Below are 56,940 nucleotides of genomic sequence, written 5' to 3'. Positions count from 1 at the left end.
CATCAGCGGCCAGCTGGCAAAGGCCAAAATGGCGCCCCACAGCAGCGCCGAAATGAATGGTGCCATGACCCACAACGCAGCGCCGAGCAGCGTCAACAGGACGATCTGGATCAGCAGGCGGTCATTATTGGCCATGGCGGTGCTCGTTCAACGGATCAGTTCCAGGTGCAGGCCATCGGTGGGGGCGTTGCCGACCTCGAGCCGGTTGCTGCGCACGCCCGCCTTGACCAGTTGCTCACGCCACGCTTCGGCCTCTTTGCCGCTGAGGCTGGCGCGCAAGGTGCTGTCCAGGTTGAGGCTACGCCCCAACAACGCCACCCAGGCAGGTTGCGGCGTGCTCAGGTCAGGGTAGTCGAGCTTGCCGGTGTCGCGCATTTCGCGCAGCACCGTGGCGGCCGTGGGCAGCAGCTCACCCAGCGGGCTGGCGGCGACGAACTCTTCCACGTGCAGGTAGGCGCGGCGGTTGCCGCGGGTGACGCTGTACAACGCCACCAGTGTGTCGGCCTCTTCTGCAGAACGGCGCAGGAGGATGAACGCCTGCTGCTCGTCACCGCCATTGAGCCGTGCACTGCCGAATACATCATTGGCCCAAAGGCTGGCTTCGCCGCAGTCGCGGCCCTGGCACCAGAACAACGGGTAACCCCCGTCGTGTTGCAGTGCTTCGCGGGCGCTGGTGAACGCTTCGCGGGCCGTGCGCTCCACCGGCAGTTCATAGGTGACCGAGCTGACCTGGCCACGGCTTTCGACCTTGTCGTCGACCCGCAGGCGGCCGCTGATCTTGCGCAAAGGCCCCATGGGGTACACGCGCTCCTGCTCCACTGCAGGGCGTTGGTCGACCACTTTGGCATCCACGGGAACGGGCAGGCTACCTGCCCACAGCAAGGGGCTGGCGAGCACGAAGCAGGCAGCGAGGGTAGTACGGAGGGTTACGGGCGCGCTCATCGGCAGCCCAGTCGGCGCGGAGCGCCGAAGCTAAGGTCCAGCGTGTCTGGCATGTGCATGGTTGTCTCCCTGTTCAACCCGCCAAGCCTCGGCACTTGTCCGGTGCAAGTCAAGCAAAGCCAAAGAAGCGATTGAAACAGTCTGCGACAAGGGCCGCGCCCTGCTCATCGTTCAGGTGCAGGTGATGCCCCCCAGGCAGCGTCACCTGCTCAAAGCGTAGCTGCTCCAGCAACTCAGTGTGGCGCGCCAGCATGCCGTCGGCGGCCACCACCAGGCAGGCCGGGCAACTCACCCGCCTGACAAAGGCCATGGCTTGCGCGTGGCTCAGGCGAACAGGGGACGGCAAGGTCAGGCGGCTGTCGCTGCGCCAGCTGTACCCGCCCGCTACTGGCATCAGCCCACGCCGGGCCAACAGTTCGGCTGCCTCGCGGCTGACGGCGACCATACCCTTCATGCGCGCCTGCACGCCCTGCTCCAACGCCGGGTAGACGGATTTACGTTTGCCATCCAGGCGCAGCTGCGCCTGCAATGCCATGCCCAGGCGTTCACCGGCGTCCTGCTCGGCCCCGGTGGGCGGAATGACGCCATCGATCAGCGCCAGGTGGCTGACCCGCTCCGGCAAGGCGCCCGCCAGTTGCACCGAGATGATCGCCCCCAGTGAATGGCCCAGCAAGGCAAAGCGCTGCCAACCCAACTGCTCGGCCACCCGCAACACATCGTGGGCGTAGTCGGCCAGGGCGTAACTGGCGCCAGGCGGGCGATGCTCCGAGTAACCATGGCCCGCCAGGTCCAGGGCGACGATGCGCAGGCCCTGCAGCCGGGGCGCCAGCCGGGCAAAGCTGTTGGCGTTGTCCAGCCAGCCGTGCAGGGCAATCACCGGCAGCCCATCCTCAGGGCCGAACAGGTGCGCAGCCAGTTCGATATGGCCCAGGCTCAGGCGGATTTCCTCCATGTGCGCGCTCATTCGTGGCTCCAACGGTCGAACAGGCCCTTGATCAGGCTGGCGGTGTCGGTCGGGCGTTCCAGGGGGAACATGTGCCCGCCCGGCACGCTGTGGTACTCGCCTTTGGCCATGCCGCGCACGGCCAGCGTGTGGTGCCGGCGGATCACGTTGCTGCGCTCGCCGCGCACCATCGCCAGTGGTACCTGCAGTTGCCGGGCAGGTGCTGGGCTGGCGTGGGGGATGCTGCGGTAGATACTGATCTCGGTAGCCGGGTCGAAACGCAGGCGAAGCCCTTCTTGCGCGGGCTCCAAGCCATGCTCCAGGTAGGCTTCCAGGCAGTCGGGGTCAAAGTGGCGGAACAAGCGTTTGCTGGCGAAATAGTCCCGTGCGCTGTCGCGGTCGGCAAACGCCTCGCGCCGGCCCAAAGTGCGGCCGGCCGGGGTGATGCGGTCGATAAAGCCAAAACGCTTGGCAGTGCGCAGCAGCCATTGATCGGCGCGGGTCAGCACCGGCGAGTCCAGCATCACCACCCCGCGGTAATACTCGGGGCAACGCAAGGCGGCATGCAAGTGCAGTACCCCGCCCAACGAATGGCCAACCCCCCAGACCGGCGCGTCCCGCTGTGCCAGGTGGTGCAGCAATTCATCGACCAGGTTCTGCCAGTTTTCATTCACCGGGAAGCGCGGGTCGTGGGCATGCTGGGGCAGGTGGTGAACGTGATAGTCCGGCGCCAGGGCAGCGAACAGCTTGCCGTAGGTGGCAGACGGGAAACCATTGGCGTGGGCGAAGAAGATGTGCTGCGACATGGCGCCTGGTCCGGACGGTGGGAGGATGGCCCATTGTCGGCATCGCGGGGCCGCTCGGCAATGTCCGGAAAGGTCATCGGCGAGGGCTATCAGGTCATCGGGTACGCACAAAACTGGCCAGCGAACGCTGCAGGCAGGCCTGCATATAGGCCAGCTGGCTCTCGAGCACTTCACGCGCCAGGCACTGGTCCTCATAGTCGAGCTGCAATCGGCGCAGCGCCAGGCAACTGGTCTGCAGCAAGCGGGACACCCGCAGGCAGGCTTCCTGCAACTCGCCCAGGTCGTCTTTAGCATCGCCCACCTTGCCCATCAGGTGGTAAAGCTTGGCGTCGGCCGAGTCGCGCAACACGCTGTACTGGGCAAAGTCCAGCACCACGCCTTCCTGCACTTTGTCTACTGTGGGTTGCAAGTCCAGTGAACGTAACAGCGCTTGCATATCACCCTTCATCAACTGCTCCCTGCCTGGCCACTCATTCGATGTGGCGCCACGCTAGCAAGCGGTCGAGTGAAGCGGCAACTGGCAGAAATGCCAGTTGCCAAGAGGCGTCAGGCTGGCGAACTGATTGCGCGCAAGGTCATCAGGCCTGCCAACGGCCACTCCCCCTCCAGCTCCGCCAGGCTGGCGGTGCTCATGGGCGCCGGTTGCTGTACATGGCCATGCTCCAGGGCACAGACCAAGGCCCCCACCAGTGGTTGGTGGCTAACCAACAGCACGTGCTCCAGGCCGAGCTTTTCGATTTCACCGATCACCTGCTGCACATTGCTGTCCGGCGTCAGCCAGGCCACGGTGCGCACTGGCGCGGGAAAATCCAAGGTGTCATGCACCAGCGCTGCCGTTTGCTGGGCACGGACATAAGGGCTGGCGATGATGGCCTGCAACGGCTGCCCAAGCAGGCGCGCGGCACTGTGCAGCACCTGCTCGCGGCCATGGCTGGTCAGGCGGCGTTCGGCGTCGCTGTTGGCCCGAGGCTCTGCCTCACCGTGGCGCAGCACCCACAGCTTCACAGCTTGGGCTCTTCGTCACGCACCGGGTGCGGCGCGGGTGCCACAGCATGGGGCGCCTCACCTTCTGGGGCGCGCGGGGCTGGCCAGTCGGCGAATGGCCAAGGCTTCTGGTCGCTGTGAAAGCTGCCGAAGCGGCCGATCTGCGCCAGGTACTGGCTGAGGCTATCGCCGAAGTTCATCAGGCTGGCGCTGGGGGCGCCGTAGACCAAGCGGTAGATCAGCTGTACCAGCACCAGGCCGCCCAACAGCAGCTCGGCCAATTGCCAGACCACCAGGAACACCAACATCCACAGCACCCGCAGGATGATCGACTCGCGCTGGGCGCGTTCGGGCGTATCGTTCATGTGTCGCTCCTTGTTCCGGTCGAAGCCGCTGACGGCTTAATTAAAACCACTGATGGAAATGAAATCGACGTCGGTCTTGGGTTCGGCGCGCATCAGGTGCTCGATCACCTGGTTCAAGGTACGGCCCTCGAACAGGATGGCGTGCAGGCCCGCCACCAGCGGCATGTACACCTGAACTTCCTGCGCCTTGGCCTTGAGCACCTTGAGGGTGTTCACCCCTTCGGCCACTTCGCCCAGCCGATTGACAGCCTGCTCCAGGCTCAGGCCTTGGCCCAGGGCGTGGCCGACCTGATAGTTGCGGCTCTTGGGCGAGGAACACGTAACGATCAGGTCACCGACACCGGCCAGGCCCAGGAAGGTCATGGGGTTGGCACCCTGGCTCACGGCGAAGCGGGTCATCTCGGCCAGGGCACGGGTAATCAGCATGCTCTTGGTGTTCTCGCCCATGCCCAGGGCAACGGCCATGCCGGCAATAATGGCGTAGACGTTTTTCAGTGCCCCGCCCAGTTCGACCCCGAAGCGGTCGGCACTTGCGTAGACGCGGAAGGTACGCCCGTGCAATACCGCCTGCACCTGTTGGCAGAGTTGTTCATCTTCGCTGGCGACCACGGTGGCGGTCAGCGCATGTTCGGCGATTTCGCGGGCCAGGTTTGGCCCCGACAGGACGCCGATACGGGCTTGAGGTGCGATTTCTTCGATGATCTGGCTCATCAGCTTGAAGCTCTGCGCCTCGATACCCTTGGTCAGGCTGACCAGGCCCTTGCCGCGCAACAACTCGGCATGGGGTGCCAGCACGCTGCGCAAGGCGCTCGACGGCAAAGCGACGAACACCAGGTCGCAGGCCTGCAAGGTGCCCAGCAGGTCGTTGACCGGCTCTACGCCGTCGTGCAGGCGAATGCCTTTGAGGTAGCGTGGGTTCTCGCGGTTGACACGCATGGCCTCGGCCTGCTCGGGGTCGCGCATCCATTGGCGCACCGGCACACCGTTTTCCGCCAGCAGGTTCGCCACGGCGGTGCCGAAGCTGCCGCCTCCCAGAACTGCAACAGGCTGCTGTTCAGTCATATCTAATCCGTTAAAGCCAAAAGTTAAGTGGCGACGCTGCATTATACGGTGCGTATTCGACAGGGCCAGTGCCAGCGCCTACGAAAGGGCTGCAAGGAAGCCCTGATCACTGGCAAAAGCCCTGCGGTCGGTTAACATGCCTGTTTCATCCCTGAAACAAGGTCGTACCGTGTTCCCAGGCACGCCTCCTTACCCGCGTCTTCTGCTTCTGACTGCCCTGCTCGGCGGCCCGGCCATGGCCGACGATCTGTTCATCGACAACACCGACCTGCCGCAGGTTCTGACCGCCACCCGGCTCAAACAATCCCCGGCGGCGGTCCCTGGCAGCATGACCGTGCTCGACAGTGAGCTGATCCGCGCCAGCGGCGCCCGCGATATCCCCGAACTGCTGCGCCTGGTGCCGGGCATGATGATCGGCTACGGCGCCGGCAACCAGCCGACGGTCAACTACCATGGCAGCAACGTCAACGACGCGCGGCGCATGCAGGTGCTGATCGATGGCCGCTCGGTGTACCGCGCGGGCCTGGCGACGGTGGACTGGAGCGACATCCCCCTGGCCATGGAAGACATCGAGCGCATCGAGGTGTTCCGCGGCCCCAACACGGTCAGCTATGGCGCCAACGCCTTGATGGCCGTGGTCAACATCCTCACCCGCAACCCGGCGGACAGCCATGGCACGCGCCTCAAGGTCACCCGCGGCGAGGATGGCATCAACGATTTCTACGCCAGCCATGGTTTTGGCTGGGACGGCGGCGACATGCGCCTGTCGGTGTCCGGCCAGCAAGACGATGGCTTCGATCAGGACCAGTACGGCCAGGACTACCGTGACAGCCGCCGCCTCACCCGCTTCAACCTCAGCGCCAGCCACACCCTGGCCCCCGACCAGACCCTGGAATGGCAACTGGCGGCCAAGGAAGGCAGCAACCAGCGCCCCTATACCTACCAGCCGGTGTTCCCCTACGTCACCGAGCGCGGTGACAACACCGACGCCAACGCCAAGGATTACGCGGGTTCGGTACGCTGGAACATCGACTTCAACCCCGAGCACAGCCTGTACGTCCAGGGTTCGGCCCAGCACTTCGACCGCCAGCAAGTCTGGCGCGCCTGCGATGCCGCGCTGTCGTTCAGCCCAGAGCTGACCCGCCTGTGGCAGTTGAACCCGAACTTTGCCGAGCGGGTGGCGCGCGGCGCAAACGCTCCACCGCGCAGCAGCAACCCCGAAGAACAGGCGCTGGTCGATGCCATCAAGGACCAGTGGAACAACCAAGGTGGCCGCGATGTGGTCTGCGGCGATGTCGACCAGAGCACCCGCGAAACCCGCTACGACCTGGAAATCCAGGACACCCTGAGCCTGACCGACAGCCTGCGCCTGCTCAGCGGCATGAACTACCGCTATGATCGTGCCGACTCGCAGACGTACTTCAATGGCAGCCTCGTCGACCAGACCTGGCGCCTGTTCGGCCAGTTGGAATGGCGGGCCGACGAACACTGGATCATCCAGGGCGGGGCGATGTTCGAAGACGCGCGCCTGTCTGGCAGTTCGCTGACCCCACGGGTGGCGGTCAACTACCTGATCACCCCGCGCCATGGCCTGCGTGCGGTCTATTCCGAAGCGGTACGCTCCCCCGACATGTTCGAGAACAACGTCAACTGGAGCTACACGGTCAAAAACCTCAACCCCAGTGCGTTTGGCCAGCCGCACGGTGAGTATTTCGTCAAGACCCGCGGCCCGGGCGACCTCGAGCAAGAGCGCATGCGCTCGCGCGAGCTGGGCTACAACGGCTATTTCAGCGACATCGACCTGAGCATGGATGTGAAGCTGTTCTACGACGAGATCACCGGAATGATCAGCGAGCCTTTGAAGAACAACCAATACATCGCCAGCAACAGCAACAAGGCGCGTTTCACCGGCAGCGAGGCGCAACTGGACTGGCGCCCCACCCTGCGTGACCGCCTGCGCGTGACCTACGCCTACGTCGACGCCTGGGCCAGCAACCCCGACGACCGCCGCCTCAGCGCCCGCAACAGCGGCTCGGCGGGCTGGATGCGCGAGTGGGGCGACGGCTGGTCGAGTGCGCTGTTCTATTACGGTGACGATGCCCTCAACCAGTACCGCTACGAGCGCCTGGACCTGCGCCTGGCCAAGCGCTTCCGGGTACAGGGCAGCAACCTTGAGCTGGCGGCGCTGTGGCAACAACGCCTGGACGATGAGCCCACGACTGCGCTGCAAAACCGCTACGACAGCCGCCACCGCCTGAGTGTTAGCGCGGAGCTGGAGTTCTGATGGCCCGCCTGCTGCGCGTGCTGCTGCTTTGCCTATGGCCCCTGGGGCCGCTGTCCGCCGGTGAAATCTTGCTGGTCGGTGGCGAGGATCAGCCCGGCATTCGCAGCTTCGTCGCCGCATTCGAAAGCCATCGCCCGCATGACCGGGTGCGTTTCCAAACCACTGCCGACTTGCCCCGCCCAAGCCAGCTCAAGGGCGATCAACGCCTGGTGCTGCTTGACAGTGCCGCGCTGGATTGGCGCCTGAGTGAAAACGCCGGGCCACCAGCATTGGCCATGCGGGTCAGCCGAGTACAGGCTGAACAGCGCCTGGGAAAGTCGCGCCCCCCCTTCCTTACACTGCTGTGGAGCGACCCGCCCCTGGCCCGGCAACTGCGCCTGGCGCGCTACCTGCTGCCACAGGCGCAACGCATCGGGGTGCTTTACGGTAGGCAAAGTGCCTTTTTGCTTGATGAACTGCGCCATGCCGCCCGCCCGCTGGGCCTGGAGATCATTGCCCAGGACTGGCCCGACCAACGTGACAGCCGGCCCCTGCAACAGCTGTTAGGCAACAGCGATGTGCTGCTGGGCCTCGACGACCCCGCCCTGTACAACCCCAAGACGGCGAAAAACCTGCTGCTCAGCAGCTACGGCCGGCAAATGGCGTTGATTGGCCCAAATGCCGGCTTCGTTCGCGCAGGCGCCCTGGCCAGCACCTACAGCGACCAGGACGACTGGCTGGCCGTGCTCGACCATTTGCTCGACCAGCCACCCGCGCGCTGGCCGCGAAGCCTTTACCCGGCGCGCTACGGCGTCAGTGGCAACCAGCAGGTGGCACGCGCCCTGGGCCTTGAACCGATCGACCCGAACGCCGCTGCCAAGGCCCTGGCCGAAGGAGAATCCACCCCATGAGCAGACGCCTGAGCTGGGACATCCACACCCGTACCCAGATCATCAGCCTTGGCCCGGCCCTGCTGCTGACCTTGCTGCTGATCAGCTTCTTTACCTTCGTGCGTATCCAGGACTTGCGCCAGGAACTCAACCACACCGGCCAGCTGATCGCCAACCAGCTGGCGCCCGCCTCCGAATACGGGGTTATCTCGGGCAACAACGAGGTGCTCGAAGGGCTGATGCGCGCCACCCTGAGCATTCCGCACGTGCGCTTTCTCGAGGTGCAGGACAGCCGCAACCACATCCTGGTCTACGTCGAGCAGTCCGACGAAAGCGCCAACCGGGCGCAGCAAGTGGAAGTGTTCCAAGCGCCCATCCGCCTTCAGCAAATCCGCCTGGACACCGACTTCCTGCAGCCCGGCAACACCTCCACACCGGCCATTGGCGACGACTACCTGGGGCGGGTGATCGTGGGCATGTCCGATGACGCCTTCAGCCAGCGCCAGCAGGAAATCGTCATCAAGGCGGGCATCCTGGCCCTGTTCGCCCTGCTGTTCACCTTCCTGCTGGCCCGCCGCCTGGCCATGAGCCTGGCCAAGCCGATCAGCGACATGGGCCACGCGGTCAAGGCCATTCAGCAAGGCGAGTACAACACGCCCCTGCCCGTGGTGGATGACAGTGAACTGGGCCATCTGGCGCACCACATCAACAACCTGGCCAACGCCCTGGAGCAAGCCAGTGACGAGCAGAAGCGCGCCATCGCCCAGTTGACCCAGGCCCGTGAAGAAGCCGAACAGGCCAACCGGGCCAAGTCGGACTTCTTGGCGATGATGAGCCATGAGCTGCGCACCCCCATGAATGGCGTGCTGGGCATGCTGCAATTGCTCGAAACCACGCCCCTGACCAGCGAGCAGGCCGAGTACACCGCCGTTGCCAGCGAGTCCACCGGGCACCTGCTCAAGGTCATCAACGACATTCTCGATTTCTCGCGCATCGAACGCACCGCACTGGAGCTGGAGCGCATCGACTTCAACCTCGGCGAGCTGATCGCCAGCAGTGTCCAGTCGTTCCAGCACAGTGCCCAGCAACGTGGCCTTGGCTTGCACCTGAACATGCCGACGGGCATCGAGCACCTGAACGTGAACGGCGACCCCACGCGTATTCGGCAGATTCTGCTGAACCTTGTCGGCAATGCCCTGAAATTCACCGAGCAGGGCCAGGTGCAGGTCGAAGCGCGCTGCCAGGTGCTGGACCGCCAACTGCTGTGGTTTACCTGCAGCGTGCGCGACACCGGTATCGGCATCGACAGCGACCGCCTGGAAATGATGTTCGTCGCCTTCCAGCAGGCCGACAGCTCGATTTCCCGGCGCTATGGCGGCACTGGCCTGGGCCTGTCGATCGCACGTACGCTGGCCGAGCGCATGGGCGGCAAGCTGCGCGGTGAGAGCCGCGAAGGCCTGGGCTCGACCTTTACCCTGGAAATGCCCTTGGCCCTGGCCGCACCGGCCCAGGCGCCACTGCCCGGGGCGGTGCGTGAACAGCGCCCACTTACCGGAAGCGAGCGGGTGCTGCTGGTAGAGGACAACCCGGTCAACCAGAACGTCATCGAAGCCATGCTGCGCAGCCTGGGGCTTGAGGTGAGCGTGGCGGCAGACGGTATCCAGGCGGTCGAACAGGTCAGCCAGCAACCGTTCGCCGCCATTCTGATGGACTGCCGGTTGCCGAACCTGGATGGCTATGAAGCCACCCAGCGCATCCGCCTGCTGCCAAACGGCATCCACGTGCCGATCATCGCCTTGACCGCTAACGCCTTGCAGGGCGACCGTGAGCGTTGCATGGCCGCGGGCATGGACGACTACCTGAGCAAACCCTTGCGCCGCACCGAGCTGCAGCGGGCGCTGCAACGCTGGTTACCCGGTCAGACAACCGCGACTGGCGATAAATGCTAAAGTGCGGCAGTCTTAAGGACTGGACAGGACGTTCTTCGGACCTGAAAATAGACGTTTCAGTGAACACCTGTACTTCTTTCGCCAGGTGCACTGTGACTTTCACCACAACGCAATAGTCTACCTGTAGGCTGCCGCCCCGGAGTCATCGCTTTTCGGGCCGGCCGGGAAGATTCATCCCCTGCCGCAGGGGGTTATTGAGGAGCTCGCATGACCAAACAACACGCCTTTACTCGGGAAGACCTGCTGCGCTGCAGTCGCGGTGAGCTGTTCGGCCCAGGTAATGCGCAACTGCCCGCGCCGAACATGCTGATGGTCGATCGCATCACCCATATCAGCGAAGAAGGCGGCAAGTACGGCAAAGGTGAATTGGTCGCCGAGCTGGATATCAATCCGGACCTGTGGTTCTTCGCCTGCCACTTCGAAGGCGACCCGGTGATGCCGGGCTGCCTGGGCCTTGACGCCATGTGGCAGCTGGTCGGTTTCTTCCTCGGCTGGCAAGGCCTGCCGGGCCGCGGCCGTGCGCTGGGTTCGGGTGAAGTGAAGTTCTTCGGCCAGGTATTGCCTACCGCCAAGAAAGTCACTTACAACATTCATATCAAGCGCGTCCTGAAGGGCAAGCTGAACATGGCCATCGCCGATGGCTCGGTCAGCGTCGACGGCCGCGAGATCTACACCGCCGAAGCCCTGCGGGTCGGCGTGTTCACCTCCACTGACAATTTCTAAGGGTTATTCGCATGCGCCGCGTCGTTATCACTGGTCTGGGCATCGTATCGTGCCTGGGCAATGACAAAGAGACCGTCACCGAAAACCTGCGTAACAGCCGTCCGGGTATCCGTTTCAACCCGGAATACAAGGAAATGGGGCTGCGCAGCCAGGTTTCCGGGTCGATCGACCTCAACCTCGAAGAACTGATCGACCGCAAGGTCTACCGCTTCGTCGGCCACGCCGCGGCCTACGCCTACCTGGCGATGCAGGACGCGATCAAGGACGCCGGCCTGACTGAAGAGCAGGTTTCCAACCCGCGTACCGGCCTGGTTGCCGGCTCCGGCGGCGCCTCGACCCTGAACCAGATGGAAGCGCTGGACACCCTGCGCGAGAAAGGCGTCAAGCGCGTCGGCCCATACCGTGTTACCCGCACCATGGGCAGCACCGTTTCGGCTTGCCTGGCCACGCCGTTCAAGATCAAGGGCCTGAACTACTCGATCTCCTCCGCCTGCGCCACCAGTGCACACTGCATCGGCACCGCGCTGGAGCAAATCCAGTGGGGCAAGCAAGACATCGTCTTCGCCGGTGGTGGTGAAGAAGAGCATTGGAGCCAGTCGTTCCTGTTCGATGCCATGGGCGCCCTGTCGACCAAGCGCAACGAAACCCCGGAACTGGCCTCGCGCGCCTACGACAACGACCGTGATGGCTTCGTCATCGCGGGCGGTGGCGGCATGGTGGTAGTCGAGGAGCTGGAGCACGCTCTGGCCCGTGGCGCCAAGATCTACGCCGAAATCGTCGGCTACGGCGCGACCTCCGACGGGTACGACATGGTTGCCCCAAGCGGCGAAGGCGCCATCCGCTGCATGCAGCAGGCGCTGTCCACCGTCGACACCCCGATCGACTACCTGAACACCCACGGCACCTCGACCCCGGTCGGTGATGTTGCCGAGATCAAAGGTGTTCGCGCCGTGTTCGGCGACAAGGCACCGAAGATCAGCTCGACCAAGAGCCTGTCGGGCCACTCGCTGGGCGCCGCTGGCGTGCACGAGGCGATCTACTGCCTGCTGATGATGGAAAACAACTTCATCGCCGGCTCCGCCAACATTGACGAACTGGACCCGGAGGTCGCCGACCTGCCGATCCTGCGTCAAACCGAAGAAAACGCCAAGATCGATACGGTCATGAGCAACAGCTTCGGCTTCGGCGGCACCAACGCTACCCTGGTGCTCAAGCGCTGGGAAGGCAAGTAAGGCCTTGAAGCAGTAATGAAAACGCCCCGACTGGTTCGGGGCGTTTTCTTTTGTGTTACCTAGCCTTGGGCAACACAGCCAGAAAATTATCCTTGGCCACCTTGTGCGCCACCGCCTCCGGCAACGCATCCAGAAACGGCTTGAACCCGTGCATCTGCTCGCCAAGGCTCCCAAACTTGCCCACCACATCCGACCCGAGCATGAACCGCTCCGGGTAACGCTCTACCAACGCCACCCAAGCCTTGCGCGGCACACCCTTGTCATCCAGCAGATAAGGCTCGAGCACGCTCCACGACAGGTCGACATACAGGTTCGGGTAATCCTCCAGCAAGCGCGTCAGCACCGGCAGCAGAAAGTCCATCTGCGTCTGATGCCGATGAATTTCCATGCTGCTGCCAGCATGCGCCCAGATGAAACGCGTGTGCGGGTGATTGCGCAGCGGCTCTTCGATTTCGGCCAGGTACAGTGGGTTGCGTTCACGCTTGGAGGTGATGTTGGAGTGCAGCAGCACTGGCAAGTCCCGCTCGGCCGCCAGGTGATAGATGCGGGTCATGGCCTCGTTGTTGGCGCGCGGGGTGTCACCGCTGGTCAACGCCGTCAGGTCGTCGTGGCGGGTGAACACCTCGCCAATGCCCTGCCAGAGCCCTGGGTAGAGATCGAGCATGCGCTCGATATGGCTGACCGCGTTCTTGTCCACCGGGTTGAAGCCGGTCAGAAACGGATGAAAGCGCTTGCGCTGCGCTGCGGGCAGTTCTTGCACCGCTGCCGCCACGTAGGTATCGGTCGCGCTGTACCAATAGGCATCGGCGTCGTCCCCGGCGTAGTAGCGCGGGCGCTTGGGTTCGTCCTCATGCCATTTCTTGGCCACCGGAATACCAGAAATCATCGACTGCTCGATGCCGGCTTCATCCATGGCCTTGATCAAGGCCGGCATGCCCTCCGTCTCCTGGAAAAAGTCGACGTAGTGCAGGTGGGCGTCACTGTAGCGGTAATCACGCGCCTGCGCCGACAGGCACACCCCTGCGCACAACAACGCGCCAGCCAGCATTCTGGCGATCATGGGCAGCTTCCTTCTCCTGGTTCGAACAGGGTAGACCGACCGCCAAGCGCAGCAGTTCAGCCCTGCCCGGCAAACCGCTATGCTTGGAGCACTTGCAACCTGCCTGGAGCCCCTCATGAGCAGCCCCGTGGTAATCCGCCCACGTGCCGAGTCGGTCGAGGGCCAGCCCATTTTGCGCCCGCTGCCCTCGGCCCAATGCCGCAGCGTCGGCCCGTTCGTGTTCTTCGACCATATGCTCGAAACAGACTACGCCCCAGGCCATGGCATGGACATACGCCAGCACCCGCATATCGGCCTGTCGACGCTGACGTACCTGTTCGAAGGCGAGATCCTGCACAAGGACAGCCTTGGCTCCGAACAGCACGTGAAGCCGGGCGATGTCAGCTGGATGACGGCAGGCAGTGGCGTGGCGCATGTCGAGCGCACCCCTGCCGGTGCACGTGCCCACGGCTCGCGCCTGCATGGCCTGCAGGTGTGGCTGGCGTCACCCCGCGCGCTCGAACAAGGCACACCCCATTACAGCCACCACCCAGCGGCTAGCCTGCCGGTGAGCGATAGCCTTGGTGTGCGCATCTGCATGATTGCGGGCAGTGGCTTTTGCCTGGAATCGCCGGTGCCCGTGCTCTCCCCTACCCTTTACGCGCATGTGCAGATGCAGCCCGCCACTGCATTGCGGGTACCTGATGAGCCAGTGCAACGGGCGCTCTACCTGCTGGATGGCGAGTTGATGCTCAATGATGAGGAGGTTGAGCCATGCAGCCTGGTGGTACTGCCCGAGGGTGAGCAGATGACATTGTATGCAGAGGGTGAATGCCAGCTGGTGTTGATCGGCGGCGAGCCACTGGATGGGCCGCGGCGGATGAACTGGAATTTCGTGGCGAGCGATCCGACCTTGATCGAGCAGGCCAGGGTGAGGTGGGCTGCGGGGGATTGGCCAAAGGTACCGGGGGAGACCTCGCGGATCGAGTTACCAAGATAAATGGGGGGCCGCTTTGCGGCCCAATCGCTGGCAAGCCAGCTCCCACAGGTGCGGCGCTAGACTTGGAGGCTACACAGTTCGGGTGGGAGCCGGCTTGCCGGCGAAAGGGCCGCGCAGCAGCCCCCATGCACTGTCAGCGCTGGAACACTTCAGTCAGCAGATTGTGCATCGAGCGGAACGCCCGCTCCGATGTCTTGCGGTCGTACTGCATCTTGCCCGGTACATTGGCATTCGGGTCAGTGAACGAGTGCACCGCGCCACCGTAGCTCAGCAGCTGCCAATCGACCTTGGCCGCGTTCATCTCCTCCTCGAACGCCGGCAGTTGCGCCTTCGGCACCAGCGGGTCCGCTGCGCCGTGCAACACCAGCACCGAGCCCTTGATACGCTTGGCATCTTCAGGATTCGGGGTGTCCAGCGTGCCATGGAACGACACCGCCGCCTTCAGGTCGGCGCCCGCACGCGCCAGCTCCAACGCACAGCAACCGCCGAAGCAGAAGCCGAAGGTGGCCACCTTGCCAGGCTCCAGCAATGCCTTCGACTGCGCCAGCAACTGCGACAGCGCTTCATTCATGCGCTTGCGCAGCTCGGTGCGGTCGTTCTTCAGTGGCATCATCGCCACACCTGCCTCATCGGCATTGGTCGGCCGCACCGACTGCCCATAGAGATCGGCAATCAGCACCACATAGCCCTTCTCGGCCACTTCCTTGGCAATGCGCTCGGCACCTTCGCCAATACCCATCCAGTTCGGCGCCATCACCAGGCCAGGCTTAGGTAGCGCACCGGGCTCATGGACCAGACGGCTTTCATACGTTTTGCCGGACAGGTGATAAACCAGCGATTCGACGATTACCTTGCTCATCAAGCACTCCTTAAGGCTTCACCATGAAAAAAGCCCGCCGAAGCGGGCTTTCCTTTGCATCAACTCAAGCAGATAGCTCGACCAGCAGCTTGTTCAGGCGACGAACGTAGGCCGCCGGGTCTTTCAAGCTGTCACCGGCCGCCAGGGCCGCCTGATCGAACAGGATGTGCGACAGCTCGGCGAAGCGGTCTTCGCTCTGCTCGTTATCCAGCTTCTCGATCAGCGGGTGGGTCGGGTTGAACTCGAAGATCGGCTTGGAATCCGGCACCTTCTGCCCGCTGGCTTCGAGGATCTGACGCATCTGCAGGCCCAGGTCCTGTTCGCCGATGGCGAGGATAGCCGGCGAGTCGGTCAGGCGGTGGGAAACACGCACCTCGGCAACGCTTTCACCCAGCGCGCCTTTCAGGCGCTCGACCAGGCCTTCCTTGTCTTTAGCGACTTCTTCCTGAGCCTTCTTGTCTTCCTCGGAGTCCAGCTTGCCCAGGTCCAGGTCGCCGCGGGCAACGTCGACGAAGCTCTTGCCGTCGAACTCGTTGAGGTAGCTCATCAGCCACTCATCGATACGGTCGGTCAGCAGCAGGACCTCGATGCCTTTCTTGCGGAAGACTTCCAGGTGCGGGCTGTTCTTGACCTGCGCGTAGGTCTCGCCGGTGAGGAAGTAGATCTTGTCCTGGCCTTCCTTGGCACGGGCCAGGTAGTCGGCCAGGGCGACGCTCTGCTCACCGCTGTCGTCATGGGTGGAAGCGAAGCGCAGCAGGCCTGCGATCTTCTCTTTGTTGGCGAAGTCCTCGGCCGGGCCTTCCTTCAGCACCTGGCCGAAGTTTTTCCAGAAGCCCTTGTACTGCTCAGGCTCGTTCTTCGCCAGCTTCTCCAGCATGTCCAGCACGCGCTTGGTCAGCGCAGTCTTCATCGAATCGATGATCGGGTCTTTCTGCAGGATCTCGCGCGACACGTTCAGCGACAGGTCGTTGGAGTCGACCACGCCCTTGATGAAGCGCAGGTACAGCGGCAGGAACGACTCGGCCTGGTCCATGATGAACACGCGCTGCACATACAGCTTCAGGCCACGCGGTGCTTCACGCTGGTACAGGTCGAACGGCGCGCGGGCCGGCACGTACAGCAGCGAGTTGTATTCGAGCTTGCCTTCGACCTTGTTGTGGCTCCAGGCCAGCGGGTTCTCGAAGTCATGGCCGATGTGCTTGTAGAACTCCTGGTACTCCTCGTCCTTGATTTCGGTACGCGGACGGGTCCACAGGGCGCTGGCGCGGTTGACGGTTTCCCATTCCTCGGCGGGCTGTTCTTCGCCTTCGGCAGCGGCTTGCTCCTTCGGCAACTGGATCGGCAGGGCAATGTGGTCGGAGTACTTCTTGACCAGGTTGCGCAGGCGCCAGCCATCAGCAAACTCCTGCTCGTCCTTCTTCAGGTGCAGGACGATGCGGGTACCGCGCTCTGGCTTGTCGACGGTTGCGACTTCGAACTCGCCCTCGCCTTTCGACGACCAGTGCACACCCTCGGAGGCTGGCTGGCCAGCACGACGGCTGTAGACGTCGACCTTGTCAGCCACGATGAAGGCCGAATAGAAGCCCACACCGAACTGACCGATCAGGTGCGAGTCCTTCTTCTGGTCACCGGTGAGGTTCTTCATGAAGTCGGCGGTGCCGGACTTGGCGATGGTACCCAGGTGGGTGATGACGTCTTCGCGGCTCATGCCAATGCCGTTGTCGTCGAGCGTGATCGTACCGGCGTCCTTGTCGAAGCTCAGCCGAATGCGCAGATCCGCGCCGCCTTCGAGCAGTTCCGGCTTGGCCAAGGCCTCGAAGCGCAGCTTGTCAGCGGCGTCGGAGGCATTGGAAACCAGCTCACGCAGGAAGATTTCCTTGTTGGAATACAGCGAGTGAATCATGAGGTGCAGCAGCTGCTTTACCTCGGTCTGGAAGCCCAGGGTTTCCTTTTGTGTTTCCACACTCATGGTCTTCAAAACTCCGATCAGATGACAGTGGGCGCCTGGCAGCCGGTTCGGCCTGCGTTAATGGCGGATGTCATGCAGATGGGGGCTGCCCAGACGATTTCAAGGGCTTTTCCGGTTCGATCTTGAAATGCGCCCGCGCAGTGGCAATTGGCGACTGCCGATCACCCTGCCAGGCGGTGATGGCGACATTGGTCACCCGCCGCCCCTGGCGCCACAGCTGGCACTGGGCATACGTGTCGCGAAAATGCCCGGCGCGCAGGTAGTCGATGGAGAAGTCGATGACCTTGGGAATGCTCGCACTCTCGCTGAAGATCAGCAGATACAGCGCTGCGGAAAGCTCCATGAAGCCTGCGATCACCCCGCCGTGGATCGCGGGCAGTAAAGGGTTACCAATGTTGTCTGCACTGGCGGGCAGGCGAAACAACAGGTCCTCGCCCTCGCGCTCGCATTCGATGCCGATCAAGCCAGCATAGGGAATCAACGCCAGCAGGGGCCGGTAGTCACCGACCGCATGGGCCGCATTGAGCTGTTGACGGATTTCGAGCGGGATCATGCATCACCTTCCTTGAGCCGGTTGCCAAAGCCGAGGCCGCCCTTGACTTGCGGCCCCAGGCGCATGAATGTGCCCACCACCTGGCAGATCGGCCGGCCGGGGTCGTCCTGGTAGGCGCTGCCACGGGTGAAGATCACATCCCGGGTAACCCGATAACACTGGGCGTGGCCAAAGATGTCCTTGCCGGATTCGGCCGCGTGCATGTAGTCGATGCGCAGGTCCAAGGTCGGGCACACCTCGAATCGCGGCAGTGCACACAGGGTGGCCATGCCGCAGGTGGTGTCCAGCAACGTGGTCAGCGCCCCGCCGTGCACCGCGCCGGTTTGCGGGTTGCCGACGATCGCAGGCGACCACGGCAGGATCAACGTCATGCCGTCGGCGTCGGCATGTGCCACGCGCATGTGCAACAACTGACAATGCTTCAAGGCCGACAGAAAACGTTCGGCCATGGCCATCAAGCTTGAATCGCTCATCGCAAGTTCCCGGGCCGCTGATGCAACGGCATAAAAACGTTAAAAAGTCTATATAGAACGGGGGGTTATATATCTGTAACCTTCGCGGAACTTCTTCCGCGTAGTTGCACTCGAAGGAACAAGTCACTTATTCCACCAAGGAGATACACCCCCATGCGTAAACCTTTTGCTTTTGCTCTCATGCTGGCTGCTACCATGGGCCTGGCCGCTTGCGATAAAGCGAGCGAAGATAAAGCCCAGGACGCGCAGCAACACGCTGAGCAAGCCCAGGAAAAGATGGGCGAAGCTCAGGATAAGATGAACGAAGCCGCCAAGGAAAACGCCGAAGCCGCCAAAGATCAGGCCGAAGCGCAGCAGAAGGCAGCTGAAGAAGCCGCTCCGTCGACGGAAGCAGCACCTGCTACTCCGGCCGAACCTGCCAAGCAGTAATCGGCGCGTACAAAAAAACCCGACAATGTCGGGTTTTTTTGTATCTGCAGTTTAAAGATTAAACGTTTCAGGCACCGGAAACGGAACTTTCTTTAGCGGCATCAATCGGCGCACTTTCCGTGGGCGTGTACACCATCACATCCAGCACATCGGAATGGAACTCGCGGCGGTACAGAATCAGCACTACGCCGACACTCATGCCCATAAATAACCACGGGCTGATAAACCAGCTCAACATGGCCATGCCAAAGTAATAAGCGCGCAACCCGAAGTTGAACTGGTTGGCCGCCAGCGACAGCACCCTCGCCGCCCGTGAGGCAAATGCCTTGCGTTCCAGTTCATTGACCAGGCGCTCACCAATCATTGGCGCAGAGCCGACCAGCACGGCTGCAAAGTTGTACTGGCGCATGCACCAGCTGAAGGTGAAAAAGGCATAGACGAACACGGTCGCCAGGCACAGCAGCTTGATTTCCGACATGCCCTGGGACGCCTGCTGCACCAAGGGCAGGTCAGCCAGCAGCGACAACGCCCGGTCCGAAGCGCCGAGCACAGTCAGAATGCCAGCAAGAATGATCAGGGTGCTGGAGGCAAAAAACGAGGCATTGCGCTCCAGGTTGCCGATCACGCTGGCGTCAGCAATGCGGTTGTCGCGCAGCAGCATGCGGCGCATCCAGTCTTCACGGTACAAGTGCAGCACGCTGGCCAGGCAGGCGGTGTCGCGGCCTTTCCAGATGGCATAGCGGGTATAACCGCCCCAGCAGGCGACAAACCAGGCGATTGCCAGCAGGTTGTTGAGATTGCTTTGAATGAAGTTCATGCAGGTTTCCCGAAAGCCAGGTGCACAAGAGTAGAGACCGCATTTCGACGCCCGCAAGCCCGGAAAGACACACCGCTGTCACAAATTGTTTTTGCCTGCCCAGCCCATCGCCGGTGCACACAAACAAAAACCCCGCGCCCTTTCGGACGCGGGGTTTTCAGGTGAGAACCGCTGGCAGGCACCCTACGGCTTGTGGCCGGTGCCGCCCTCAGGCTTCAACCTATCAAGCCAGCGCTTCGCGCGGCTTGCCCAGCATGCGGTCGCAGACCACGGCAGCGGCCAGGGTGACCACCGACGGCACCAGCCAGGCCAGGCCTTGATCGCTCAGCGGCAGGTGTGCAGCGGCGTCCGGCAGGACATGCGCCAGGCTGCTGCCTTTGATCGCGTCGACAATACCGAACACCAGCGACACCAGCATGACCGGCGCAAGAATGCGCGTTGGCGAGTTCCACAGGTCCTTCACGAAGCTCAGGCCCACCACCACGATGCATGGCGGGTAGATCGCCGTAAGCACCGGGATCGAGAACATGATCAGCTTGGTCAGGCCCAGGTTGGAAATCAGCAGCGAGAAGCCCGCCAGGATCACCACCAGTGCGCGGTACGACAGCGGCAGAATCTGGCTGAAGTACTCGGCGCACGCGCAGGTCAGGCCAACCGCGGTCACCAGGCACGCCAGGGCGATCAGCACGGCCAGGAAGCCGCTGCCCAGCGAACCGAAGGTGTGCTGCACGTAGGCATGCAGTACGGCTGCGCCGTTGGTAGCGTCAGCCGCGATTTCGTGGCTGCCGGCACCCAGGCGGAACAGGCTGATGTACACCAGTGCGAGGCCCACACCCGCGATCAGGCCGGCGATGATGGCATAGCGGGTGATCAGCTTCGGCGATTCGACACCGCGCGAGCGGATGGCATTGACGATGACGATACCGAAGACCAGCGCGCCCAGGGTGTCCATGGTCAGGTAACCATCGGAGAAGCCCTTGGAAAACGCCGCGACGGCATAGGCCGGTTGCGCTTCACCAATGGTGCCGGCAGGCAGCGCGAACGCTGCGATGCCCAGCACGGCCAAGGCGATGATCTTCAGCGGTGCAAGGAAACGCCCCACGGTATCGAGCAGTTTGCCCGGATACATGGACACCGCGAGCACCACGATGAAATACACCAGGCTGTAGATGAACAATGCCAACGGGCTTTCACCGGTCAACGGCGCCACACCGACCTCGAACGACACGGTCGCGGTACGCGGCGTCGCGAACAGCGGGCCAACCGACAGGTAGCACACGGCGGCCAGCAGGCCACCGAAGAACTTGCCGATCGGGCTGCTCAGGGCATCCATGCCGCCACCGACCTTGGCCAGCGCGACCACGGTGATGACGGGTAGGCCCACGGCGGTCACCAGGAAGCCAAGGGCCGCCATCCACACGTGCGGGCCAGACTGCAGACCGACGATAGGCGGGAAGATGATATTGCCGGCGCCCACGAAAAGCGCAAACGTCATAAAGCCAAGCGCCAGGATATCCTGGCCTTTTAGAACTTTCATTTAAGGTAGTACCACACTGCTGAAATCGGGATTCGAGAGGGGATTTCCCTATGGATGAGGGAAATGCTGCCCGGCTTGGTGAGCCAGACCCGTTTAGCGTGTCGTTCCCTTTTGGGGGACGGGCACAGAGTGAACGCGTAGATTAACTGTTTTAGCAGTTAAACGCACTGGCACAGTGCTGCTTGTCCGATGTGCGTATGTGTTTGTCGTCTGTGCGACCGGGGACGGGGTAATTATCGCAGCGCGGCGGAAAGTGTCTGTGTGAAAATCCCTATCAAACCCATCGAAAAACCCACTTCATGCCTCTCCCCTTGTAGGAGCAGCCTTGTGCTGCGAAGGGGCCAGTGTGGGCAATAGAGATTCAGGGTGGCTGCACCGGCCTCTTCGCAGCACAAGGCTGCTCCTACAGAATCGGCTAGCTGTGGATTGCCGCAACCCGTAAACGACAAAGGCCACCCGAAGGTGGCCTCTGTGCGCGTGGGGGGTGAAGCGTATTACTTCTTGGCTTCCCAGCCAGTCAGCTCGGCCAGGGCCTTGCCGATGTCGGCCAGCGAACGCACGGTTTTAACACCTGCGTCCTGCAGCGCAGCGAACTTCTCGTCCGCAGTGCCTTTGCCGCCAGAGATGATGGCGCCAGCGTGGCCCATGCGCTTGCCCGCAGGTGCGGTAACACCAGCGATGTAGGAAACGACAGGCTTGGTGACGTGGGCCTTGATGTAGGCCGCGGCTTCTTCTTCAGCCGAACCGCCGATCTCACCGATCATGACGATCGCTTCGGTCTTCGGGTCTTCCTGGAACAGCTTCAGGATGTCGATGAAGTTGGAGCCTGGGATCGGGTCACCGCCGATGCCGACGCAGGTCGACTGGCCGAAGCCGGCGTCGGTGGTCTGCTTAACGGCTTCATAGGTCAGGGTGCCGGAACGCGAAACGATACCGACCTTGCCTGGCAAGTGAATGTGACCTGGCATGATGCCGATCTTGCACTCGCCTGGGGTGATGACGCCTGGGCAGTTAGGGCCGATCAGGGTAACGCCCAGCTCGTCGCACTTGACCTTGGCATCCAGCATGTCCAGGGTAGGAATGCCTTCGGTGATGCAGACGATCAGCTTGATGCCGCCGAAGGCCGCTTCCAGGATCGAGTCTTTGCAGAACGGAGCCGGAACGTAGATGACCGAAGCATCAGCGCCAGTCGCTTCCACAGCTTCCTTGACGGTGTTGAACACCGGCAGGCCCAGGTGGGTGGTGCCACCCTTGCCTGGGGTAACGCCGCCGACCATCTTGGTGCCGTAGGCGATGGCTTGTTCGGAGTGGAAAGTACCCTGCGAGCCGGTGAAGCCCTGGCAGATGACTTTGGTGTCTTTATTGATCAGGACGCTCATTACTTGCCCTCCGCAGCTTTGACAACTTGTTGAGCAGCGTCGGTCAGGCTGGTTGCCGCAATGATGTTTAAACCGCTTTCTGCCAGTACTTTAGCGCCCAGTTCGGCGTTGTTGCCTTCGAGGCGAACGACGACCGGAACTTTAACGCCGACTTCTTTCACTGCACCGATGATGCCTTCGGCAATCATGTCGCAGCGAACGATGCCGCCGAAGATGTTGACCAGAACGGCCGCGACATTGCTGTCGGACAGAATGATCTTGAAGGCTTCGGTAACGCGCTCTTTGGTAGCACCACCACCTACGTCGAGGAAGTTGGCTGGCTTGCCGCCGTGCAGGTTGACGATGTCCATGGTACCCATGGCCAGGCCGGCACCGTTGACCATGCAGCCGATGTTGCCTTCTAGGGCCACGTAGTTCAGCTCGAAGCTGGCAGCGTGGGCTTCACGAGGATCGTCCTGCGACGGGTCGTGGAAGGTTTTCAGCTTAGGCTGACGGTACATGGCGTTTGCGTCGATGTTGATCTTCGCATCCAGGCAGTGCAGGTCGCCGTCGGCCTTGATGACCAGCGGGTTGACTTCCAGCAGGGCCAGGTCGTGTTCTTTGAACAGCTTGGCCAGGCCTACGAAAATCTTGGCGAACTGTGCAACTTGCTTGCCTTCCAGACCCAGCTGGAATGCCAGTTCACGACCCTGGAACGGCTGAGCGCCGACCAGCGGATCGATAGTAGCCTTGATGATCTTCTCAGGAGTTTCGTGAGCGACTTTCTCGATGTCCACGCCACCTTCGGTGGAAGCCATGAACACGATGCGGCGGCTCGAGCGATCGACTACAGCGCCCAGGTACAGCTCTTTGGCGATGTCAGTGCAGGATTCGACCAGGATCTTGGTCACTGGCTGACCGTTGGCGTCGGTCTGGTAGGTTACCAGGCGCTTGCCCAACCATTGCGCAGCGAACGCCTTGGCGTCTTCCTTGCTGCGAACCAGCTTGACGCCGCCCGCTTTACCGCGACCACCTGCGTGAACCTGGGCTTTAACAACCCACTCGGAACCGCCGATCTTGTCGCAAGCTTCTGCTGCAGCTTCAGGGGTATCGACAGCGAAACCCTTGGAAACTGGCAGGCCGTATTCAGCGAACAGCTGCTTACCCTGATACTCGTGAAGATTCATGCTTTTTACCGTCTTCGTTAGGTACTGCGCTTCGGCGCTGCGCCATTGCTGGCGCCGCACCACCTGTGACCGTTAACCCCGGGTTATCCCGTGTAGTCCGATCCGGCGGACTTTCCGCGGTGAGTCATGCACGCAAGACTCACGACGGGCAGCCCGCCGTGGTTTCTTATAATTAACGCTTCTTACGGTTGGCCACGTGAATGGCGCCGCCATTCACTGCCAGCGCTGCTTCATGCAACGCTTCGGACAGGGTTGGATGGCTGAAGACCATCATGCCCAGATCCTCGGCACTGGTGCCGAATTCCATTGCGATTGCGCCCTGCTGTACCAGTTCGGCAGCCGATGGGCCAATCACATGCACACCCAGTACGCGGTCGGTCTTGGCGTCAGCGATAACCTTGACGAAACCACCGGTGTCGTTGGCTGCCATCGCACGGCCGCTGGCCGCGAACGGGAAGGTGCCTACGTTAACCTCAACACCCTCGGCCTTCAAGGACTGTTCGGTCTTGCCGACCCACGCGATTTCCGGGTGGGTGTAGATAACCGATGGGATCAGGTCGTAGTTCATCTGGGCCTTGTGGCCTTTGATGCGCTCGACAACCATGATGCCCTCTTCCGAGGCCTTGTGCGCCAGCATCATGCCACGTACCACGTCACCGATGGCGAACACGCCCGGAACGCTGGTAGCGCAGTGATCGTCGACGAAGATGTAGCCACGTTCGTCGATGGTGACGCCGCTGTCGGAAGCCAGCAGATCAGTGGTCACTGGACGACGGCCGACCGCAACGATCAGCTTGTCGAAGGTGATCTTCTGTTCGCCTTCGGCATTGGTGTAAGTCACTTCGACTTCGTTGCCGTTGACTTTCGAGCCGGTGACGCGAGCGCCCAGCTTGATGTCCAGGCCTTGCTTGGTCAGGGTCTTCTGGGCTTCTTTCGACACGGCGGTGTCGGCAGCCATCAGGAAGGTGTCCAGAGCTTCCAGGACGGTGACTTCGGCGCCCAGGCGAGCCCATACAGAGCCCAGCTCCAGGCCGATCACGCCAGCACCGATCACACCCAGACGCTTTGGAACCGATTGGAATTCCAGGGCGCCGGTGGAGTCGACGATGACGTTCTGGTCGACCGGAGCCGGCGGAATGTCGATCGGACGCGAGCCGGAGGCCAGGATCACGTTGTCGGCTTCGATGATTTCGGTGGTGCCGTCAGCTTTGGTGACTTCGACTTTCTTGCCGGCCAGCAGTTTGCCGTGGCCCTGGATCGAAGTAACGCCGTTAGCCTTGAACAGGGTAGCAACGCCACCGGTCAGGTTCTTGACGATGCCAGCCTTGCGGCCAACCATCGCGGCGACGTCCATCTTCACTTCGCCAGTGGAGATACCGTGGACGTTGAAGCTCTCTTTGGCTTCCTTGTACTTCCAGGAGCTGTCCAGCAGCGCCTTGGACGGAATGCAACCTACGTTCAGGCAGGTGCCGCCCAGGGCCAGTTTGCCCTCGGCGTCGGTGTATTTCTCGATACAGGCAGTCTTCAGACCAAGTTGGGCAGCCTTGATGGCAGCCACATAGCCGCCAGGACCTGCACCAATCACCACTACGTCGAATTTCTGGGTCATAAAAGATTCCTTATCAGCTACAAGCTACAAGCCGCGAACCGCGCGGCCCCGCCTCTTTCGAAGCCAGGGGCCGAACGGTACGCAGCCAGAGGGTTAGATGTCCAGCAGCAGGCGAGACGGATCTTCCAGCAGGTTCTTGATGGTGACCAGGAAGGTTACCGCTTCCTTGCCGTCGATCAGGCGGTGATCGTACGACAGCGCCAGGTACATCATCGGGCGGATGACCACTTGACCATTGATGGCCATCGGGCGCTGGATGATGTTGTGCATGCCGAGAATGGCAGCCTGCGGCGGGTTGACGATCGGGGTCGACATCATCGAACCGAAGGTACCACCGTTGGTGATGGTGAAGGTGCCGCCGGTCATTTCTTCGATCGACAGTTTGCCATCACGGGCCTTCTTGCCGAAGGTGGCGATGCCGTTCTCGATTTCAGCCAGGCTCATCGACTCGGCGTTACGCAGCACCGGTACTACCAGGCCACGGTCGCTGGAGACGGCAACGCCGACGTCGGCGAAACCGTGGTAGACGATGTCGTTGCCGTCGATCGAGGCGTTGACAGCCGGGAAGCGCTTCAGGGCTTCGGTGGCAGCCTTGACGAAGAACGACATGAAGCCCAGGCGTACGCCGTTGTGGGTCTTCTCGAACAGGTCCTTGTACTTCGAACGCAGGGCCATGACTTCGGTCATGTCGACTTCGTTGAAGGTGGTCAGCATCGCCATGTTGGACTGGGCTTCGACCAGACGCTCAGCGATCTTGGCACGCAGACGGGTCATCGGCACGCGCTTCTCGGTGCGATCGCCAGCGGCGGTCACAACCGGGGCAGCAGCGGCAGCGGCAGGCTTGGCAGCCGGCGCAGCAGCAGGTGCAGACTTCTTGTTGGCGACTGCAGCGACAACGTCTTCCTTGGTGACGCGACCGCCTTTGCCGGTGCCGGCAACGGTAGCCAGGTCGATGCCGTTCTCTTCAGCCAGCTTGCGTGCGGCAGGCGCGGCAACCGGGTCGTCTTCGCCAGCATCGGCGGCAGCGGCAGCCGGGGCAGCAGCGGCCGGAGCAGCAGCAGGCGCAGCGGCAGCGCCACCTTCAACGATCGAACCCAGCAGCTCGTCGGACAGGACGGTATCGCCCTCGCCCTTGACGATGTCGCCCAGCACGCCATCAGCAGTGGCCAGGACTTCCAGGACGACTTTGTCAGTCTCGATGTCGACGATCAGCTCGTCACGCTTGACGGCGTCGCCCGGCTTCTTGTGCCAGGTGGCAACGGTGCCGTCGGCGACCGATTCCGGGAAGGTTGGGGCTTTGATCTCGATAGCCATTATCAGTGTTTCCTTAAATTCGGTTTCAGGTGCGCGAAGGCGTTAAACAGTGAAGGCGTCTTGCAGCAGTTTTTCCTGCTGTTCGGCGTGCTTCGAAGCGTAACCACAGGCTGGCGCGGCAGAGGCATCGCGGCCGGCGTATTCCAGGACCAGTGCCTTGTTGTGGCGGCCCAGGATACGGCGCATGTGGTGCTGGCTGCTGTACCAGGCGCCCTGGTTCATCGGCTCTTCCTGACACCAGACTGCATGCTTGAGGTTGGTGTACGGCGCCAGGATTTCGACCAGGTCGTCTTCCGGGAACGGGTACAGCTGCTCGATACGCACGATGGCGATGTCTTCGCGGCCTTCGGCACGGCGTTTTTCCAGCAGGTCGTAGTAGACCTTGCCGCCACACAGCACCAGGCGCTCGACCTTGGCCGGATCCTGGGTGTCGATTTCCGGGATCACGGTCTGGAACGAGCCTTCTGCCAGGTCTTCCAAGGTCGAGACGGCCAACTTGTGGCGCAGCAGCGACTTCGGCGTCAGGACGATCAGCGGCTTGCGCAGCGGACGGATGACCTGGCGACGCAGCAGGTGGTAGATCTGAGCTGGGGTGGTCGGTACGCACACCTGAATGTTGTGCTCGGCGCACAGCTGCAGGTAACGCTCCAGACGCGCGGAGGAGTGCTCCGGGCCCTGCCCTTCATAGCCGTGCGGCAGCAGCATGGTCAGACCGCACAGACGGCCCCACTTGTGCTCGCCGCTGGTGATGAACTGGTCGATCACCACTTGTGCGCCGTTGGCGAAGTCGCCGAACTGGGCTTCCCAGATCACCAGCGCGTTCGGCGTGGTGGTCGAGTAGCCGTATTCGAACGCCAGTACCGCTTCTTCCGACAGGAAGGAGTCGTACAGGTCGAAGCGCGGCTGGCCTGGGAACAGGTTCTGCAGCGGCACGTAGGTGCTGGCGTCCTTCTGGTTGTGCAACACCGCGTGGCGGTGCGAGAAGGTGCCACGGCCGATGTCCTGGCCGGTCATGCGGATCGGGTGACCTTCGAACTGCAGGGTGGCGTATGCCATGGTCTCTGCATAACCCCAGTTGATCGGCAAGCCACCGGCCTGCATCTTCTGGCGATCTTCGTAGATCTTCGACACCTGACGCTGAACCACGAAACCTTCTGGCAGCTCGAGCAGCTTGGCCGACAGGTCTTGCAGGGTCTTGAGGTCGAAGCGGGTGTCGTGACGCGCAGTCCAGGCATGGCCCAGGTACGGACGCCAGTCGACGAACAGCTCGCGGTTCGGCTCCTTGACCAGGCTCTTGACCACGTGCAGGCCGTTGTCCAGGGCGTTACGGTACTCGTCGATCTTGGCCTGAGCACGCTCGGCATCGATGCGACCGGCCTGGATCAGCGCTTCGGCATACAGCTCACGGGTGGTGCGCTGCTTGCTGATCTGCTGATACATCAGCGGCTGGGTACCGTTCGGCTCGTCGGCCTCGTTGTGGCCGCGGCGACGGTAGCAAACCAGGTCGATGACCACGTCACGCTTGAACTGCATGCGGTAATCGATGGCCAGCTGGGTCACGAACAGCACGGCTTCCGGGTCATCACCGTTGACGTGCAGGATCGGCGCCTGAATCATCTTGGCAACGTCGGTGGCGTACTCGGTGGAACGCGAGTCCAGCGGGTTGCTGATGGTGAAACCAACCTGGTTGTTGATCACGATGTGCACGGTACCGCCGGTCTTGAAACCGCGGGTCTGCGACATCTGGAAGGTTTCCATCACCACGCCCTGGCCTGCGAACGCAGCATCGCCGTGGATCGAGATCGGCAGCACTTTGTCGCCAACGGTGTCGTTGCGGCGGTCCTGACGGGCGCGCACCGAACCCTCGACCACTGGCGAAACGATCTCCAGGTGGGACGGGTTGAACGCCATGGCCAGGTGGACTTCGCCACCGGTGGTCATCACGTTGGAGGAGAAGCCCTGGTGATACTTCACGTCACCGGAGCCCAACTCGTTCATCTTCTTGCCTTCGAACTCGTCGAACAGCTCGCGCGGGTTCTTGCCGAAGGTGTTGACCAGCACGTTCAGACGGCCACGGTGGGCCATGCCGATCACGACTTCCTTGGTACCGTAGGAGCCGGAGCGCTGGATCATCTCGTCCAGCATCGGAATCAGGCTTTCGCCGCCTTCCAGGCCGAAACGCTTGGTGCCTGGGTATTTGGTGCCCAGGTACTTCTCAAGGCCCTCACCGGCCGTGACGCGCTCGAGCAGGTGAGCCTGCACGTCAGCGGAAAATTCCGGACGGCCGCGCACGCTTTCAAGGCGCTGCTGGAACCAGCTGCGCTGCTCGGAATCGACGATGTGGGTGAACTCGGCGCCAATGGTGCGACAATATGTCTTCTGGAGCGCCTCGGAGATCTCGCGTAGGCTCGCTTCCTCTTTGCCGATGAACAGGTCGCCGGCACGGAAGGTCGTATCAAGATCGGCATTGGTCAAGCCGTAGTGATTGATCGACAGGTCTACGGGCGCAGGGCGCTGCCACAACCCCAACGGGTCGAGCTTGGCAGCCTGATGGCCGCGCATACGATAGGCCTGGATCAGTCGCAGAACTTCAACCTGCTTCTTCTCGTGTTCACTGCTCACGCTCCCGGCGGATACCGGTTGGGCGCGGCGCTGGTTCTTTGCCAGCAGTACGAAATGGTCGCGGATTGTCGAGTGCGATACATCGGTAGCGGTGCTGCCGTCGGCTGGCAACTTCTGGAAGTAAGTGCGCCACTCTTCTGGCACAGCGTTAGGGTCGTGCAGGTAAAGCTCGTAGAGCTCTTCCACATATGCAGCGTTACCACCTGAAAGGTGGGCGCTTTCCCACATGCGCTGCATCACGCTTTCTTGCATGCTTGGTCACCCTCGGTTAGGGGACGATCGGCGAGAGCCACAGCAAACCTGGAAAAGTCCGAACACAGCGACTGAACCACGCCACTTGGATCTTGCTGATTTTCCGGGTACCAGCCCGGAAAGCCCCTGCTGGTCTCATATCTTCATAGGTAATGAGCGCGGGCTTTGTGGGCCCTTGCTCGAGTTTTACCTCAGTGCGGGCTCACCACCCGCACCTCGGCTTACTGCAGGTACAACGCTTTGAATCAGGTACCGCTTTGCAGCAGCATGTTACGTACGTGACCGATTGCCTTGGTTGGGTTCAGACCCTTAGGGCAAACGTTTACGCAGTTCATGATCCCACGGCAGCGGAAGACGCTGAACGGGTCATCCAGGGACGCCAGGCGCTCCTGGGTCTTGGTGTCACGGCTGTCGGCCAGGAAGCGATAGGCCTGCAGCAAGGCAGCGGGGCCCAGGAACTTGTCTGGGTTCCACCAGAACGACGGGCAAGAGGTCGAGCAGCAAGCGCACAGGATGCACTCGTACAGACCGTCCAGCTTGTCACGCTCTTCTGGCGACTGCAGACGCTCGATGGCCGGAGCCGGGGTGTCGTTCTGCAGGAACGGCTTCACCTTCTCGTACTGCTTGTAGAAGATGCTCATGTCGACGACCAGGTCACGAATGACCGGCAGGCCCGGCAGCGGGCGCAGCACCAGCTTGTTGCCCTTGACCACGCCCGACAGCGGGGTGATGCAGGCCAGGCCGTTCTTGCCGTTCATGTTCATGCCATCGGAACCGCACACGCCTTCACGGCAGGAGCGACGGTACGAGAAGCCCTCGTCCTTTTCCTTGATCAGTGCCAGTACGTCCAGGACCATCAGGTCCTTGCCGCCGGTATCGACGTCGAACGACTCCATCTTGGGCGCCGAGTCGGTGTCGGGGTTGTAACGATAAACTTCGACTTTCAACATAGCAGCCACCCTTAGTAAGTCCGGATTTTAGGCTCGAAGGCCGGCACGGTCTTCGGCGCAAAGTTGACGCCGCGCTTGGCAACGCGCTTCTCACCCGGGTAGTACAGGGTGTGGCACAGCCAGTTTTCGTCGTCACGGTCTTCGAAGTCTTCACGGGCGTGAGCACCGCGCGACTCTTTACGGGCTTCGGCCGCAATGGCGGTAGCTTCGGCAACTTCCAGCAGGTTCTGCAGCTCCAGCGCTTCGATACGCGCGGTGTTGAAGGCCTGGGACTTGTCGTTGATCTTCACGTTGGCGATGCGGTCACGCAGGCCAGCCAGCTGCTCGATACCCTTCTGCATGTATTCGCCAGTACGGAATACACCGAAGTAGTTCTGCATGCAGCTTTGCAGCTCGCGCTTCAGGCTTGCCACGTCTTCGCCAGTGGTGCGCTCGTTGAGCTTGTTCAGGCGGTTCAGGGCAACATCGACGTCGGTGTCGCTGGCATCGCGGTACTCGACGCCTTCGGTCAGCGCCTTCTCCAGGTGCAGGCCGGCAGCACGGCCGAACACGACCAGGTCGAGCAGCGAGTTACCGCCCAGGCGGTTGGCGCCGTGGACCGATACGCATGCCACTTCACCTACGGCGAACAGGCCCGGAATGATGTGGTCCTTGCCTTCAGCGTCCATGGTGATGGCCTGGCCATGAATGTTGGTGGCAACACCACCCATCATGTAGTGGCAGGTCGGCACGACCGGCACCGGCGCGACCACTGGGTCGACGTGGGCGAAGGTCTTGGACAGTTCGCAGATACCTGGCAGGCGGCTGTGCAGCACTTCCTCGCCCAGGTGGTCCAGCTTCAGCAGTACGTGGTCCTTGTTCGGGCCCACGCCGTTGCCGGCGATGATTTCTTTGACCATGGAACGGGCAACAACGTCGCGGCCGGCCAGGTCTTTCGCGTTCGGCGCGTAACGCTCCATGAAGCGCTCGCCGTGGGCGTTGATCAGGTAGCCACCCTCACCGCGGCAACCCTCGGTGACCAGTACACCGGCGCCGGCGATGCCGGTTGGGTGGAACTGCCACATTTCGATGTCCTGCACCGGCACACCGGCACGCAGGGCCATGCCGACACCGTCACCGGTGTTGATCAGGGCGTTGGTGGTCGAGGCGTAGATACGGCCCGCACCGCCAGTAGCCAGAACGGTGGCCTTGGACTTGATGTACAGGGTTTCGCCGGTTTCGATGCAGATGGCGATCACACCAACGAACGCACCGTCCTGGTTCTTCACCAGGTCAACGGCGTAGTACTCGTTGAGGAAGGTGGTGCCGGCTTTCAGGTTGCCCTGGTACAGGGTGTGCAGCAGCGCGTGACCGGTACGGTCGGAAGCGGCGCAGGTACGGGCAGCCTGGCCACCCTTGCCGAAGTCCTTGGACTGGCCACCGAACGGACGCTGGTAGATACGGCCGGTTTCGGTACGCGAGAACGGCAGGCCCATGTGGTCCAGCTCGAAGACCGCAGCCGGGCCTTCCTGACACATGTATTCGATAGCGTCCTGGTCACCGATGTAGTCGGAACCTTTGACGGTATCGTACATGTGCCAGCGCCAGTCATCGTTCGGGTCGGCCGAAGCGATGGCACAGGTGATGCCGCCCTGGGCGGATACAGTGTGCGAACGGGTCGGGAAGACCTTGGTCACTACGGCAGTCTTGTGACCACCTTGAGCCAGCTGCAGCGCTGCGCGCATGCCGGCGCCGCCGCCACCAATAATGATGGCGTCGAAGGAAATAGTTGGAATGCTAGCCATGGATCAGATACCCCAGAGAATCTGCACACCCCAGACGAAGTAAGCGAACATCGCAACGCCGCATACCGCCTGGAACAGGAAACGAATCGCAGTTGCCGACTTGCCGAACGCCATTGGCGTCAGGTAGTCGGTGGCAATGGTCCACATGCCGACCCAGGCGTGAGCGCCCAGGGCAACGAGGGCCAGCAGACTGAAGATCCGCATCGCGTTGTTGGAGAACAGACCGTGCCACTGGGCATAGTCGATACCTGGGTGGGCTACGACGTAACCGATCAGGAAGAGGAAGTAAGCCGCGAGAACGACCGCAGAGACGCGCTGTGCCATCCAGTCATAGAGGCCCGAACGCGACAGGTTCGTGACATTGGTTACCATACCCAAACTCCCACCAGAACGATCACCACCACGGAGATGACAATCACGATTTTCGAGCCCAGTTTGCCGCCTTCCAGCGTCTCACCGATGCCCATGTCCATGATCAGGTGGCGAACACCTGCCACCAGGTGATACAGCAGGGCGGACAGCAGGGCCCAGGTCACCAGTTTGGCCAGCGGACTGGTCAGACACGCCTTCACCTCACCGAAGCCTTCCTCGGAACCCAGGGACTTGCCCAATGCATAAAGCATGATGGCCAGGCCGAGGAACAGGATGACGCCGGAGATACGGTGCAGAATGGACGTGTACGCGGTGATCGGGAGCTTGATGGTCCTTAGGTCTAGGTTTACAGGTCGTTGGCTTTTCACGGCTTTTTTCACACTGAAGAGCCCCTAGCGAACAGGGCAAAGTTGTTGGTAAGTGTACTGGTCAGGTACCCACCACCCAGGGAACGGCGACCCCCAGCAGTTCGGGCTTGCAAGCCCCTGGCGGTCGGGTGCCGAGTATAGACAGTTAGGCTGCTTATGACAACGTGATGGGGTAGCCCAAATAGCGCATTGCCTTTAGCGAGCAAAAGGCGTAAATGGGCGACAATTTCGAGAAAAATCAGGCCTCAGGCCCCGTTTCAACCAGCCTTTAGGCAAATTGACATCTGAATTTATCCCTCTATAGTGGTGCGGGCCCTGCGTGGGGGGTCTGTCTGATGATTTCAAGCATTAATAGGAGGCCACATGGCTGACAAAAAAGCGCAGTTGGTCATCGAGGGCGCTGCCCCCGTCGAGCTGCCCATTTTAACCGGCACCGTTGGTCCTGATGTAATCGACGTCCGCGGGTTGGGGGCCACTGGTCACTTCACCTTCGACCCTGGTTTCATGGCGACTGCCTCGTGCGAGTCGAAGATCACCTACATCGACGGCGACAAGGGTATTCTGCTGCACCGCGGCTACCCGATCGAACAGCTCGCCGAACAATCGGACTACCTCGAAACCTGCTACCTGCTGCTCAACGGCGAACTGCCGAATGCCGAGCAGAAGGCCCAGTTCGTCAGCACCGTGAAAAACCACACCATGGTTCACGAGCAGCTGAAGTCCTTCTTCAACGGTTTCCGCCGCGACGCTCACCCAATGGCGGTGATGTGCGGTGTGGTCGGCGCCCTGTCGGCGTTCTACCACGACTCCCTGGACATCAATAACCCGCAACACCGCGAAATTTCCGCGGTGCGCCTGGTCGCCAAGATGCCGACCCTGGCCGCGATGGTTTACAAGTACTCCATGGGTCAGCCGATGATGTACCCGCGCAACGACCTGTCGTACGCGGAAAACTTCCTGCACATGATGTTCAACACCCCGTGCGAGATCAAACCGATCAGCCCGGTGCTGGCCAAGGCAATGGACCGGATCTTCATCCTCCACGCCGACCACGAGCAGAACGCCTCCACCTCCACCGTACGCCTGGCAGGCTCCTCGGGTGCCAACCCGTTCGCCTGTATCGCCGCCGGTATCGCCGCACTGTGGGGCCCTGCCCACGGCGGTGCGAACGAAGCCGTACTGACCATGCTCGATGAAATCGGCGATGTCTCGAACATCGACACCTTCATCGCCAAGGCCAAGGACAAGAACGATCCGTTCAAGCTCATGGGCTTCGGTCACCGCGTTTATAAAAACCGCGACCCACGCGCCACCGTGATGAAGCAGACCTGCGACGAAGTCCTGCGCGAGCTGGGCATCAAGAACGACCCGCAGCTGGAACTGGCCATGCGCCTGGAAGAGATCGCCCTCACCGATCCTTACTTCATCGAGCGCTCGCTGTACCCGAACGTCGACTTCTACTCGGGGATCATCCTCAAGGCGATCGGCATTCCGACCAGCATGTTCACCGTGATCTTCGCCCTGGCGCGTACCGTCGGCTGGATCTCGCACTGGAAAGAAATGCTCTCCAGCCCGTACAAGATTGGCCGCCCGCGCCAGCTGTACACCGGCGAGCAGAAGCGCGACATCGTCGCCCTGACCGACCGCAAGTAAGCTCCTCGAGCCGAACGCAAAAAGGCTGCCCTCGGGCAGCCTTTTTTATTTCCATCTTGCTCGAACCAATGCGGCGTCGCGGGAGCAATTGTCTTGCCTAAATTTTGAAAGTTTGCGCGATTACTGTGGGAGCGGGCTCGCCCCGCGAACACCGGCAAAGCCGGTGCCATGCACCGCGCGGCCCCATTCGCGGGACAAGCCCGCTCCCACAGAGGCCGAAGCCCGCCTGAACTTCAGTTTTTCTCAGCCCGCTCACGCAACCCTTTCAGGGTATTGAACGGCGCATCGACCACGAACTTGTTAGCCACCATCGCCGGTACACTGCCGCCCGGCTCGGTGTGCACCTGGTAGGTCACTTCTGTCGTGTCACCCTTGGGCACCAACTTCCAGAAGCCCTCGACTTTCGCCACCCGCACGAACCCCTTCTCCTCCGGGAGATAGGTCGGCTCTTCCTTCAGGTTACGCGTCAGGCTACCGTCCGCCTCCTTGACCGTGGTGATGTGCAGCACCGAGTCCCGCGGGGTGACCGGCCATGGCGTGTTGAACTGGGTGTAGGTCCAGCTCTGGTCACCTTCATGCTTGAGCAGCTTCTGCGACTTGCACTCATGAATCCAGGCACACGCCCCGGCTACGTCCTCTTGCAGCGCCTCGACCTTGGCCAGCGGCGCCTTGATCACGGTAACGCCGCGGTAGGCCTTGTACTTGGAGCCCGCCACTTCACTGGTGGAAACCTTGATCCCCTCCTCGTCCTTGGCCACCTGCCAGTTCTCGGCCCAGGCAGCGGGCGCCAACAACACACCCATGCCACACAGCAGTGCAATACGCTTGAACGATCTCATCATCTTTATCCTTATTGTCGAAGATCCAGCCTGTCACGCCGCCGTCATCTGCTCCCACCAACCGAGAATCCTGATTGCCTCATCGCGATCACTGCCGCACACCTCGATGTCTGCCTTGAACCCACCGCACACCGCCGGCCGCTCGGGTTTGCCGAACAGGTCGCAGAGGTTGTCGACGGTCAGGTGCAGGCAGCGCTCGCCGGCCGGCTTGCCTTGGGGCATGCGCGGCATTGCAGAGCTGATGGACGGGGCGATGCAGCAAGCACCGCAACCCTCACGGCAGTTCATGGTTATTCACCAAAATCAGGTCTCCCTGGAGCAAAACGGGACGAACGTCACCGGATAGTAACCGCTCAAACATGCGTTTGAAATTGCTGACCCGACGAAATATGCCGTGACCCAGCAGTCAGTTGCCTAACTATTGGCGGTACTCGAACTCGATTGCCGCCCCTTCCACATCGCGGCGGCTTTCATTGCGCAGTTGCAGCTGCATCTCGTTGCTGATCAAGCGGCCATTGAGCTGGAACGGGCTTTCATCGCTCTGTGGCTTTTCAGTGAACATGGCCGGCAGCAAAGGTTTGCGTCGCGTGGCCGAACTGCCCACATTCGGTTCAAGGTCGTTGACCATGTCGACAGGCAAACTCAGATCCAGCGCGGGCTTGGGCAACGGTGTAGCCACCGCCTTGCTGACCGGTTTGTGCGCCGTAAGCTTTTTGGCAGGCTTGGCAGCTTTGCCAGCCGCCTGTTTCGACACAGGCTTGGCCACCGGCTTTTTCACGGGTTTGGTTTGGGAAGCCTGCGCCTGGCCGGCAGGTTGCACAGCCTGGGCGACGCCGCTGAAACAGCAGATCGGCACCAGGCAAAAACTCAGAGCGATACAGCGCAACAGTTTCATGGACATCGGCAGTCAGGCTGGAAAATGCATATGCTCCCTGTTCCGCCTGCGCCTGACAAGCCTACAAAAGTGAACCTGTAGTCTCTCTGCACAATTGCTGGGCCAAAAGCCCCAGGGTAATCACCGCCCGCTCGGCCTCTTTGTTCCACGGGATGCCGCAGTTAAGCCGGATGCAGTGGTTGAATTGCTCGGTGTTACTGAAGATCAACCCCGGCGCGATACTGATGCCCTGCTCCAGCGCCCGCACATGCAGGTCTTGGGTATTGACCCGCCCCGGCAGGCTCACCCAGAGAATGAAACCGCCGGTAGGCCGGGTCATCTGCGTGCCTTCTGGGAAGTGCTGCTGCACCGCCAACTGGTAAGCACTGAGGTTCTTGCGGTACTCCTGGCGGATGTAGCGCAGGTGCCGGTCATAGCCGCCGTTTTCCAGGTAAGCGGCCACCCCCATCTGCGTCACGCTGCAGGCCGAATGGGTGGTGAAGGTCTGCAGGCGCTGGATTTCGTCCTGGTACCGCCCCGCCACCATCCAGCCGACACGCACCCCCGGCGACAAGGTCTTGGAAAAGCTCGAGCAGTAGATCACCCGGTCTAGCCGGTCGAACGCCTTCAGCGCCTTGGTCTTGCCTTGTTCGAACATCAATTCGCCATAGATGTCGTCTTCGACGATCTGGATATCGAAGTCCGAAGCCAGGCGCAGCAACTGTTTCTGCCGCTCCTCAGGGATGGTGCCGCCCAGCGGGTTGCTCAGGCGCGACGTCAGCACCAACGCCTTGATCGACCACTGATTGGCGGCCAACTGCAAGGCTTCCAGGCTGATCCCGGTGGACGGGTCGCTTGGAATTTCGATCACTTTCAGGCCCAGCAGGTCAGCCAACTGCAGCAAACCGTAGTAAGTCGGCGACTCGGCGGCGATCAAGTCCCCCGGGCGGGTCAGCACGCGCAGCGACATCTGCAAGGCATCGACGCAGCCATGGGTCACGATGATTTCACGCGGGTCGACCAGCACACCGGCATCGCGCATGCGGATGGCGATCTGTCGGCGCAGCGGCTCGAAGCCTGGGCTGAACATGTAACTGAACGCACGTGGGCTATGGAAGCGGGTCACTTTGGCAATCTGCTGATGCAGGGCGCGCACCGGCAGGTAATCCACATGAGGCACTGCAGCACCGAACGGAAACACGCCGTCGCGGCGCGCTTCGGTCAACACCTGCTGAATGATGCTGGCCCGGGTCACCAGGCCAGGGCGCTCTACCCGGGCGATATCCGGTGTTTGCGCGGTCAAGGCTGGGGTCTGGTGAACGTAGTAGCCCGACTGCGGGCGCGCGCGGATCAGCCCCTGGTCTTCAAGATTGGCATAGGCCTGCAGCACCGTGGCGTGGCTGACATTGAGCTGGGCGCTCATCTTGCGCACGGAGGGCACGCGCTCGCCCGGCTGGTAGACACCGCGGCGGATGTCCTCGGCCAGTTGCTGGGCGATACGCTGGTAAAGCAGCAGGTTGGTCATGGCGATATCTCGACGCGCGGACGGGCTCGTTATTGTTGTGCGACTCACTGACGGCAGAGAATACCGTAACAGTTGCGAAGTGTACTGGGACAGATTGCAGAATAGCCAACACTACAGTCGCGTGACAGTACCCCAGCGCAGGAACTCACCCACTCACCGATAATCGGTGTAGGAGCAGCCTTGTGCTGCGAAGAGGCCGGTAATAACAGCACAATTCTCTAGGGCTGCTACCGGCCTCTTCGCAGCTCAAGGCTGCTCCTACAAGGATTGGGGATCAACGCGCGGGGGCGAGCTTGCCTTTGTCGTCAGAAAAGACGATTTCTACCCGGCGATTCTGCGCCCTGCCCCGCTCCGAGGCATTGGCTTCGATCGGGTACTGGTCACCATAGCCTTCAACCTGCAGACGCTTTTCGTCGATGCCCAGGTCCACCAGCATGTCAGCCACCGCCTGCGCGCGATCACGCGAGAGCTTCAGGTTGTCTTCCGGGGCGCCGGTGCTGTCGGTGTAACCCTCGATACGCACCACACGGCGCGGGTTGAGCTGGAGGAACTGCACCAGTTTGAGCACTGTACGGCTGGCCGAATTCTTCAGGTCGGCACGCCCGGTATCGAACAGCACATCGCCCAAGGTCATCACCAGGCCACGGTCCGTCTGCTCCGAAGCCAATGCGGCAATCTGCGACTCGACCCACTTGCCTTGCTGCTGCACGCTGGCAAGCTTCGCTTCACGCAGCGCCAATTGCAGGCGTTGGCGCTCCAGGTCGAGCTTGGCCAGGCGCTCCTGGTTCAATGCAAGCTTGGCATGTTCGCTGGCAATTTCGCTGTAGCGCTGGCTCAGGTAGGCGTAGTGGCGCACATCGGTACCGGTGCCGATATAACTGGACAGGCGCTCGGCCCGCGCCAGCGACTCACCGGCACGAATTACATCGCGCGGCGCACTGCGCAGCACGTCGGAGTCGTCTTTTACCTTCTGGAAGGTGGCACTGGCTTCATCCAGCGCCGCCTCGCTGCGATGGCTGGCGCACCCGTGCAAGCCTGCCGTCAACGCCAGCAACACCAGCGCCGTCATGGGTGTATGGCGCATCATGGCTGCACCTCCAGCTGTTTGCGCAGGCGCGTAACCCGCGATTGCAGAACTTGCAGCTGCTCTTCACTCTTCTGGTTCAGCACCTGGGCCTCGGCCAGGCGTGCATCCAGCTCGGCCTGCTCGGCACGCATGCGCGCATCGCGAAAATCTTCGGTAAGCATGTTGGTCTTGGCCCGGGCCAGCTTGTCTTCGGCCAGCTTGAGCGCCTCGACCTGCTCGGTGGCGCCAACGGCCTTGGCCTGTTCCAGCGCCTGCTCGGAAATGCGCAGTTGCTCGTTCGGCGCCGGGTCGTTGGCGCAACCCGCCAGGCCGAGCATGGCCAGAGCAAGGAATAGTGGTTGGATTCTCACGCAATCTTCCTAATGTTTGGGGGCGTCCAGCGGCACCTGCATCTGCGCCTTCCAGCGCTCGACATTTCGTTGCAGCACAGCCTCGGACGCACCGGAGATCGGCAATTCTGTCAGTTTTTTCGCCAATTGCCCACGCAACCAGCTGTCATTGCACGCCGAGTTGTGCGACACGGCCAGGTACAGCCCTGGGCGATCGACTGGCAGGCCGCGGGCAATCAGGTCGTTGCTCATGCCCAGGCTCTGGGTCATGGCCATGCCGGAATAGCGCCCGGCGAGCACATAGTCCACCTGCCCCAGCACCAGTTTCTGGAATGCCTGGGTCAGGTTTTGCGCAGGCTGCAACTTCAGATGGGCTTTGGCGAACGCTTCAAAGGCCGGCGTGAGACGCGCGCGCTCAGACAAACTGCCCTGGTACTTGGCCAGGTCTGCCGGGCCATCGAAGGCCAGCTCGGCGTCATGCCGCGTCCAGACCAGGTATTCGTTCAACTGCAACGGCGGGTGGATGTAGTCCAGTGCGGTCAGCTGGCCGACCTGCAGGGGCGTATCGAGCAGCAGGTCCATTCGCCCACTGCGCACTTCTTCCAGCGCCTGGTCGCGTCGCCCTGCACTCAGCACGTCCACTTTCACACCCAGCTCACTGGCCACCTGCTGCAACAGGTCGACATTGGCGCCGATCAGGTGCTGGGGGTCTTTCGGGTCCTGCCAGGAATACGGGGGCGCATCGGGGCTGCCGGTAGCGACCAAACGTTCGCACTTGCCTGCCGCCATCGCGCCGGGCGCCAGCAACGCCGCCATGCATGCCAGCACCCCGCCTGCTTTACGCAGCACCATTGCTCACTCCTTGTATTGCTTGGCCCGGACCATCAGGTACACGCCGCACCTGTCGGAGCAGCCTTGTGCTGCGAAAGGGCCAGCATGACCAACAAATTTTTGTGGCTGTGACTGCCTCTTCGCAGCACAAGGCTGCTCCGACAGGAACCGCGACAAGCACTGCATCGGAAAAGGCCATAAAAAAACCCGGCCCTCAGTACGAGGGCCGGGCTTCTTTATAAGTGAAGCAGGCGGATCAGACCAGCTTTTCCAGCTCCGGAACCGCTTCGAACAGGTCAGCGACCAGGCCGTAGTCGGCCACCTGGAAGATCGGCGCTTCTTCGTCCTTGTTGATCGCAACGATCACTTTGGAGTCTTTCATGCCGGCCAGGTGTTGAATCGCGCCGGAGATACCGACGGCGATGTACAGCTGCGGTGCGACGATCTTGCCGGTCTGGCCGACCTGCATGTCGTTCGGCACAAAGCCTGCGTCGACTGCGGCGCGCGAGGCACCGACGGCGGCGCCGAGCTTGTCGGCCAGGCTGTACAGGTGCTTGAAGTTGTCACCGTTGCCCATGCCACGGCCGCCGGAAACGACGATCTTGGCAGCGGTCAGTTCTGGGCGGTCGGACTTGGCCAGCTCTTCACCGACGAAGGTGGAGATACCGGCGTTGTGCGCAGCGCCAACAGTTTCGACAGCAGCGGAACCGCCTTCGGCAGCAACGGCGTCAAAACCGGTGGTACGCACGGTGATGACCTTGACCGCAGCGCTCGATTGCACGGTGGCAATGGCGTTACCGGCATAGATCGGGCGCTTGAAGGTGTCGGCCGATTCAACCGAGATGATCTCGGAGATCTGGTCGACGTCCAGCAGTGCGGCGACGCGTGGCAGGATGTTCTTGCCGTTGGTGGTGGCCGGGGCCAGCACGTGGCTGTAGCCCTTTGCCAGCTCGACGATCAGCGGCGCGACGTTTTCTGGCAGGACGTGGGCGTAGGCTGCGTTGTCAGCAACCAGTACCTTGGCAACACCCGCGATCTTGGCAGCAGATTCGGCAACGCCGCCGACGTTCTGGCCAGCGACCAGCACGTGCACATCACCACCGATCTTGGCGGCTGCGGCGACAGTGTTCAGGGTGGACGGGGCTACAGCACCGTTCTCGTATTCAGCGACAACCAGGATAGTCATTTAGATTACCTTCGCTTCGTTCTTCAGCTTCTCGACCAGTTCGGCCACCGACTTGACCTTGATACCTGCGCTGCGTGCAGCCGGCGCTTCGACTTTCAGGGTCTTATTGGTGGAAGCGAGCGATACGCCCAGCGCGTCTGGCGTAACGGTCTCCAGCGGCTTCTTCTTGGCCTTCATGATGTTCGGCAGCGACGCGTAGCGCGGCTCGTTCAGGCGCAGGTCGGTGGTGACGATCGCTGGCAGGCTCAGCGATACGGTCTGCAAGCCGCCATCGATTTCACGGGTGACGTTCAGCTTGTCGCCAGCGACTTCGACCTTGGAGGCGAAGGTGCCTTGGGCGTAGCCGGTCAGCGCAGCCAGCATCTGGCCGGTCTGGTTGTTGTCGCTGTCGATGGCCTGCTTGCCGAGAATGACCAGCTGTGGCTGCTCTTTGTCGACAACGGCTTTCAGCGCCTTGGCCACGGCCAGCGAATTCAGCTCATCAGCGGCTTCGACCAGAATGGCACGATCGGCACCCAGTGCCAGCGCAGTACGCAGCTGCTCCTGGGCAGTGGTCGGGCCGACGGAAACGACGACGATCTCGGTCGCAACGCCCTTCTCTTTCAGGCGTACGGCTTCCTCAACGGCGATTTCGCAGAAGGGGTTCATGGACATCTTGACGTTTGCAAGGTCGACGCCGGAGTTGTCCGCTTTGACGCGAACCTTGACGTTGTAGTCGACCACTCGTTTGACAGCTACAAGAACCTTCATGGATTCCTCGTTACTCTCCGGTGAATAGAAAGTCGCCTGGGGACATGCCCGGCGATGCGCGTGGGTACAAGGGCACCTCTAAAAACGTACCGGGAGAAGCAAACTTCAAGGTGACCGAGCAGTCTTGTCGCGACGCTTGCGGCAAATACCCGCGGGTCATTTTCTGTGGTGGCGTGTAAACTCCACTACATACCGTGAATTGGCCCGAAAGCCTTACTCCACACCTGGTCTTTAGAGGTGTACCTGCGCCCGGCGGTAAGCCTACGGCGAACGTAAAACCGCTCGTATCTTGACCGCAACACCCAATCCGGTCAATACGGCAAATCGGTCACCCTCCAGCCGTACGCCTGTGATTTTACTGGCCTGCGGCAAATTCAAACAAACGTTTGTATTGGACCCGCCAAGTGGTGTAGATATAATGCGCGGCCAAGACAAAACGGTGTAGTCCATCCTCTGCGCTGCTACAGCTCCGCTCCCGTGAAGCGCGGTGCGCATGATCACCCCACACCCATAAGACAAAGCAACAGCACGAGCCTTGATGAGTAGGAGAGAACCAGTGGAACGCGAATACATGGAATTCGACGTGGTCATCGTCGGCGCCGGCCCGGCGGGGCTGTCCGCCGCCTGCCGCCTGAAGCAGAAGGCCGCCGAAGCCGGTAGCGAGATCAGCGTCTGCGTGGTCGAAAAAGGCTCCGAAGTCGGTGCGCACATCCTCTCCGGCGCGGTGTTCGAGCCGCGCGCACTGAACGAACTGTTCCCTGACTGGAAGGCACTCGGCGCGCCGCTGAACACCGAGGTCAAGCGCGACGATATCTATGTGCTGAAGGATGCAGGCAGCTCGACCAAGGTCCCCGACCTGTTCGTGCCCAAGACCATGCACAACCACGGCAACTACATCATCTCCCTGGGCAACCTGTGCCGCTGGCTGGCCCAGCAGGCCGAAAACCTGGGCGTTGAAATCTACCCAGGCTTCGCGGCCCAGGAAGCGCTGTTCGATGAAAACGGCGTGGTGCGTGGCATCGTCACCGGCGACCTGGGTGTCGACCGCGAAGGCAACCCGAAAGACGGCCTGTACACCCCTGGCATGGAACTGCGCGCCAAGTACACGCTGTTCGCCGAAGGTTGCCGCGGCCATATCGGCAAGCAGCTGATCAAGCGCTTCAACCTCGACAGCGAGTCCGACGTCCAGCACTACGGCATCGGCCTCAAGGAAATCTGGGAAATCGACCCAAGCAAGCACGAGCAGGGCCTGGTGGTGCACACCGCAGGCTGGCCGCTGGACGTGATGAGCACCGAAAACACCGGTGGTTCGTTCCTCTATCACCTGGAAAACAACCAGGTGGTGGTGGGCCTGATCGTCGACCTGTCCTACAGCAATGCCTACCTGTCGCCGTTCGATGAGTTCCAGCGCCTCAAGCACCACCCGGTGATCAGCCAGTACCTTGAAGGCGGCAAGCGCATCAGCTACGGCGCCCGCGCCTTGGCCAAAGGCGGCATTAACTCACTGCCGAAGATGGTCTTCAACGGCGGTGCGCTGATCGGTTGCGATTTGGGCACCATGAACGTGGCCAAGATCAAGGGCAGCCACACGGCGATGAAGTCCGGCATGCTTGCCGCTGAAGCCGTTGCCGACGCCTTGATCGCCGGTAGCGAGGGCGGCGACCAGCTCAATGGCTACGTCACCGCGTTCAAGGCCAGCTGGCTCCACGAAGAATTGTTCGCCAGCCGTAACTTTGGCCCGGCCATGCACAAGTTCGGCCCACTGCTCGGTGCGGCATTCAACTATGTTGACCAGAACTGGTTCGGCGGCAAGCTGCCCTTCACGCTGCACGACACCAAGCCGGACTACGCCTGCCTCAAGCTCGCAGCCGACTCGAAAAAGATCGACTACCCGAAACCGGACGGCAAGCTCAGCTTCGACAAGCTCAGTTCGGTATTCCTCTCCAGCACCAACCATGAAGAGGAACAACCCTGCCACCTGAAGCTGACCGACCCGAACATCCCGATCGCCAGCAACCTGCCGCTGTACGACGAGCCGGCCCAGCGTTACTGCCCTGCCGGCGTGTACGAAGTGGTCAGCCAGGATGACGGCAGCAAGCGCTTCCAGATCAACGCGCAAAACTGCGTGCACTGCAAGACCTGCGACATCAAGGACCCCGCCCAGAACATCACCTGGGTAACCCCTGAAGGCGCCGGCGGGCCGAACTACCCGAACATGTAAGGCCCCCTGCCCTTGCGGCACTAAAAAGCCCCCGCCTCGTGAGAGCCGGGGGCTTTTTGCTGCCTACCTGCATCAGGCAGTGCGTACTTCTTCGAACAGTTCCGGGTGGCGATCCAGCAGTTTGAACAGCTTGACCAACGCCACGGGTGGCCTGGTTTTACCGTTTTCGTAACGGGAGAACGCATTGACGCCACCCCCGAAGATCTCCCCTGCTTCACGCTGGTCGAGATCGAATTTCTTGCGCACTGAGACGATGAAACCCGGGTCGACCGCCGCAGCGTTGACCTGGCGATTGAACGCCGACATCAGGTCACTGATGCGCTGAGCTTCATCCATACTCAGCACACTCTCGCCGCATGCAGCGCAGTAATCGCCGAAGACATCGGGAATTACAGTTGCCTCACCTTTATACCGGTATGGCATGTCATGCGCCTGTGCGACTAGCTCCGCTCCTCCACACATCGGGCATTTCATATCAAAGCTCCTTGAATGACACGATCAGCAGATCATCAATCACCATTAACTTGAGATAGACCCTACCAACAGTAGTTTGGGGGCGATAGACATCTTGCCAAAGGCGGTGATCATGGTAGGTCGTCATGCTTTTATAGAAATCCTTGACGGACAAGCCACGAACGATGTCGACGATGTCAAAGGGCCCTAAACCCAACGCCAGCGCTCCCTGCGTCGCCGATTGTGTTGTATTGACCTTGCCCTGGCTCAACAGCACTCGCACCCGATCGAGTGGGCAATGAGGCGTTCTCTTTTCCATGAGAAATTAACCTTCCAGGTTAAATTTGGCTAATAGGTTATTCCAATAGCCCCCACCCGGAAGTCTGCCTCACCACTTGCCAGTCGCTAGTGGGTCATTTGTCACCGCACATGATTGGCATGGGCTCCGCCGCAAACGCCAAGGGCTCGCGACGCCCGAAGTACAGGGCAGTGAGCAGCCCCACCATGCCCATGATCAGACAAAACCCGACACACACCCATGGGCTCCACGGCATCAAGGCGATCAGCGCCAGCGGCGTGGTGCTGGCCCACAGGGCATAGGCGACGTTATACGTGAAGGAAATGCCCGACACCCGAATCTGCGCAGGGAACAGCCCGACCATCACCGACGGCACCACGCCCACCACGCCACAGCACAGCCCTGCCACGGCATAAGCCAGCCAGGTTGCGCCCCACTGGCCCACCAGGCTTGCATACAACACACCGATGCCTAGCGGCAGCAGCAGGCTGTAGATCATCAGGGCACGCCAGGCGCCCAGGCGATCGACCAGCAGGCCGGCCAGTACACAGCCGATATTAAGGAAGACAATGCCCGCACTGCTGAGGGCAAAGGTGTGCCCGGCAGTCATGCCAAAACGCTGTTGCATCACCGTCGGCGTGATCACCACCAGCACCACCACCGCCGACGTCAGCACACAGGTCAGCAGCGCCGCCGGGATCAGCGCCCGGCGATGCTCGCCCAGCACGCGCCGCAGCGGAAACGCCACCGGCTGCTCCTGGCGCTCGCGCAGGGCCAGGAACACGGGCGTTTCGCTGAGCCACCGGCGCAGCCACACCCCTATCACGCCAAACACCCCACCCAGCAGGAAGGGGTAGCGCCAGGCATGGTCGAGAATTTCTTCGGGGGTAAACACCTGTGCCAGCAGCGTGGCCGTCAGTGCGCCCAGCAAGTAACCGAAGGTAAGCCCAGCCTGCAAGAAGCCCAGGGCATAGCCCCGTCGCCCAGGTGGCGCATGCTCGGCGACGAACGTCCAGGCACTGGGCACTTCGCCCCCGACCGCCGCCCCCTGCAGAATGCGCAGCGCCAGCAGGATCAACGGCGCGGCATAGCCGATATCGGCGTACGTCGGCATTACACCGATCAGCAGGCATGGCAGGGCCATCATCAGGATGCTCAGGCTAAACACCCGCTTGCGCCCCAGATGATCGGCGAAATGCGCCATCAGGATACCGCCCAGTGGCCGCGCCAGGTAACCAGTGACGAAGATCCCGAAGCTTTGCAGCAAGCGCAGCCATTCAGGCATTTCTGGCGGGAAAAATAGCTTGCTGAGGGTCAGGGCGAAGAACACGAAGATAATGAAATCGTAGATTTCCAGCGCGCCACCCAGTGCCGCCAGGCCCAAGGTCCGGTGGTCGCCACGGCTGAACCGTGGCGGGCGAGCGGTATCGATGGCAGTCATGGCAGAGTCCGCAGATCGGCAAAGGGCAAGAGGATAGCAAATAGCTGCCCCCTTGCCCCGCCCACATCGGCGCTAGCGGCTGAAGACCGTGTGCGCGAAGTTCGCCCGCGGGCGTGGGCGCAGCGCGCTGGCGGGCACGGCAGCTGGCAGGGGCAGCTTGCCGACCAAAAGCGGCGCGTCGATGATCGCCATGAACGATTCCAGTGCCTCGTTATCGGGCGCTTGCGGCAGGCTCACGCTCACGGATTGGCGCTCGGTTTGCGGCACCGAAGGCACTTGCAACTGCTGGGAGTGGTAAAGCAGGGCGTGCTGGATTTGCGTGCTCACCCGGCAGAAACGCGCCAGGTCGACGCCGACGTGGCTGGCCAGTTCAATGTTGCCAAGCAACAGATGAAAAGGCTGCAAAGCAGATTGCACCAGGCGTTGCAGCTCCTCGAAGCTGTCCACGGGCGCAATCCGGTAATAGCCCAGGCCATTGAGCAACTTTTCCAGCTGCAAGCGCTGGCTGGGGTGCTCGTCGGCGATGAGGATGCGCAGGGTCTTGTTTGCCATTTTCGGACCTGGGCAGTTAGGTAAAAAGGGACACTCCCTGACCATACTGCGCCAGTAACGGCAATCGCCAAAGCTTTGCCTGGCTGGGGTCTACCTAGATAGTTGTCGGGAAACCCGCATAAATCAAGTCGATGCTTGACGGAATTTTCATTCCTCTTTCACCAGACTTTCAGGATTCCCACTCGCGCATGCGCACACGGCAGTGCTTCATGGCATTGACGATGTGCTTTTCCACCACACTGCGTGACACCCCCAGGTGCTCGGCAATCTGCTGATGCGACAGGCCATCGAGCTTGCGCAACAGGAAGCAGTCGCGGCAGACCTTGCCCAGTTCATCCAGGGCGCGCTGCATCAGCGCCAGGCGCTGATCGAGCTGCATGTCATGGGTGGGCGCTGGGCTATGCCAACGCTCGTCGCTGTCGAGCACCTCCAGTGGCTCGGCCTGGCGAACCTGATGCCGCCGGTGGCGGTCGACCACCAGGTTGAGCGCCGTGCGGTACAGAAAGGCACGCGGGTGCTCGATCCGTTCCGCATCGGTGCGCTCCAGCACCCGCAGATAAGCATCGTGCGCAACGTCTTCGGCCGCCTGACGACTGCCCAGGCGCGCGGAAAGGAAGCCCACCAGTTCGCGATAGTAATGTTCCACGACGTTACCTGAGAGGGCCCTGCTGCTTTTTCTGAAAGCCTTTTCACAAAGCTGTGCAGGACCGAAGTGATGTCAACGTGCGATCTTACAAATTATAATTATTCTCAGCAACACGACATCCTCCTGCCCTGTACGCTAAATCCCGCCCGCTAGCCTTCGTCTATCTGGGACCTCAGTGCGCGCCGCTTTTGCGCTGCGCGTGGCCTTCACTCCTGGCTGGAAGTCTGCATGCGACGTTTACCCCACACCCGCCGTCGGCTACTGCTCAGTGGCTTGGCCCTGCTGAGCCTGGGCAGTTTGCTGGCCTGGAAGACCCTGCCCTTTGGCGCGCAGCCGATCAGCACAGTCGCCGTCACCCGTGCCGACATCGAAAGCAGCGTGACTGCCCTGGGCACCCTGCAGCCGCGGCGCTACGTCGACGTGGGCGCCCAGGCTTCCGGGCAGATCCACAAGCTGCACGTTGAAGCCGGTGACCAGGTACGCAAAGGCCAACTGCTGGTAGAGATCGACCCGTCCACCCAGCAAGCCAGGCTAGACGCCGGGCGTTACTCGATCGACAACCTCAAGGCACAACTGGCCGAGCAACGTGCACAGTTTCAACTGGCCCAGCAGCAGCTCAAGCGCCAGCGTGACCTGGCGGCCGCCGGTGCGACCCGTGACGAAGACGTGCAGACGGCCGATGCCCAGCTCAAGGTGACTCAGGCCCGCATCGACATGTTCCAGGCGCAGATTCGTCAGGCCCAGGCCAACCTGCGCAGCGACGAGGCGGAACTGGGCTACACGCGCATTTATGCCCCCATGGACGGCACCGTGGTAGCGGTCGATGCCCGAGAAGGCCAGACCCTCAATGCCCAACAGCAGACCCCTCTGATCCTGCGCATCGCCAGGCTTTCGCCAATGACCGTCTGGGCCCAGGTGTCGGAAGCCGACATCGGCAAGGTCAAGCCCGGCATGACCGCCTACTTCACCACCCTGGCCGGCGGCAAGCGCCGCTGGACCAGCACGGTCCGGCAGATCCTGCCGATCCCGCCCAAACCGCTGGACCAGAGCAGCCAGGGCGGCGGCAGCCCGACCAGCGCCACCAATGGCACCACCGGCAGCCAGGTGGTGCAGTACACCGTGCTGCTGGATGTCGACAACCCGGATGGCGCCCTGATGGCCGAGATGACCACGCAGGTGTTCTTTGTCGCCGGCCAGGCCAGCCAAGTGCTGACCGTGCCGCTTGCCGCACTGGACGACAACAATGGCTTGCGCCTCGCCCGGGTACTCAACAGCAAAGGCGAAGTGGAACAACGCCAGGTCCAGACCGGCCTGAGCGACCGGCTGCGGGTGCAGGTCCTTGACGGCCTCAGCGAAGGCGAGCGCCTGGTGATCGGCGCCCCCAGCGTCAGCGGAGGTTGAATGACTACGCCCCTGATCGAACTGATCGACATCCGTAAATCCTACGGCGGCGTCGATACCCCCAAGGTCGACATCCTCCAGGGCATCAGCCTGCGCATCCACCCCGGCGAGTTCGTCGCCATCGTCGGCGCCTCCGGCTCCGGCAAATCGACGCTGATGAACATCCTCGGCTGCCTCGACCGGCCAACCGCTGGCAGCTACCACTTTGCGGGCAAGGACGTGGCCGAGCTGGACAGCGACGAACTGGCCTGGTTACGCCGTGAAGCCTTTGGCTTCGTCTTCCAGGGCTACCACCTGATCCCCTCGGGTTCGGCCCAGGAGAACGTCGAGATGCCGGCCATCTATGCCGGTATCGCCGCCAGCGAGCGGCACGCGCGCGCCACCGCCCTGCTCACCCGCCTGGGCCTGGCCAGCCGCACGGGCAACCGCCCGCACCAGTTGTCCGGCGGCCAGCAACAACGCGTATCGATTGCCCGGGCACTGATGAACGGTGGCCACATCATCCTCGCCGACGAACCCACCGGCGCGCTCGACAGCCACAGCGGCACCGAAGTCATGGCGCTGCTCGACGAACTGGCCAGCCAGGGCCATGTGATCATCCTGATCACCCACGACCGCGACGTGGCGGCGCGGGCGCAGCGGGTCATTGAAATCCGCGATGGCCTGATCATCAGCGATTCGGCCGCCGAGCAGCCAACGCCCCCCACACGCCAAGGGCTGCAGGCCGACGACCTGCGCCAGCGGCTGGGCCGCGGCGCCACCCTGCGCGGGGCCTGGAAAGGTGAACTGGTCGAAGCCCTGCAGGCCGCCTGGCGAGTGATGTGGGTCAACCGTTTTCGCACCGCCCTGACCCTGCTCGGCATCGTCATCGGGGTAGCCTCGGTGGTGGTCATGCTGGCCGTCGGCGAAGGCAGCAAGCGCCAGGTCATGGCGCAAATGGCGGCGTTTGGCTCGAACGTGCTCTACCTCAATGGCAAGCCGGCAACGCTGGGTGAACAGGCCGGCACCATCACCCTCGACGACGTCGCGGCCATCGGCGAGCTGCCACAGGTCAAGCACGTCATGCCGGTGATCGGCGACAAACTGATGGTGCGCCACGGCAACAACAGCCAGCAGTTTTATGTCGGCGGCAACAACATCTGGTTCCCGGAGATCTTCAACTGGCCGGCGGTCGAGGGCACCTTTTACACCGAGGCCGACGAAGCCAGTGCCGCGCCTGTGGCGGTGATCGGCCAGAAGGTGCGGGAAAAGATGCTCGACCCTGGGCGCGACCCGCTGGGGCAATACATCCTGATCGGCAATGTGCCGTTCCAAGTCGTCGGCATTCTGGCCGGTAAAGGCGCCAGTTCCGGCGACCAGGACAGCGACGGGCGCATCGCGGTGCCCTACTCCGCCGCGGCTATCCGCCTGTTCGGCCAGCGCGACCCAGACTACATCGCCGTCGCCGCGCACGACTCCACCCGGGTCAACGAAGCCGAGGTGGCCATTGATCACCTGCTGCGCCAGCGTCACCAGGGCCGTCAGGATTTCGAGCTGACCAACGACGCAGCACTGATCCAGGCCGAAGCACGCACGCAGAATAGCCTGTCGCTGATGCTGGGGGCGATTGCCGCGATTTCGTTGTTGGTGGGCGGCATCGGGGTGATGAACATCATGCTCATGACCGTGCGCGAGCGTACTCGTGAGATTGGCATCCGCATGGCCACCGGCGCGCGCCAGCGCGACATCCTGCGGCAGTTTCTCAGCGAGGCCGTGATGCTGTCGATGGTCGGCGGCGTGGCCGGCATCGTCCTGGCCCTGGCCATCGGCGGCGGCCTGATGCTGGCCGAGGTTGCCGTAGCCTTCGCCCTGCCTGCCATATTCGGCGCGTTCGCCTGCGCTGTCGTCACCGGCATCGTGTTCGGCTTCATGCCGGCCCGCAAAGCCGCCCGACTCGACCCGGTCAAAGCCCTTACCAGCGAATAATCCATGACCTTGCCAAGCCGTATCAGCCTGTTGACCTTGTGCCTGAGCCTTGCCGCCTGCAGCACGCCGCCCACGCCTGACAGCGGGATTGCCGCGCCGCACGCCTGGCAAGGCGAGGCCGCGCCGTCATCCACCGAGCTGCCATCAGCACAGTGGTGGCGCGCGTTTGCCAGCAGCGAGCTGGACCGCCTGGTCGAGCGTGCCCGGCTCAACGCCTATGACCTCGCGGCCGCCACGGCGCGTGTGCGCCAGGCCCAGGCCCAGGCCGTCATCGCTGGCGCGCCATTGCTGCCCGAACTGAACCTGGGCCTGGATGGCAGCCGCCAGCGGCTGTTGAAGGGTGAAGGCAACGACCAGCTGGACGTCAGCAGCAGCGAACGCACCAGCACCGCGTTCGACCTGAAACTCAGCGCCAGCTACGAGATCGACTTCTGGGGCGGCCTGCGCGCAGCACGGGCCAGCGCCTTGCGCAGCCTTGATGCCAGCCGCTTCGACCGGCAGACGGTCGAGCTGACCTTGGTCAGCGCCGTGGCCGACAGCTACCTGCAAGGCCTGGCCCTGGAAGCGCAACTGAACATCGCTCGGCTCAACCTGCGCAATGCACGTGACGTGCTGGGCCTGGTCGAAGCCCGCCAGCGCACCGGCTCGGCCACACGCCTGGAACTGGCCCAGCAGCGCAGCCTGGTGGCCGCCCAGGAACGGCAAGTGCCGTTGCTCGAACAGCAGTGGCAAGACAGCCGGGTCACCTTGGCGACGCTGCTCGGCGACCCGGTGCAGGCCCTGCCGCCCAGCCGTGAAGCGTTCGATGCGCTGCAGTGGCCGTCCATTGGCAGCGGCGTCCCCAGCGAACTGCTGGCCCGTCGCCCCGACATCGCCGCCGCCGAAGCGCGGCTGGCAGCGGCCAGCGCCAACGTACAGGTGGCCAGGGCAGCGATGCTACCCAAGTTGACCCTAGGGGCCAACCTGGGCAGTGGCGCCAATACCTTTGCTCATGTGCTCGACAGCTCGTTTTATACCCTCAGCGCCGGGCTGGTCGCGCCGATCTTCAACAACGGCCGGCTGCGCGCTTCTCGCGACCTGGCCGAGGCCGAGCAAGCTGAGTTGCTGGAGACGTACCGAGGCAGCATCCTGGCCGGTTTCGCCGATGTCGAGAAAGCGCTCAATGCGATTCACGGCGTGGACCGCCAACGCCGGTGGCAGGACGAAGAAGTGCAGGAGGCGCGCCTGGCTTTCGAGCTGGCCCAGCAGCGCTATGGCGCGGGCGCCGAGACCCTGCTCAGCGTGCTTGAAACCCAGCGCACCCTTTACCTGGCCCAGGATCAGCAGGCGCAGCTGCGCTTGGCACGGCTTCAAGGGAGTGTGGCGCTGTACAAGGCGTTGGGGGGTGGGTGGAAGGTTGAGCGGTAGTGTAGGGCGATGGATTTGCTGCGGGTTCGAGATCGAGCGCCGCCCGCGCGGCGCTTCGCAGCACAAGGCTGCTCCTACATCTGTTTCGGGCCAATTAGTCCTGAGCCATTGGCGCGCGGCCCTTGGGCGGCGCTCGATCTAAAACCCACCGAAAATCCCTCGCCCTACACCCCGATCCCATCCCCCAATCCCCCTCAAAGCGACCGCTGCGCCACCTTCAGATTGCGCGCATACCAAGGCCGCTGGGGCACCTTCGGCCGTAACTTACCGAACAGGTCTTCATCGCTGTAGATGATGCGCAAAGCCAGCTTCATCGTCTCCGGGTCCATCTCGACGCTGCGCCCCGGCCGCAAGCCCGGCACCGTCGAGCAACCATGGGTGTCAGGCCCTAGCCAAGGGTCCGACACTTCGACCCAGCGCCCTGGCGCAAACCAAGGCACGCCATTGACTTCCAGGCGCCGCACCTCGCCGGGGTGAACCCGCTCATGGGCGCGGAACCAGTCCTCGATGCGGTCATCGATCCAGCCATGAAAGTGCCAGAACACCGGGTTTACATGGGATGAAAACGGGTCACCCAGAAAGTCGTTTTCGGCCGCAAACCAACGCGCTGCAAAGTCGTCAGGCGTGCGCGCCGTCGGCACCGGCATGCCGTTGGCCGGGTCACGCGGCACCGAAGCCCAGCGCATGTGCAGCCAGTCATGCAGGCCCAGCTCCACCTCTGAACCGAACTGGCCCAGGGTCAGTGTGCTCAGGTAGTCCGGGTCGCTGTAACGCGACTCCCAGACCTGGAAGTTGCCATGGTAGGTATCCGGGTTCTTGATGTCGCGCACCCACTGGGTGTATTCCGCATCACCACTCGCCAACCAGGTGGGCGGCAAGGCGTTGCCGTCATGGTTGTCCCAATAGCGGGCGAACCCGGCACGGTCGCGCTCAAGCTCCGGTTGTGGCTGCGGAAACCGCGTCCATGAAGGCAGGTCCTGCAAGGCACGGGCACTGCCAAGCATGTGCCGGTGCATGAAAAAGAAATCCTCACCCGAACCGTTGCGATCCTTGTGACGGCCGCGCGCGTCACGCTCCCGATCACGCGGCCCCGGCTGCCAGCCCAAGCCGCGCAAGGCGGCTTGCTTGTCTTTGTCCAGCTTGTGCCATTTGTCACGCGAGGAATGCCACAACTGGTGGAACAGTCGGTGCTCCGGGGTGATCAGCCAGGCCAGCAGTTGCGGGCTTAACGGCGTGCGCTCGCGCGCCTCGGGGAAGGTGTGTTTCAGCGCCAGAAAGTGGTTGTCTTGCACCGGCAGCGACAACGCTCGGTCCAGTGGCGCAATGCGCCCGTTGAGGGTCGCAGGCCCGGCATTGCCGAAGCGGCCCCAGACCTCGTCGATGACGATATGGCATTCGTAGCGGGCCTGCACCTCACCTGGCCGACTCGAGAACAAGCGCCAGCGTAAAGTGCCCGGTTTGTCTGCCAGCAGGTCGCCCACCACACGGTAACGCGGCTGTTCATCGCTGCGTAGGCGCTCGGGGGTATCCAAGTAGCCGCGCAACGCCCGCCCACTGGGCGCAACATCCAGGAACAGCTCCAGCTCGCCCTCAGGCAACCCTTGCAGGCCCGCGTCCTTGCCATGCAAGGTCCAGCGCCAGATCCCGCGCAAGGTGTCACCCAACTGCTGCAGGTGCGTATCAGCCCGTTCGACGACCGCCTCGCCAGGGGTTTCCGGAAACGCCTCGGCGGCCCGCTGGCGCTGTACATACAACGCACCGGGCACCACCACGCCCGTCAATGCCACACCGGCGATGAACCCGCGTCGAGAAATCGTCATTGCAACTACCTGTGCATTTATTGCGGCCGTGGAGCACAGCCCGTCCAAGGCTAGAACGTTGTCCACACCGCGAAATTTACCGCTGCCGACGCAGGGGCGCCGCCACGGCTGGCTAAATTTCCACGGGGTGGGCTCGTTCACTCCAGGTAGCGGCGGCCTCTGTGCCCATCCCTCGACGGTGAACCTACTGAGACCAAGATGACGACTCCACGCTGGAAAAAAGCCCTGTTTATCAGCCTGGCCGCGGCCGTGACCGCAGGTGCCGGATTTGCCGCCTGGCACTACTTCACCACGCCGGCCGGCTACTCCAGAGAGGTGGTGCGCCAGGCCAACGACCTGCAGGAACGCATCATCTCGTTCGACAGCCATGTCACCCTGCCGCTGACTTTCGGCACTGAGGGCAGCGAGGCCGACAAGGATGGCAATGGCCGCTTCGACCTGGCCAAGGCCGCGCGCGGGCGGCTGTCTGGCGCCGCGCTGACGATCTTCGCCTGGCCTGAATCGTGGACCGGCGACGATGGCCCGCACCGGCCGACCGCAGGCTTCGTCGAAGCCGCACGCCACACCCAGGACGTGCGCTACAACGCCATCGACGCCATGGTCCGCGACTTCCCCGAACAGGTCGGTATCGCCTACACCCCGCAAGACATGCGACGCCTGCACGGCGAAGGCAAGTTCGCGGTGTTCCTCAGCATGCTCAATGCCTATGCCCTGGGCGACGATATCGACCAGCTCGACCGCTGGGCCGCCCGCGGCGTGCGCATGTTCGGCTTCAGCTACGTGGGCAACAACAGCTGGGCCGACTCTTCGCGCCCGTTGCCGTTTTTCAATGACACCGCCGATGCCTTGGACGGCCTTTCGCCAGTCGGCAAACGCGCCGTACAGCGGCTTAACGACCTGGGTGTGATCATCGATGTGTCGCAGATGTCGAGCAAGGCACTGACCCAGGCGGTCAGCCTCAGCCGCGCGCCGGTGGTGGCGTCGCACTCTGCGCCACGCGCCATGGTCGACATTGCCCGCAACCTGTCCGACAAGGAAATGCAACTGATCAAGGACAGCGGCGGCGTGATTCAACTGGTGGCCTTCTCCACCTACCTCAAGCCACTGAGCGCGAAAACCCAGGACAAACTCAACGCCCTGCGCGCCCGCTACGACTTGCCGCCGCTGGCCAACCTCAACTACGCGTTGATGCCAGGTGACCCGGTCATCGCCGGCTGGCCCGAGCAGAAGGTGGGCCAGTACGCCAACGCGCTGTACGGCATCCTCGACGAAGAGCCACCGGCCACGCTCAAGGATTTCGGCGACGCCATCGACTACACGGTGCGCAAGGTCGGCATCGACCATGTGGGGCTGAGCTCGGACTTTAATGAAGGCGGCGGCATCGACGGTTGGCACGACGCAAGCGAAGCGCGCAACGTCACTGCCGAACTGATCACCCGGGGCTATTCCGAGGCCGATATCGCCAAGCTCTGGGGCGGCAACTTCCTGCGGGTGTGGGAGCAGGTGCAGCACGCCGCGCAACCCGCCACCACTTCGTCCCGATAACCCTGCGAGCGCCTTCATGAACGACCGCCGTACCTTCCTCAAGCAGGCAGGCCTGCTGGCCGCGGCCCTGCCCTTGGCCAGCCAGTTGCTGCCGGGCGCTCAGGCCGCGCCATTACCACCCGCTGGCAGCGACGCCTGGGCCGCCTTTCGCGGCCTGTTCGACCTGGACCCCGCCTACGCGCACTTCGCCAACTTTCTGATCACGTCACACCCAAAGCCGGTGCGCGAGGCCATCGAGGCCTTGCGTGCGAGCTTCGACCGCCACCCGGCGCGCAGGGTTGACTGGGACAGCCAGGCGGAGTGGAAGCACGAGGCCGCAGTGCGTGAATGGGCCGGTCGCTACCTTGAGGTAAACCCCCGACAGATCGCCCTGACCGGCAGCACCACGGAAGGCCTGGGCCTGATCTATGGCGGCCTGAAGCTTGCACCTGGGCAGGAAATTCTCACCACCGTGCACGAGCATTCGGCGGCGCGCCAGACGATGAGTTTCCGCACTGCACGCGATGGCACGCCGGTGCGCCGCTTGCGCCTGTTCGAGAACCCGTCACAGGTCAGCACCGACCAGGTACTCGGCACCCTGGTTGCGGCCATCAGCGCCAAGACGCGGGTGCTGGGCATGACCTGGGTCCATTCCGGCAGTGGTGTGAAGCTGCCGGTGGGTGAGATTGGCGCGCTGGTGCGCGAGGTCAATCGCCAGCGCGACGAGAAGGACCACATTATTTACGTGATCGACGGGGTACATGGCTTTGGCGTCGAGGACATGCGCTTTGCCGATCTGAACTGCGACTACTTCATCGCCGGCACCCACAAGTGGATGTTCGGACCACGTGGCACCGGGATCATCTGCGCGGCCTCCACCGAGCTCAAGCAGCTGAACCCGACCATTGCCACGTTTTCCGAGAATGAAGACTTCGCCACCGTCATGACCCCAGGCGGCTACCATGCCTTTGAGCACCGCTGGGCGCTGGGCAAGGCATTCGAGCTGCACCTGCAGCAGGGCAAGGCGAATATCCAGGCGCGTATTCATGGGCTCAATGACTACCTCAAGCAGCGTCTTGAGGCGGTTGAAGCGGTCGAACTGGTGACGCCGCGCAGTGCCCAGTACTCGGCTGGGTTTACCTTTTTCAGGGTCAAGGGCCAGGATGCGGATGACGTGGCCGGGTATCTCAACAGCCAGCGCATTGTCGTCGATGCCGTGTCACGTGATGCTGGGCCGGTGGTGCGTACCGCGCCTGGGCTGCTGAACACCGAGGCCGAGATCGACCGCTTGGTCGATGTGCTGGGGCGGCGGGTGAGTTGATCTTGAAGAATGCGGGGGGCGCTTCGCACCCCTTTCGCGACGCAAGGCCGCTCCTACACGTCCAGCGCTATCCTCAGGTGAAGCGCAGCCCGGTAGGAGACGCCAAGCCGCGCCAAAAGGACCCAAACCCGCCCCAAAGACCCCAAACAAAACAGAAAAGAAGAGC

Annotated in this window: 53 protein-coding genes (1 of these 53 only partly in view); 14 read left to right on the top strand and 39 right to left on the bottom strand. The window is 62.3% G+C overall.

Annotation, left to right across the window (positions count from 1 at the left end; all coding sequences use genetic code 11):
* From OO306_RS05525 to OO306_RS05490, 8 genes are all read right to left on the bottom strand, one after another.
* On the bottom strand, positions 1-135 hold the beginning of the coding sequence (locus OO306_RS05525; RefSeq protein ID WP_265967957.1) for an AI-2E family transporter. 912 nt of this gene lie to the left of the window's left edge; only the first 135 of its 1,047 coding nucleotides appear in the window; it begins with the start codon at positions 133-135; its stop codon lies off the left edge, out of view.
* 12 nt (positions 136-147) lie between these two features.
* A complete protein-coding gene (locus OO306_RS05520) occupies positions 148-942 on the bottom strand; it encodes a DUF4892 domain-containing protein (protein ID WP_265967956.1) in 795 nt (264 codons plus the stop codon).
* 109 nt (positions 943-1,051) lie between these two features.
* Positions 1,052-1,906 carry an alpha/beta hydrolase gene (locus OO306_RS05515; RefSeq protein WP_265967955.1) on the bottom strand — a complete coding sequence of 285 codons (855 nt, stop codon included), beginning with the start codon at positions 1,904-1,906 and terminating at the stop codon, positions 1,052-1,054.
* On the bottom strand, positions 1,903-2,691 hold the full coding sequence (locus tag OO306_RS05510; RefSeq protein ID WP_265967954.1) for an alpha/beta fold hydrolase: 789 nt from the start codon (positions 2,689-2,691) through the stop codon (positions 1,903-1,905). The genes OO306_RS05515 and OO306_RS05510 overlap by 4 nt, the downstream gene beginning before the upstream one ends.
* Before the next feature lie 94 nt (positions 2,692-2,785).
* Positions 2,786-3,139 carry a hypothetical protein gene (locus OO306_RS05505; protein ID WP_225935619.1) on the bottom strand — a complete coding sequence of 118 codons (354 nt, stop codon included), beginning with the start codon at positions 3,137-3,139 and terminating at the stop codon, positions 2,786-2,788.
* A gap of 98 nt (positions 3,140-3,237) precedes the next feature.
* Positions 3,238-3,696 carry a phosphohistidine phosphatase SixA gene (gene sixA / locus OO306_RS05500; RefSeq protein WP_085272572.1) on the bottom strand — a complete coding sequence of 153 codons (459 nt, stop codon included), beginning with the start codon at positions 3,694-3,696 and terminating at the stop codon, positions 3,238-3,240.
* Positions 3,693-4,040, bottom strand: coding sequence for a DUF4389 domain-containing protein (locus tag OO306_RS05495; protein ID WP_027592856.1), 348 nt, complete (start codon positions 4,038-4,040; stop codon positions 3,693-3,695). The genes sixA and OO306_RS05495 overlap by 4 nt, the downstream gene beginning before the upstream one ends.
* Before the next feature lie 36 nt (positions 4,041-4,076).
* Entirely contained in the window at positions 4,077-5,102 is a 1,026-nt protein-coding gene (locus tag OO306_RS05490) for an NAD(P)H-dependent glycerol-3-phosphate dehydrogenase (RefSeq protein ID WP_099428728.1), read from the bottom strand.
* A 136-nt stretch (positions 5,103-5,238) separates the two neighbouring features.
* On the opposite strand from OO306_RS05490, the gene OO306_RS05485 reads away from it, so the two are divergent.
* From OO306_RS05485 to fabB, 5 genes are all read left to right on the top strand, one after another.
* The gene (locus OO306_RS05485; protein WP_265967952.1) at positions 5,239-7,386 is read left to right on the top strand and encodes a TonB-dependent siderophore receptor; all 2,148 of its coding nucleotides are present in this window, start codon (positions 5,239-5,241) and stop codon (positions 7,384-7,386) included.
* Positions 7,386-8,276 (top strand): ABC transporter substrate-binding protein, encoded by an 891-nt coding sequence (locus tag OO306_RS05480; RefSeq protein ID WP_085272569.1) that lies wholly within the window; start codon positions 7,386-7,388, stop codon positions 8,274-8,276. Before OO306_RS05485 ends, OO306_RS05480 begins: the two co-directional genes overlap by 1 nt.
* A complete protein-coding gene (locus tag OO306_RS05475) occupies positions 8,273-10,204 on the top strand; it encodes an ATP-binding protein (RefSeq protein ID WP_027592860.1) in 1,932 nt (643 codons plus the stop codon). The genes OO306_RS05480 and OO306_RS05475 overlap by 4 nt, the downstream gene beginning before the upstream one ends.
* A gap of 207 nt (positions 10,205-10,411) precedes the next feature.
* Positions 10,412-10,927, top strand: coding sequence for a 3-hydroxyacyl-[acyl-carrier-protein] dehydratase FabA (fabA, locus tag OO306_RS05470; protein WP_027592861.1), 516 nt, complete (start codon positions 10,412-10,414; stop codon positions 10,925-10,927).
* An 11-nt stretch (positions 10,928-10,938) separates the two neighbouring features.
* The gene (fabB, locus tag OO306_RS05465) at positions 10,939-12,159 is read left to right on the top strand and encodes a beta-ketoacyl-ACP synthase I (RefSeq protein WP_027592862.1); all 1,221 of its coding nucleotides are present in this window, start codon (positions 10,939-10,941) and stop codon (positions 12,157-12,159) included.
* A gap of 55 nt (positions 12,160-12,214) precedes the next feature.
* On the opposite strand, the gene OO306_RS05460 is transcribed toward fabB, so the two are convergent.
* On the bottom strand, positions 12,215-13,219 hold the full coding sequence (locus tag OO306_RS05460) for an amidohydrolase family protein (RefSeq protein ID WP_186680723.1): 1,005 nt from the start codon (positions 13,217-13,219) through the stop codon (positions 12,215-12,217).
* A 115-nt stretch (positions 13,220-13,334) separates the two neighbouring features.
* Here OO306_RS05460 and OO306_RS05455 point away from each other — a divergent pair, with 115 nt between their 5' ends.
* Positions 13,335-14,198: a pirin family protein gene (locus OO306_RS05455; RefSeq protein ID WP_265967951.1), complete on the top strand. Its 864-nt coding sequence runs from the start codon at positions 13,335-13,337 to the stop codon at positions 14,196-14,198.
* A 133-nt stretch (positions 14,199-14,331) separates the two neighbouring features.
* Here OO306_RS05455 and OO306_RS05450 read toward each other — a convergent pair whose 3' ends face one another.
* The 4 genes from OO306_RS05450 to OO306_RS05435 form a co-directional block, all read right to left on the bottom strand.
* Positions 14,332-15,057, bottom strand: coding sequence for a dienelactone hydrolase family protein (locus OO306_RS05450; RefSeq protein WP_265967950.1), 726 nt, complete (start codon positions 15,055-15,057; stop codon positions 14,332-14,334).
* A gap of 64 nt (positions 15,058-15,121) precedes the next feature.
* The gene (gene htpG, locus OO306_RS05445) at positions 15,122-17,026 is read right to left on the bottom strand and encodes a molecular chaperone HtpG (protein ID WP_027592866.1); all 1,905 of its coding nucleotides are present in this window, start codon (positions 17,024-17,026) and stop codon (positions 15,122-15,124) included.
* A 70-nt stretch (positions 17,027-17,096) separates the two neighbouring features.
* On the bottom strand, positions 17,097-17,579 hold the full coding sequence (locus OO306_RS05440; RefSeq protein ID WP_027592867.1) for a PaaI family thioesterase: 483 nt from the start codon (positions 17,577-17,579) through the stop codon (positions 17,097-17,099).
* On the bottom strand, positions 17,576-18,052 hold the full coding sequence (locus tag OO306_RS05435) for a PaaI family thioesterase (protein ID WP_265967948.1): 477 nt from the start codon (positions 18,050-18,052) through the stop codon (positions 17,576-17,578). The genes OO306_RS05440 and OO306_RS05435 overlap by 4 nt, the downstream gene beginning before the upstream one ends.
* 153 nt (positions 18,053-18,205) lie before the next feature.
* On the opposite strand from OO306_RS05435, the gene OO306_RS05430 reads away from it, so the two are divergent.
* Positions 18,206-18,481, top strand: coding sequence for a hypothetical protein (locus OO306_RS05430; protein ID WP_027592869.1), 276 nt, complete (start codon positions 18,206-18,208; stop codon positions 18,479-18,481).
* Between the two features lie 67 nt (positions 18,482-18,548).
* On the opposite strand, the gene OO306_RS05425 is transcribed toward OO306_RS05430, so the two are convergent.
* The 11 genes from OO306_RS05425 to sdhC form a co-directional block, all read right to left on the bottom strand.
* Positions 18,549-19,298, bottom strand: coding sequence for a DUF599 domain-containing protein (locus tag OO306_RS05425; RefSeq protein ID WP_099428721.1), 750 nt, complete (start codon positions 19,296-19,298; stop codon positions 18,549-18,551).
* Between the two features lie 223 nt (positions 19,299-19,521).
* Positions 19,522-20,835, bottom strand: a complete 1,314-nt coding sequence (gene brnQ, locus OO306_RS05420; RefSeq protein ID WP_265967946.1) for a branched-chain amino acid transport system II carrier protein — start codon at positions 20,833-20,835, stop codon at positions 19,522-19,524.
* Positions 20,836-21,329: 494 nt separating this feature from the next.
* Positions 21,330-22,214, bottom strand: a complete 885-nt coding sequence (gene sucD / locus OO306_RS05415; RefSeq protein WP_003254203.1) for a succinate--CoA ligase subunit alpha — start codon at positions 22,212-22,214, stop codon at positions 21,330-21,332.
* On the bottom strand, positions 22,214-23,380 hold the full coding sequence (sucC, locus tag OO306_RS05410; RefSeq protein ID WP_008091914.1) for an ADP-forming succinate--CoA ligase subunit beta: 1,167 nt from the start codon (positions 23,378-23,380) through the stop codon (positions 22,214-22,216). The genes sucD and sucC overlap by 1 nt, the downstream gene beginning before the upstream one ends.
* Positions 23,381-23,552: 172 nt before the next feature.
* Positions 23,553-24,989: a dihydrolipoyl dehydrogenase gene (lpdA, locus tag OO306_RS05405; RefSeq protein ID WP_027592872.1), complete on the bottom strand. Its 1,437-nt coding sequence runs from the start codon at positions 24,987-24,989 to the stop codon at positions 23,553-23,555.
* A gap of 93 nt (positions 24,990-25,082) precedes the next feature.
* Complete coding sequence (odhB, locus tag OO306_RS05400) at positions 25,083-26,303, bottom strand: 2-oxoglutarate dehydrogenase complex dihydrolipoyllysine-residue succinyltransferase (RefSeq protein WP_027592873.1); 1,221 nt, start codon at positions 26,301-26,303, stop codon at positions 25,083-25,085.
* A gap of 42 nt (positions 26,304-26,345) precedes the next feature.
* Entirely contained in the window at positions 26,346-29,177 is a 2,832-nt protein-coding gene (locus OO306_RS05395; protein ID WP_027592874.1) for a 2-oxoglutarate dehydrogenase E1 component, read from the bottom strand.
* A gap of 245 nt (positions 29,178-29,422) precedes the next feature.
* Complete coding sequence (locus OO306_RS05390) at positions 29,423-30,127, bottom strand: succinate dehydrogenase iron-sulfur subunit (protein WP_008091906.1); 705 nt, start codon at positions 30,125-30,127, stop codon at positions 29,423-29,425.
* Between the two features lie 11 nt (positions 30,128-30,138).
* On the bottom strand, positions 30,139-31,911 hold the full coding sequence (gene sdhA, locus OO306_RS05385; RefSeq protein WP_027592875.1) for a succinate dehydrogenase flavoprotein subunit: 1,773 nt from the start codon (positions 31,909-31,911) through the stop codon (positions 30,139-30,141).
* Positions 31,912-31,914: 3 nt separating this feature from the next.
* Positions 31,915-32,283: a succinate dehydrogenase, hydrophobic membrane anchor protein gene (sdhD, locus tag OO306_RS05380; RefSeq protein WP_027592876.1), complete on the bottom strand. Its 369-nt coding sequence runs from the start codon at positions 32,281-32,283 to the stop codon at positions 31,915-31,917.
* The gene (gene sdhC / locus OO306_RS05375; RefSeq protein WP_077068487.1) at positions 32,277-32,663 is read right to left on the bottom strand and encodes a succinate dehydrogenase, cytochrome b556 subunit; all 387 of its coding nucleotides are present in this window, start codon (positions 32,661-32,663) and stop codon (positions 32,277-32,279) included. Before sdhC ends, sdhD begins: the two co-directional genes overlap by 7 nt.
* Positions 32,664-33,014: 351 nt before the next feature.
* Between sdhC and gltA the strand changes: the two genes are divergently transcribed.
* Complete coding sequence (gene gltA / locus OO306_RS05370; RefSeq protein ID WP_027592878.1) at positions 33,015-34,304, top strand: citrate synthase; 1,290 nt, start codon at positions 33,015-33,017, stop codon at positions 34,302-34,304.
* 233 nt (positions 34,305-34,537) lie between these two features.
* On the opposite strand, the gene OO306_RS05365 is transcribed toward gltA, so the two are convergent.
* The 9 genes from OO306_RS05365 to OO306_RS05325 form a co-directional block, all read right to left on the bottom strand.
* A complete protein-coding gene (locus tag OO306_RS05365) occupies positions 34,538-35,143 on the bottom strand; it encodes an START domain-containing protein (RefSeq protein ID WP_027592879.1) in 606 nt (201 codons plus the stop codon).
* Between the two features lie 33 nt (positions 35,144-35,176).
* Positions 35,177-35,431, bottom strand: coding sequence for a YkgJ family cysteine cluster protein (locus tag OO306_RS05360; RefSeq protein ID WP_027592880.1), 255 nt, complete (start codon positions 35,429-35,431; stop codon positions 35,177-35,179).
* 130 nt (positions 35,432-35,561) lie between these two features.
* Positions 35,562-36,038 carry a hypothetical protein gene (locus tag OO306_RS05355; RefSeq protein ID WP_265968039.1) on the bottom strand — a complete coding sequence of 159 codons (477 nt, stop codon included), beginning with the start codon at positions 36,036-36,038 and terminating at the stop codon, positions 35,562-35,564.
* A gap of 61 nt (positions 36,039-36,099) precedes the next feature.
* Positions 36,100-37,542, bottom strand: a complete 1,443-nt coding sequence (locus OO306_RS05350) for a PLP-dependent aminotransferase family protein (RefSeq protein ID WP_027592882.1) — start codon at positions 37,540-37,542, stop codon at positions 36,100-36,102.
* Positions 37,543-37,816: 274 nt separating this feature from the next.
* Positions 37,817-38,629: an OmpA family protein gene (locus tag OO306_RS05345; RefSeq protein WP_027592883.1), complete on the bottom strand. Its 813-nt coding sequence runs from the start codon at positions 38,627-38,629 to the stop codon at positions 37,817-37,819.
* A complete protein-coding gene (locus OO306_RS05340) occupies positions 38,626-38,979 on the bottom strand; it encodes a DUF4398 domain-containing protein (RefSeq protein WP_027592884.1) in 354 nt (117 codons plus the stop codon). Before OO306_RS05340 ends, OO306_RS05345 begins: the two co-directional genes overlap by 4 nt.
* A gap of 9 nt (positions 38,980-38,988) precedes the next feature.
* A complete protein-coding gene (locus OO306_RS05335; protein WP_265967941.1) occupies positions 38,989-39,810 on the bottom strand; it encodes an ABC transporter substrate-binding protein in 822 nt (273 codons plus the stop codon).
* Positions 39,811-40,045: 235 nt separating this feature from the next.
* The gene (locus OO306_RS05330; RefSeq protein WP_027592886.1) at positions 40,046-40,975 is read right to left on the bottom strand and encodes an electron transfer flavoprotein subunit alpha/FixB family protein; all 930 of its coding nucleotides are present in this window, start codon (positions 40,973-40,975) and stop codon (positions 40,046-40,048) included.
* On the bottom strand, positions 40,976-41,725 hold the full coding sequence (locus tag OO306_RS05325; RefSeq protein ID WP_027592887.1) for an electron transfer flavoprotein subunit beta/FixA family protein: 750 nt from the start codon (positions 41,723-41,725) through the stop codon (positions 40,976-40,978).
* A 538-nt stretch (positions 41,726-42,263) separates the two neighbouring features.
* Between OO306_RS05325 and OO306_RS05320 the strand changes: the two genes are divergently transcribed.
* A complete protein-coding gene (locus tag OO306_RS05320) occupies positions 42,264-43,946 on the top strand; it encodes an electron transfer flavoprotein-ubiquinone oxidoreductase (RefSeq protein WP_085272561.1) in 1,683 nt (560 codons plus the stop codon).
* 72 nt (positions 43,947-44,018) lie between these two features.
* On the opposite strand, the gene OO306_RS05315 is transcribed toward OO306_RS05320, so the two are convergent.
* The 5 genes from OO306_RS05315 to OO306_RS05295 form a co-directional block, all read right to left on the bottom strand.
* Positions 44,019-44,420, bottom strand: coding sequence for a type II toxin-antitoxin system MqsA family antitoxin (locus OO306_RS05315; protein WP_265967939.1), 402 nt, complete (start codon positions 44,418-44,420; stop codon positions 44,019-44,021).
* 1 nt (position 44,421) lies between these two features.
* Positions 44,422-44,718 (bottom strand): type II toxin-antitoxin system MqsR family toxin, encoded by a 297-nt coding sequence (locus OO306_RS05310; RefSeq protein WP_252825197.1) that lies wholly within the window; start codon positions 44,716-44,718, stop codon positions 44,422-44,424.
* 94 nt (positions 44,719-44,812) lie between these two features.
* On the bottom strand, positions 44,813-46,138 hold the full coding sequence (locus OO306_RS05305; protein ID WP_099454840.1) for an MFS transporter: 1,326 nt from the start codon (positions 46,136-46,138) through the stop codon (positions 44,813-44,815).
* A 72-nt stretch (positions 46,139-46,210) separates the two neighbouring features.
* Positions 46,211-46,690, bottom strand: coding sequence for a histidine kinase (locus OO306_RS05300; protein WP_265967937.1), 480 nt, complete (start codon positions 46,688-46,690; stop codon positions 46,211-46,213).
* 169 nt (positions 46,691-46,859) lie between these two features.
* On the bottom strand, positions 46,860-47,336 hold the full coding sequence (locus OO306_RS05295; protein WP_027592893.1) for a sigma-70 family RNA polymerase sigma factor: 477 nt from the start codon (positions 47,334-47,336) through the stop codon (positions 46,860-46,862).
* 228 nt (positions 47,337-47,564) lie between these two features.
* Here OO306_RS05295 and OO306_RS05290 point away from each other — a divergent pair, with 228 nt between their 5' ends.
* Genes OO306_RS05290 through OO306_RS05280 form a run of 3 tightly spaced genes read left to right on the top strand, consistent with a single transcriptional unit; the run spans position 47,565 to position 52,109 of the window.
* Positions 47,565-48,737 carry an efflux RND transporter periplasmic adaptor subunit gene (locus tag OO306_RS05290; protein ID WP_099428715.1) on the top strand — a complete coding sequence of 391 codons (1,173 nt, stop codon included), beginning with the start codon at positions 47,565-47,567 and terminating at the stop codon, positions 48,735-48,737.
* Complete coding sequence (locus OO306_RS05285) at positions 48,738-50,702, top strand: MacB family efflux pump subunit (RefSeq protein ID WP_265967934.1); 1,965 nt, start codon at positions 48,738-48,740, stop codon at positions 50,700-50,702.
* Positions 50,703-50,705: 3 nt separating this feature from the next.
* Positions 50,706-52,109: an efflux transporter outer membrane subunit gene (locus OO306_RS05280; protein WP_027592896.1), complete on the top strand. Its 1,404-nt coding sequence runs from the start codon at positions 50,706-50,708 to the stop codon at positions 52,107-52,109.
* 194 nt (positions 52,110-52,303) lie between these two features.
* Here OO306_RS05280 and OO306_RS05275 read toward each other — a convergent pair whose 3' ends face one another.
* Positions 52,304-53,929 (bottom strand): PvdJ/PvdD/PvdP-like protein, encoded by a 1,626-nt coding sequence (locus OO306_RS05275; protein WP_265967932.1) that lies wholly within the window; start codon positions 53,927-53,929, stop codon positions 52,304-52,306.
* Positions 53,930-54,127: 198 nt separating this feature from the next.
* On the opposite strand from OO306_RS05275, the gene pvdM reads away from it, so the two are divergent.
* Entirely contained in the window at positions 54,128-55,474 is a 1,347-nt protein-coding gene (pvdM, locus tag OO306_RS05270) for a pyoverdine-tailoring dipeptidase-like protein PvdM (RefSeq protein ID WP_085272556.1), read from the top strand.
* Between the two features lie 16 nt (positions 55,475-55,490).
* Positions 55,491-56,774: an aminotransferase class V-fold PLP-dependent enzyme gene (locus OO306_RS05265; protein WP_265967929.1), complete on the top strand. Its 1,284-nt coding sequence runs from the start codon at positions 55,491-55,493 to the stop codon at positions 56,772-56,774.
* Positions 56,775-56,940 lie beyond the last annotated feature (166 nt).

Source organism: Pseudomonas sp. DCB_AW (assembly GCF_026240895.1).
Classification (GTDB): Bacteria; Pseudomonadota; Gammaproteobacteria; order Pseudomonadales; family Pseudomonadaceae; genus Aquipseudomonas; species Aquipseudomonas kermanshahensis.
Note: the sequence above shows the minus strand (reverse complement) of the source record. Positions and strands in the feature narration are given on the sequence as shown.

Coding starts and splice junctions, on each gene's coding strand:
- OO306_RS05450 (WP_265967950.1), bottom strand. CDS start 15,057: ATGAGCAAGGTAATCGTCGAATCGCTGGTTTATCACCTGTCCGGCAAA.
- OO306_RS05460 (WP_186680723.1), bottom strand. CDS start 13,219: ATGATCGCCAGAATGCTGGCTGGCGCGTTGTTGTGCGCAGGGGTGTGC.
- OO306_RS05490 (WP_099428728.1), bottom strand. CDS start 5,102: ATGACTGAACAGCAGCCTGTTGCAGTTCTGGGAGGCGGCAGCTTCGGC.
- OO306_RS05335 (WP_265967941.1), bottom strand. CDS start 39,810: ATGGTGCTGCGTAAAGCAGGCGGGGTGCTGGCATGCATGGCGGCGTTG.
- OO306_RS05395 (WP_027592874.1), bottom strand. CDS start 29,177: ATGCAAGAAAGCGTGATGCAGCGCATGTGGGAAAGCGCCCACCTTTCA.
- lpdA (WP_027592872.1), bottom strand. CDS start 24,989: ATGACCCAGAAATTCGACGTAGTGGTGATTGGTGCAGGTCCTGGCGGC.
- OO306_RS05315 (WP_265967939.1), bottom strand. CDS start 44,420: ATGAAATGCCCGATGTGTGGAGGAGCGGAGCTAGTCGCACAGGCGCAT.
- OO306_RS05440 (WP_027592867.1), bottom strand. CDS start 17,579: ATGATCCCGCTCGAAATCCGTCAACAGCTCAATGCGGCCCATGCGGTC.
- fabA (WP_027592861.1), top strand. CDS start 10,412: ATGACCAAACAACACGCCTTTACTCGGGAAGACCTGCTGCGCTGCAGT.
- OO306_RS05330 (WP_027592886.1), bottom strand. CDS start 40,975: ATGACTATCCTGGTTGTCGCTGAATACGAGAACGGTGCTGTAGCCCCG.
- OO306_RS05475 (WP_027592860.1), top strand. CDS start 8,273: ATGAGCAGACGCCTGAGCTGGGACATCCACACCCGTACCCAGATCATC.
- odhB (WP_027592873.1), bottom strand. CDS start 26,303: ATGGCTATCGAGATCAAAGCCCCAACCTTCCCGGAATCGGTCGCCGAC.
- OO306_RS05390 (WP_008091906.1), bottom strand. CDS start 30,127: ATGTTGAAAGTCGAAGTTTATCGTTACAACCCCGACACCGACTCGGCG.
- OO306_RS05320 (WP_085272561.1), top strand. CDS start 42,264: ATGAGTAGGAGAGAACCAGTGGAACGCGAATACATGGAATTCGACGTG.
- OO306_RS05305 (WP_099454840.1), bottom strand. CDS start 46,138: ATGACTGCCATCGATACCGCTCGCCCGCCACGGTTCAGCCGTGGCGAC.
- OO306_RS05285 (WP_265967934.1), top strand. CDS start 48,738: ATGACTACGCCCCTGATCGAACTGATCGACATCCGTAAATCCTACGGC.
- OO306_RS05355 (WP_265968039.1), bottom strand. CDS start 36,038: ATGAAACTGTTGCGCTGTATCGCTCTGAGTTTTTGCCTGGTGCCGATC.
- sucC (WP_008091914.1), bottom strand. CDS start 23,380: ATGAATCTTCACGAGTATCAGGGTAAGCAGCTGTTCGCTGAATACGGC.
- gltA (WP_027592878.1), top strand. CDS start 33,015: ATGGCTGACAAAAAAGCGCAGTTGGTCATCGAGGGCGCTGCCCCCGTC.
- OO306_RS05290 (WP_099428715.1), top strand. CDS start 47,565: ATGCGACGTTTACCCCACACCCGCCGTCGGCTACTGCTCAGTGGCTTG.
- OO306_RS05360 (WP_027592880.1), bottom strand. CDS start 35,431: ATGAACTGCCGTGAGGGTTGCGGTGCTTGCTGCATCGCCCCGTCCATC.
- OO306_RS05265 (WP_265967929.1), top strand. CDS start 55,491: ATGAACGACCGCCGTACCTTCCTCAAGCAGGCAGGCCTGCTGGCCGCG.
- OO306_RS05275 (WP_265967932.1), bottom strand. CDS start 53,929: ATGACGATTTCTCGACGCGGGTTCATCGCCGGTGTGGCATTGACGGGC.
- sdhA (WP_027592875.1), bottom strand. CDS start 31,911: ATGGCTAGCATTCCAACTATTTCCTTCGACGCCATCATTATTGGTGGC.
- OO306_RS05365 (WP_027592879.1), bottom strand. CDS start 35,143: ATGAGATCGTTCAAGCGTATTGCACTGCTGTGTGGCATGGGTGTGTTG.
- brnQ (WP_265967946.1), bottom strand. CDS start 20,835: ATGAAAGTTCTAAAAGGCCAGGATATCCTGGCGCTTGGCTTTATGACG.
- OO306_RS05480 (WP_085272569.1), top strand. CDS start 7,386: ATGGCCCGCCTGCTGCGCGTGCTGCTGCTTTGCCTATGGCCCCTGGGG.
- OO306_RS05310 (WP_252825197.1), bottom strand. CDS start 44,718: ATGGAAAAGAGAACGCCTCATTGCCCACTCGATCGGGTGCGAGTGCTG.
- pvdM (WP_085272556.1), top strand. CDS start 54,128: ATGACGACTCCACGCTGGAAAAAAGCCCTGTTTATCAGCCTGGCCGCG.
- OO306_RS05435 (WP_265967948.1), bottom strand. CDS start 18,052: ATGAGCGATTCAAGCTTGATGGCCATGGCCGAACGTTTTCTGTCGGCC.
- OO306_RS05325 (WP_027592887.1), bottom strand. CDS start 41,725: ATGAAGGTTCTTGTAGCTGTCAAACGAGTGGTCGACTACAACGTCAAG.
- OO306_RS05425 (WP_099428721.1), bottom strand. CDS start 19,298: ATGAACTTCATTCAAAGCAATCTCAACAACCTGCTGGCAATCGCCTGG.
- OO306_RS05505 (WP_225935619.1), bottom strand. CDS start 3,139: ATGAAGGGTGATATGCAAGCGCTGTTACGTTCACTGGACTTGCAACCC.
- OO306_RS05515 (WP_265967955.1), bottom strand. CDS start 1,906: ATGAGCGCGCACATGGAGGAAATCCGCCTGAGCCTGGGCCATATCGAA.
- sdhD (WP_027592876.1), bottom strand. CDS start 32,283: ATGGTAACCAATGTCACGAACCTGTCGCGTTCGGGCCTCTATGACTGG.
- sucD (WP_003254203.1), bottom strand. CDS start 22,214: ATGAGCGTCCTGATCAATAAAGACACCAAAGTCATCTGCCAGGGCTTC.
- OO306_RS05510 (WP_265967954.1), bottom strand. CDS start 2,691: ATGTCGCAGCACATCTTCTTCGCCCACGCCAATGGTTTCCCGTCTGCC.
- OO306_RS05280 (WP_027592896.1), top strand. CDS start 50,706: ATGACCTTGCCAAGCCGTATCAGCCTGTTGACCTTGTGCCTGAGCCTT.
- OO306_RS05300 (WP_265967937.1), bottom strand. CDS start 46,690: ATGGCAAACAAGACCCTGCGCATCCTCATCGCCGACGAGCACCCCAGC.
- htpG (WP_027592866.1), bottom strand. CDS start 17,026: ATGAGTGTGGAAACACAAAAGGAAACCCTGGGCTTCCAGACCGAGGTA.
- OO306_RS05485 (WP_265967952.1), top strand. CDS start 5,239: ATGCCTGTTTCATCCCTGAAACAAGGTCGTACCGTGTTCCCAGGCACG.
- OO306_RS05350 (WP_027592882.1), bottom strand. CDS start 37,542: ATGACCAACCTGCTGCTTTACCAGCGTATCGCCCAGCAACTGGCCGAG.
- OO306_RS05345 (WP_027592883.1), bottom strand. CDS start 38,629: ATGATGCGCCATACACCCATGACGGCGCTGGTGTTGCTGGCGTTGACG.
- OO306_RS05495 (WP_027592856.1), bottom strand. CDS start 4,040: ATGAACGATACGCCCGAACGCGCCCAGCGCGAGTCGATCATCCTGCGG.
- OO306_RS05520 (WP_265967956.1), bottom strand. CDS start 942: ATGAGCGCGCCCGTAACCCTCCGTACTACCCTCGCTGCCTGCTTCGTG.
- OO306_RS05430 (WP_027592869.1), top strand. CDS start 18,206: ATGCGTAAACCTTTTGCTTTTGCTCTCATGCTGGCTGCTACCATGGGC.
- fabB (WP_027592862.1), top strand. CDS start 10,939: ATGCGCCGCGTCGTTATCACTGGTCTGGGCATCGTATCGTGCCTGGGC.
- OO306_RS05455 (WP_265967951.1), top strand. CDS start 13,335: ATGAGCAGCCCCGTGGTAATCCGCCCACGTGCCGAGTCGGTCGAGGGC.